The 56,508-nt window shown below is 69.9% G+C and carries 53 protein-coding genes and 1 riboswitch (2 of these 54 running past the window's edge); of the genes, 30 read left to right on the forward strand and 23 right to left on the reverse strand.

Features of this window, described 5'->3' with window-relative positions:
• A protein-coding gene (locus test1122_RS02190; RefSeq protein ID WP_232267450.1) for a GlsB/YeaQ/YmgE family stress response membrane protein crosses the window boundary here: on the reverse strand, window positions 1–213 show its 5' portion. The gene continues 60 nt to the left of window position 1, outside the view; the window shows 213 of its 273 coding nt (coding positions 1–213); the start codon lies at window positions 211–213; its stop codon lies off the left edge, out of view.
• 239 nt (window positions 214–452) lie between these two features.
• Here test1122_RS02190 and test1122_RS02195 point away from each other — a divergent pair, with 239 nt between their 5' ends.
• Window positions 453–809, forward strand: coding sequence for a DUF3099 domain-containing protein (locus test1122_RS02195; protein ID WP_232271717.1), 357 nt, complete (start codon window positions 453–455; stop codon window positions 807–809).
• A gap of 190 nt (window positions 810–999) precedes the next feature.
• Window positions 1,000–1,221, forward strand: a complete 222-nt coding sequence (locus test1122_RS02200; RefSeq protein WP_422396904.1) for a hypothetical protein — start codon at window positions 1,000–1,002, stop codon at window positions 1,219–1,221.
• Here test1122_RS02200 and moaA read toward each other — a convergent pair.
• Complete coding sequence (gene moaA / locus test1122_RS02205) at window positions 1,204–2,193, reverse strand: GTP 3',8-cyclase MoaA (RefSeq protein WP_232267452.1); 990 nt, start codon at window positions 2,191–2,193, stop codon at window positions 1,204–1,206. The genes test1122_RS02200 and moaA overlap by 18 nt on opposite strands.
• A gap of 243 nt (window positions 2,194–2,436) precedes the next feature.
• On the opposite strand from moaA, the gene test1122_RS02210 reads away from it, so the two are divergent.
• Window positions 2,437–3,954, forward strand: coding sequence for a S8 family peptidase (locus test1122_RS02210; RefSeq protein ID WP_232267453.1), 1,518 nt, complete (start codon window positions 2,437–2,439; stop codon window positions 3,952–3,954).
• A 588-nt stretch (window positions 3,955–4,542) separates the two neighbouring features.
• Here test1122_RS02210 and test1122_RS02215 read toward each other — a convergent pair.
• The 5 genes from test1122_RS02215 to test1122_RS02235 form a co-directional block, all read right to left on the reverse strand.
• Window positions 4,543–5,451: a sterol desaturase family protein gene (locus test1122_RS02215; protein ID WP_232267454.1), complete on the reverse strand. Its 909-nt coding sequence runs from the start codon at window positions 5,449–5,451 to the stop codon at window positions 4,543–4,545.
• A gap of 105 nt (window positions 5,452–5,556) precedes the next feature.
• Window positions 5,557–6,795, reverse strand: coding sequence for an amidohydrolase family protein (locus test1122_RS02220; RefSeq protein WP_232267455.1), 1,239 nt, complete (start codon window positions 6,793–6,795; stop codon window positions 5,557–5,559).
• Window positions 6,792–8,069, reverse strand: coding sequence for an amidohydrolase family protein (locus test1122_RS02225; RefSeq protein WP_232267456.1), 1,278 nt, complete (start codon window positions 8,067–8,069; stop codon window positions 6,792–6,794). Before test1122_RS02225 ends, test1122_RS02220 begins: the two co-directional genes overlap by 4 nt.
• A gap of 12 nt (window positions 8,070–8,081) precedes the next feature.
• Complete coding sequence (locus test1122_RS02230) at window positions 8,082–8,966, reverse strand: SDR family NAD(P)-dependent oxidoreductase (protein ID WP_232267457.1); 885 nt, start codon at window positions 8,964–8,966, stop codon at window positions 8,082–8,084.
• Window positions 8,966–9,763, reverse strand: a complete 798-nt coding sequence (locus tag test1122_RS02235; protein WP_232267458.1) for an acetoacetate decarboxylase family protein — start codon at window positions 9,761–9,763, stop codon at window positions 8,966–8,968. The genes test1122_RS02230 and test1122_RS02235 overlap by 1 nt, the downstream gene beginning before the upstream one ends.
• Window positions 9,764–9,866: 103 nt before the next feature.
• On the opposite strand from test1122_RS02235, the gene test1122_RS02240 reads away from it, so the two are divergent.
• From test1122_RS02240 to test1122_RS02255, 4 genes are read left to right on the forward strand one after another with little or no spacing between them, the layout of a single operon-like run.
• Complete coding sequence (locus test1122_RS02240; protein ID WP_232267459.1) at window positions 9,867–10,487, forward strand: TetR/AcrR family transcriptional regulator; 621 nt, start codon at window positions 9,867–9,869, stop codon at window positions 10,485–10,487.
• A gap of 46 nt (window positions 10,488–10,533) precedes the next feature.
• Window positions 10,534–11,556 (forward strand): DEDDh family exonuclease, encoded by a 1,023-nt coding sequence (locus tag test1122_RS02245; protein WP_232267460.1) that lies wholly within the window; start codon window positions 10,534–10,536, stop codon window positions 11,554–11,556.
• 25 nt (window positions 11,557–11,581) lie between these two features.
• Window positions 11,582–12,409: an SURF1 family cytochrome oxidase biogenesis protein gene (locus test1122_RS02250; protein ID WP_232267461.1), complete on the forward strand. Its 828-nt coding sequence runs from the start codon at window positions 11,582–11,584 to the stop codon at window positions 12,407–12,409.
• 4 nt (window positions 12,410–12,413) lie between these two features.
• The gene (locus test1122_RS02255) at window positions 12,414–13,169 is read left to right on the forward strand and encodes an SDR family oxidoreductase (protein ID WP_232267462.1); all 756 of its coding nucleotides are present in this window, start codon (window positions 12,414–12,416) and stop codon (window positions 13,167–13,169) included.
• Window position 13,170: 1 nt separating this feature from the next.
• Here the strand turns inward: test1122_RS02255 and amaP are convergent, their stop codons facing one another.
• The 5 genes from amaP to test1122_RS02280 are packed head-to-tail and all read right to left on the reverse strand — an operon-like array spanning window position 13,171 to window position 15,537.
• A complete protein-coding gene (gene amaP, locus test1122_RS02260) occupies window positions 13,171–13,785 on the reverse strand; it encodes an alkaline shock response membrane anchor protein AmaP (protein WP_232267463.1) in 615 nt (204 codons plus the stop codon).
• 1 nt (window position 13,786) lies between these two features.
• Entirely contained in the window at window positions 13,787–14,419 is a 633-nt protein-coding gene (locus tag test1122_RS02265) for a DUF6286 domain-containing protein (protein WP_232271718.1), read from the reverse strand.
• A 20-nt stretch (window positions 14,420–14,439) separates the two neighbouring features.
• Window positions 14,440–14,832, reverse strand: a complete 393-nt coding sequence (locus test1122_RS02270; RefSeq protein WP_232267464.1) for an Asp23/Gls24 family envelope stress response protein — start codon at window positions 14,830–14,832, stop codon at window positions 14,440–14,442.
• Between the two features lie 3 nt (window positions 14,833–14,835).
• Window positions 14,836–15,036, reverse strand: coding sequence for a hypothetical protein (locus tag test1122_RS02275; RefSeq protein ID WP_232267465.1), 201 nt, complete (start codon window positions 15,034–15,036; stop codon window positions 14,836–14,838).
• Between the two features lie 21 nt (window positions 15,037–15,057).
• Entirely contained in the window at window positions 15,058–15,537 is a 480-nt protein-coding gene (locus test1122_RS02280) for an Asp23/Gls24 family envelope stress response protein (protein WP_232267466.1), read from the reverse strand.
• A gap of 162 nt (window positions 15,538–15,699) precedes the next feature.
• On the opposite strand from test1122_RS02280, the gene test1122_RS02285 reads away from it, so the two are divergent.
• Entirely contained in the window at window positions 15,700–16,473 is a 774-nt protein-coding gene (locus test1122_RS02285; protein ID WP_232267467.1) for a nucleopolyhedrovirus P10 family protein, read from the forward strand.
• A 9-nt stretch (window positions 16,474–16,482) separates the two neighbouring features.
• Here the strand turns inward: test1122_RS02285 and test1122_RS02290 are convergent, their stop codons facing one another.
• The 3 genes from test1122_RS02290 to test1122_RS02300 all read right to left on the reverse strand — a co-directional run bounded on the left by test1122_RS02290 (window position 16,483) and on the right by test1122_RS02300 (window position 19,544).
• Window positions 16,483–17,262, reverse strand: coding sequence for an enoyl-CoA hydratase/isomerase family protein (locus tag test1122_RS02290; protein ID WP_232267468.1), 780 nt, complete (start codon window positions 17,260–17,262; stop codon window positions 16,483–16,485).
• A 103-nt stretch (window positions 17,263–17,365) separates the two neighbouring features.
• The gene (locus test1122_RS02295) at window positions 17,366–17,587 is read right to left on the reverse strand and encodes a helix-turn-helix domain-containing protein (protein WP_232267469.1); all 222 of its coding nucleotides are present in this window, start codon (window positions 17,585–17,587) and stop codon (window positions 17,366–17,368) included.
• Between the two features lie 358 nt (window positions 17,588–17,945).
• Window positions 17,946–19,544, reverse strand: coding sequence for an ABC-F family ATP-binding cassette domain-containing protein (locus tag test1122_RS02300; protein WP_232267470.1), 1,599 nt, complete (start codon window positions 19,542–19,544; stop codon window positions 17,946–17,948).
• A gap of 203 nt (window positions 19,545–19,747) precedes the next feature.
• Between test1122_RS02300 and test1122_RS02305 the strand changes: the two genes are divergently transcribed.
• Window positions 19,748–20,161, forward strand: a complete 414-nt coding sequence (locus test1122_RS02305) for a VOC family protein (protein WP_232267471.1) — start codon at window positions 19,748–19,750, stop codon at window positions 20,159–20,161.
• A gap of 506 nt (window positions 20,162–20,667) precedes the next feature.
• On the opposite strand, the gene test1122_RS02310 is transcribed toward test1122_RS02305, so the two are convergent.
• The 3 genes from test1122_RS02310 to test1122_RS02320 form a co-directional block, all read right to left on the reverse strand.
• Window positions 20,668–22,047, reverse strand: a complete 1,380-nt coding sequence (locus test1122_RS02310) for a hypothetical protein (protein WP_232267472.1) — start codon at window positions 22,045–22,047, stop codon at window positions 20,668–20,670.
• A 65-nt stretch (window positions 22,048–22,112) separates the two neighbouring features.
• Window positions 22,113–23,261 carry an alpha/beta hydrolase gene (locus test1122_RS02315; protein ID WP_232267473.1) on the reverse strand — a complete coding sequence of 383 codons (1,149 nt, stop codon included), beginning with the start codon at window positions 23,259–23,261 and terminating at the stop codon, window positions 22,113–22,115.
• 59 nt (window positions 23,262–23,320) lie between these two features.
• Window positions 23,321–23,983 carry a class II aldolase/adducin family protein gene (locus tag test1122_RS02320; RefSeq protein ID WP_232267474.1) on the reverse strand — a complete coding sequence of 221 codons (663 nt, stop codon included), beginning with the start codon at window positions 23,981–23,983 and terminating at the stop codon, window positions 23,321–23,323.
• Between the two features lie 199 nt (window positions 23,984–24,182).
• Here test1122_RS02320 and test1122_RS02325 point away from each other — a divergent pair, with 199 nt between their 5' ends.
• The 15 genes from test1122_RS02325 to cobC all read left to right on the forward strand — a co-directional run bounded on the left by test1122_RS02325 (window position 24,183) and on the right by cobC (window position 43,724).
• Window positions 24,183–25,445: an inorganic phosphate transporter gene (locus tag test1122_RS02325; RefSeq protein ID WP_232267475.1), complete on the forward strand. Its 1,263-nt coding sequence runs from the start codon at window positions 24,183–24,185 to the stop codon at window positions 25,443–25,445.
• A gap of 33 nt (window positions 25,446–25,478) precedes the next feature.
• Window positions 25,479–25,691: a hypothetical protein gene (locus test1122_RS02330; protein WP_232267476.1), complete on the forward strand. Its 213-nt coding sequence runs from the start codon at window positions 25,479–25,481 to the stop codon at window positions 25,689–25,691.
• Window positions 25,692–25,885: 194 nt separating this feature from the next.
• Window positions 25,886–26,016: riboswitch (cobalamin riboswitch) on the forward strand.
• Between the two features lie 121 nt (window positions 26,017–26,137).
• A complete protein-coding gene (locus test1122_RS02335) occupies window positions 26,138–27,055 on the forward strand; it encodes a cobalamin biosynthesis protein (RefSeq protein WP_232267477.1) in 918 nt (305 codons plus the stop codon).
• The gene (locus test1122_RS02340; RefSeq protein WP_232267478.1) at window positions 27,052–28,566 is read left to right on the forward strand and encodes a cobyric acid synthase; all 1,515 of its coding nucleotides are present in this window, start codon (window positions 27,052–27,054) and stop codon (window positions 28,564–28,566) included. The genes test1122_RS02335 and test1122_RS02340 overlap by 4 nt, the downstream gene beginning before the upstream one ends.
• Window positions 28,563–32,441, forward strand: coding sequence for a cobaltochelatase subunit CobN (gene cobN, locus test1122_RS02345; protein ID WP_232267479.1), 3,879 nt, complete (start codon window positions 28,563–28,565; stop codon window positions 32,439–32,441). Before test1122_RS02340 ends, cobN begins: the two co-directional genes overlap by 4 nt.
• A gap of 151 nt (window positions 32,442–32,592) precedes the next feature.
• Window positions 32,593–34,593 (forward strand): putative cobaltochelatase, encoded by a 2,001-nt coding sequence (locus test1122_RS02350; protein ID WP_232267480.1) that lies wholly within the window; start codon window positions 32,593–32,595, stop codon window positions 34,591–34,593.
• Complete coding sequence (cobO, locus tag test1122_RS02355; protein WP_232267481.1) at window positions 34,593–35,189, forward strand: cob(I)yrinic acid a,c-diamide adenosyltransferase; 597 nt, start codon at window positions 34,593–34,595, stop codon at window positions 35,187–35,189. The genes test1122_RS02350 and cobO overlap by 1 nt, the downstream gene beginning before the upstream one ends.
• Window positions 35,183–36,535: a cobyrinic acid a,c-diamide synthase CobB gene (locus tag test1122_RS02360; RefSeq protein ID WP_232267482.1), complete on the forward strand. Its 1,353-nt coding sequence runs from the start codon at window positions 35,183–35,185 to the stop codon at window positions 36,533–36,535. The genes cobO and test1122_RS02360 overlap by 7 nt, the downstream gene beginning before the upstream one ends.
• Window positions 36,532–37,293 carry a precorrin-2 C(20)-methyltransferase gene (cobI, locus tag test1122_RS02365; RefSeq protein WP_232267483.1) on the forward strand — a complete coding sequence of 254 codons (762 nt, stop codon included), beginning with the start codon at window positions 36,532–36,534 and terminating at the stop codon, window positions 37,291–37,293. The genes test1122_RS02360 and cobI overlap by 4 nt, the downstream gene beginning before the upstream one ends.
• Complete coding sequence (cobM, locus tag test1122_RS02370) at window positions 37,290–38,102, forward strand: precorrin-4 C(11)-methyltransferase (RefSeq protein ID WP_232267484.1); 813 nt, start codon at window positions 37,290–37,292, stop codon at window positions 38,100–38,102. Before cobI ends, cobM begins: the two co-directional genes overlap by 4 nt.
• Window positions 38,099–39,361: a precorrin-6y C5,15-methyltransferase (decarboxylating) subunit CbiE gene (cbiE, locus tag test1122_RS02375; protein WP_277879788.1), complete on the forward strand. Its 1,263-nt coding sequence runs from the start codon at window positions 38,099–38,101 to the stop codon at window positions 39,359–39,361. The genes cobM and cbiE overlap by 4 nt, the downstream gene beginning before the upstream one ends.
• On the forward strand, window positions 39,358–41,103 hold the full coding sequence (gene cobJ, locus test1122_RS02380) for a precorrin-3B C(17)-methyltransferase (protein ID WP_232267485.1): 1,746 nt from the start codon (window positions 39,358–39,360) through the stop codon (window positions 41,101–41,103). Before cbiE ends, cobJ begins: the two co-directional genes overlap by 4 nt.
• On the forward strand, window positions 41,100–41,708 hold the full coding sequence (locus test1122_RS02385) for a precorrin-8X methylmutase (RefSeq protein WP_232267486.1): 609 nt from the start codon (window positions 41,100–41,102) through the stop codon (window positions 41,706–41,708). The genes cobJ and test1122_RS02385 overlap by 4 nt, the downstream gene beginning before the upstream one ends.
• A complete protein-coding gene (locus test1122_RS02390; protein ID WP_232267487.1) occupies window positions 41,705–42,628 on the forward strand; it encodes a sirohydrochlorin chelatase in 924 nt (307 codons plus the stop codon). The genes test1122_RS02385 and test1122_RS02390 overlap by 4 nt, the downstream gene beginning before the upstream one ends.
• Window positions 42,612–43,724, forward strand: coding sequence for an Rv2231c family histidinol phosphate aminotransferase CobC (cobC, locus tag test1122_RS02395; RefSeq protein ID WP_232267488.1), 1,113 nt, complete (start codon window positions 42,612–42,614; stop codon window positions 43,722–43,724). The genes test1122_RS02390 and cobC overlap by 17 nt, the downstream gene beginning before the upstream one ends.
• Window positions 43,725–43,754: 30 nt before the next feature.
• On the opposite strand, the gene test1122_RS02400 is transcribed toward cobC, so the two are convergent.
• Entirely contained in the window at window positions 43,755–44,831 is a 1,077-nt protein-coding gene (locus test1122_RS02400; protein WP_232267489.1) for an SCO1860 family LAETG-anchored protein, read from the reverse strand.
• Window positions 44,832–45,009: 178 nt separating this feature from the next.
• The gene (locus test1122_RS02405; protein WP_232267490.1) at window positions 45,010–46,101 is read right to left on the reverse strand and encodes an amidohydrolase family protein; all 1,092 of its coding nucleotides are present in this window, start codon (window positions 46,099–46,101) and stop codon (window positions 45,010–45,012) included.
• Window positions 46,102–46,529: 428 nt separating this feature from the next.
• Between test1122_RS02405 and ectA the strand changes: the two genes are divergently transcribed.
• The 5 genes from ectA to test1122_RS02430 all read left to right on the forward strand — a co-directional run bounded on the left by ectA (window position 46,530) and on the right by test1122_RS02430 (window position 51,507).
• Window positions 46,530–47,096 (forward strand): diaminobutyrate acetyltransferase, encoded by a 567-nt coding sequence (ectA, locus tag test1122_RS02410; protein WP_232267491.1) that lies wholly within the window; start codon window positions 46,530–46,532, stop codon window positions 47,094–47,096.
• 56 nt (window positions 47,097–47,152) lie between these two features.
• Entirely contained in the window at window positions 47,153–48,421 is a 1,269-nt protein-coding gene (gene ectB / locus test1122_RS02415) for a diaminobutyrate--2-oxoglutarate transaminase (RefSeq protein WP_232267492.1), read from the forward strand.
• 79 nt (window positions 48,422–48,500) lie between these two features.
• Window positions 48,501–48,905 (forward strand): ectoine synthase, encoded by a 405-nt coding sequence (locus test1122_RS02420; protein WP_232267493.1) that lies wholly within the window; start codon window positions 48,501–48,503, stop codon window positions 48,903–48,905.
• 76 nt (window positions 48,906–48,981) lie between these two features.
• Window positions 48,982–49,881, forward strand: a complete 900-nt coding sequence (thpD, locus tag test1122_RS02425) for an ectoine hydroxylase (RefSeq protein WP_232267494.1) — start codon at window positions 48,982–48,984, stop codon at window positions 49,879–49,881.
• A gap of 135 nt (window positions 49,882–50,016) precedes the next feature.
• Window positions 50,017–51,507 carry an SLC13 family permease gene (locus test1122_RS02430; RefSeq protein ID WP_232271720.1) on the forward strand — a complete coding sequence of 497 codons (1,491 nt, stop codon included), beginning with the start codon at window positions 50,017–50,019 and terminating at the stop codon, window positions 51,505–51,507.
• A gap of 315 nt (window positions 51,508–51,822) precedes the next feature.
• Here the strand turns inward: test1122_RS02430 and test1122_RS02435 are convergent, their stop codons facing one another.
• Together test1122_RS02435 and test1122_RS02440 are read right to left on the reverse strand one after the other, a co-directional pair.
• Window positions 51,823–52,878: an aminotransferase class V-fold PLP-dependent enzyme gene (locus test1122_RS02435; RefSeq protein WP_232267495.1), complete on the reverse strand. Its 1,056-nt coding sequence runs from the start codon at window positions 52,876–52,878 to the stop codon at window positions 51,823–51,825.
• A 96-nt stretch (window positions 52,879–52,974) separates the two neighbouring features.
• Complete coding sequence (locus test1122_RS02440) at window positions 52,975–54,948, reverse strand: PhoX family protein (protein WP_232267496.1); 1,974 nt, start codon at window positions 54,946–54,948, stop codon at window positions 52,975–52,977.
• A gap of 275 nt (window positions 54,949–55,223) precedes the next feature.
• Between test1122_RS02440 and test1122_RS02445 the strand changes: the two genes are divergently transcribed.
• The gene (locus test1122_RS02445) at window positions 55,224–55,994 is read left to right on the forward strand and encodes an IclR family transcriptional regulator (protein ID WP_232267497.1); all 771 of its coding nucleotides are present in this window, start codon (window positions 55,224–55,226) and stop codon (window positions 55,992–55,994) included.
• A 22-nt stretch (window positions 55,995–56,016) separates the two neighbouring features.
• On the opposite strand, the gene test1122_RS02450 is transcribed toward test1122_RS02445, so the two are convergent.
• On the reverse strand, window positions 56,017–56,508 hold the 3' portion of the coding sequence (locus test1122_RS02450; protein WP_232267498.1) for a carboxymuconolactone decarboxylase family protein. It continues 69 nt past the right edge of the window; only the last 492 of its 561 coding nucleotides appear in the window; its start codon lies beyond the right edge, outside the window — the gene reads right to left on this strand; its stop codon occupies window positions 56,017–56,019.

Below are 56,508 nucleotides of genomic sequence, written 5' to 3' on the forward strand. Positions count from 1 at the left end.
TACGGCACCGCCCAGTTGCAGCAAGTGCCGGACCCAGTCGATGCCCCTGGTGTCGGCCACTCCGATCCAGCTCGCGACCGCGTTCCCCAGCAGGGCGCCGAGGACGCCGAAGATGATCGTCAGCCAGATGGGGATGGCCTGCTTACCGGGGAGGATGACACGGGCCAGCACCCCCAGGATCAGTCCCAGGATGATCGCCCACAGCCAGCTCATATCGCCTCCTCCTGCGGCGCCCGGGCCGCGTGCTCCCACCGCGTGTTCCCACCGCGTGTTCTCTCAGCCTGTACTGAGGGCGACTACGCCGCATGACGGAGTACGCCATACGAACCATGGCGGGTCCGCACCCTCTTCTTCTGCGCCATGGCCCGGTCTCGAATGCGGTAGGGCAGCGGCGTACCGTGGAAAGCGACCGGGACGTCCTTGACCGGCGTGTGATCAGGTGGTGGAACGTGATGCGGAAGCAGCGCAGCCCTGAGGTCTTCCGCATCACGGAGGCCCGGCAGAGCCTGGCCGACGATGTGCGGGCCAGGCAGCGCCGCTACGTGATCTCCATGCTGGTCCGCACGGTGTCGGTCCTGCTCACCGTCGTGCTGTGGAATGTGCAGCGCCCGCTGGCCGTGGTGACCCTGGTGCTGGGCGTGACGCTGCCGTACATCGCCGTAGTGATCGCCAACGCGGGCCGGGAGAACTCCCCCGCGATTCCCTCCACTTATATTCCGACGCCGCCGCGACCGATGCTCAACTCCCCGGAAGACACCCCGAAATCGCCTCCGACCAGCCCCAATGACTCGGAGCGGGACGGGGGATGATCTCTACGGAGCGCAAAGCTCAAGAAAAGCTCAGATCAATCATGCTGTTCCGGTGCACTACGTGGGTCCACACATGCCATACTTCGTACGCGCTCCGCATCCCCCGTCGGAGCGACGGACCGACGCCGGGCGGCTCCCCCCGTGGCTGCCCGGCGTCGCCATGCTCGGGCGAGGTGCTTGGATGGGGGACGTGACGACTGAAGACTCGCCGATCTGCTCCGCCAAGGGCTGCCGCGCGCCCGCCCTCTGGGTGCTCGCCTGGAACAACCCGAAGGTGCACACGCCAGAACGCCGCAAGACCTGGCTGGCGTGCGAGGAGCACCGCGAGTATCTGTCGAAGTTCCTGGGCGCGCGCGGCTTCCTCAAGGATGTCGTTCCCCTGGCGGAGTGGGACTCAGCCGCCGATCGCTGACATCGGGCGGTCAGGCTGCACGAAGGACGGATCGTCGATACCCGCGCCCGCCTTCTTGCCCCACATCGCGACCTTCCACAGCCGGGCGATCTCCGTGTCCTCAGCCCCGGAGCGCAGCGCACCGCGCAGATCGGACTCCTCGCGGGCGAAGAGGCAGGTGCGGACCTGGCCGTCGGCGGTCAGCCGGGTCCGGTCGCAGGCACGGCAGAACGGCCGGGTGACCGAGGCGATGACGCCGACCCGGTGGGAACCGCCGTCGACGATCCAGCGCTCGGCGGGGGCGGATCCCCGCTCACCCTCCTCCTCGGGGGTCAGCGTAAAGCGGGTGCGCAGCGACTCCAGGATGTCACCAGCGGTGATCATGCCGTCGCGCTGCCAGCCATGCTGGGCGTCCAGCGGCATCTGCTCGATAAAGCGCAGCTCATAGTCGTTCTCAACGGCCCAGGAGAGCAGGTCGGGGGCCTCGGCGTCATTGAGCCCGGGCATCAGCACGGCGTTGACCTTGACCGGGGTCAGGCCGGCTTCGCGGGCGGCCGCCAGGCCACGCAGCACATCGGCGTGCCGCTTGCGGCGGGTCATCCGCTGGAAGACCTCGGGGTCAAGGGTGTCCAGGGAAACATTGACCCGGTCGAGACCGGCGTCGCGCAGCGCGGTGGCGGTGCGCTCCAGGCCGATGCCATTGGTGGTCAGAGACATCTTGGGGCGCGGCTCCAGGGCGGCGCAGCGCTCGACGAGGGAGACAAGCCCAGGGCGCAGCAGCGGCTCCCCGCCGGTGAAGCGGACCTCGGTGACACCGAGCTCGGTGACGGCGATCCGGATCAGCCGGACGATCTCGTCATCGGTGAGCAGCTCGGGCTTGGCCAGCCATTGCAGTCCCTCTTCCGGCATGCAGTACGTGCAGCGCAGGTTGCAGCGGTCGGTCAGCGACACCCGCAGGTCGGTCGCGACCCGGCCGTATGTGTCCGTCAACATGCGCGGCAGCCCCTCCTACGGTTGGAACTTCTGCCTGGCAGCGTACGCGACCCCTCCGACATTCAACAGATCGTTGAAGTCACCTCGTGATCACCCTCTGTTCCCGCCGGTCTCGATCTTGTTGCCCCATTGCTGCCGCTCATCGGTGAGCGATAGCTTCCATCGGCACGCACCCGAACGGTCAAGTCCGTTATATGAACGGGTGGTTCACCCCAAGCGTGATCACGAGGACATGGAGATCCCATGGCACTGAGACCTTCCACCAGACGCCGGCGTCTGCTCGCGATTCCCGTCGGGCTGGCATTGACCGCCTCGCTCGGGCTGCTGCCCGGTGCGAGTACGGCGCTCGCGAAGGGAACGGCCGCGGAGAACGGCCCGAAGCTGTCGTACGTCGTCAACACCAAGGCCGGCAAGGGCGCGGTGAAGAAGGCGGCGAAGGCGATAGCGAGGGCCAACGGCACCGTCGTCACCGCGTATACGAAGATCGGCGTGATCGTCGCGCACTCGAAGAACCCGGACTTCGGCAAGGACATCCGGGCCGTCAAGGGCATCGACTCGGCGGGGGCCACCCGTACCGCACCGCTGGAGACGGCCGCCACCACCGATGTGGGCGAGCCGGAGTACATCGAAGAGCCCGCACAGCGGTTCCGCTCGGCGGCGACCGCCCAGGAGCCGCTGGAGTCCCTGCAGTGGGGCCTGCCGCAGATCAAGGCCGACAAGGCCCACAAGGTCAGTGAGGGCAGCCGGGATGTCACCGTCGCCGTGATCGACACCGGGGTCGATGACACCCATCCCGATCTGGCCCCGAACTTCTCCAGGAAGCAGTCCGCCAACTGTGTGGGCGGCATACCCGACACCTCCCACGGCGCGTGGCGCCCCTATCCGGACGGCAGCTACCACGGCACGCATGTCGCGGGCATCATCGCCGCCCCGCGCAATGGGACAGGCATCGCCGGTGCCGCTCCGGGCGTACAGGTCTCCTCCATCAAGGTGAGTGAGCCGGGTGAGGGCTTCTTCTATACGGAGGCCGTGGTCTGCGCGTTTATGTTCGCCGCCAAGAAGGGCGTCGAAATCACCAACAACAGCTACTACATCGACCCATGGCTCTACACCTGCCGGGACGACGCGGACCAGAAGGCTCTCGTCGACGCGGTGAGCCGCTCGATGAGGTACGCACAGGGCAAGGGCACCGCCCATGTCACCTCGGCCGGCAACTCCAACCACGATCTGGCCGCCAAGGAGATCGTGGACACGACCAGCCCCAATGACTCGACCCCGGTCGAGCGGAGCATCGATCCGAAGGTCTGCCCGGATCTGCCGACCCAGCTCGATGGTGTGACGTCGGTCGCGGCGACCGGCTCGCACAAGCTGAAGTCGTTCTACTCCAACTACGGCCAAGGGCAGATCGACGTCGCGGCACCGGGCGGTGACAGCCGCTACCAGATCCCGGAGGCACCGGCCAAGAGCGGTGGCGTCCTGTCCACCATGCCGGACGGCGAGTACGCCTTCCTGCAGGGCACCTCAATGGCCGGTCCGTATGTCGCCGGTGTCGCCGCGCTTATCAGGAGCAAGCACCCGGACGTCACTCCGCAGGAGCTCGGCTGGCGGCTGAAGGCCCAGGCGATGAGCACCAAGTGCCCTGACGGAGCGTTTGATCCGGGCGGGGACGGCAGGTACGCGGCGGAGTGCACCGGCACGGAGCACATCAACAGCTTCTACGGGTACGGCATTGTCGACGCGCTGGCGGCCGTACGGAAGTAGGCCACCGGGGGGCTTCCCGTATCCCGCCCCTTTCCCGGCTGTACCGATATGCGGCTCCGCCGCGCGGCGGGGCTTCGCCCCGGGGGGCGGGGGTGCCGTGGTGGGTTTCCCCGTATCCCTCCCCCAGCTATCTCCCCCAGACTTCGTCTGGGAGGTGCCCCCAGGAGGTGCCCCCACCTTCCCGGCTGTACCGATATGCGGCTGGCGCCGCGCGGAGGGGCTTCGCCCCCCGGGGGGCGGGGTACCGAGGGTGGGTTTCCCCGATTCCCGCCCCTTCCCGGCTGCACCGACATGCGGCTCCGCCGCGTGGCGGAGCTTCGCCCGGCTGCGGGGATGCCGGGTGAGTTTCCCCAATTCCCGCCCCTTTCCGGAACCGGGGCTTCGCCCCGGGGCCCCGGGATTGGGCCGGTGCGGGCCGGTGGCCGGTGTTGTGCCCACCCTCCCCCAGGCCCTGAACGGGCTGGGAGGTACCCCCATCGCCCCTCGGGCGGCCCGAGTGCCCACAACACCTGGGGGTCTGGGGGCGGCAGCCCCCGGTTACGGGAAGGGGTGGGATCGGGGAAACGCCCCGGCCCCTGCGGGGCCGTGCTACAGGTGCGGGGGGCGGGACGGGGTTCCGGTTTTGGTGAGGGGCGGAGCCACGGAACGGGTCGGGGACGTCTGCTGCGTGGGCTGCCAGCCGGGGCCGCGCAGCAGCCGGCCGGCGCGTTCGGACCAGCTGCGCGCGGCCTTCAGATCCCGTCCGATGGCGACGTACTCATGGGTGGCCACCCGCAGGGGATTATGGGTGCTGATGTTCTTGGTGAGACCGAAGACACAGGGCTCCGTCTCCGGTGTGAAGGAGCCGAAGAGCCGGTCCCAGATGATGAGGATGCCGCCGAAGTTACGGTCCAGATAGTCCCCCTGGGACGCGTGGTGGACCCGGTGGTGCGAGGGCGTATTGAACAGGAACTCAATGCGCCGGGGCAGCTTGCCGATCCGTTCGGTGTGGATCCAGAACTGATAGACGAGGTTGGCCGAGGAGCAGAAGGCCAGCGCCGCCGGGTGGACGCCGAGCGCGATCAGCGGGAGATAGAACGGCCAGACGGTCCACGTCGTCCACGGCTGACGCAACGCGGTCGTGAGGTTGAACTTCCGGCTGGAGTGGTGCACCACATGACAGGCCCACAGAATCCGGATGACATGGTGGCCCCGGTGCGACCAGTAGTAGAAGAAGTCCTGGCCGAGCAGCATCAGCAGGACGGTCCACCACAGGATGGGCACCTCAAGCGGGGTGAGCTCATAGACGGCCACATAGATGGCGAGAATCGGTATCTTCCACAGCGCGTCGAAGACCAGGCTGCCCAGGCCCATGGTGATGCTGGTGGCGGCGTCCTTGGTCTCGTATCCGGCTGCGTCCTCGTCCGGGTGGAGCCGGTAGCTGACCATCTCGATGACGGTCAGCAGGACGAAGGCGGGGATGGACCACAACACGACATCGGGGAGCGCACTCGGCATACGGGCACGGTAGAGCCGCTGATGGGCCAGGGCTAGGGGTTGTTACCGACAAGTATGAGAGACGGGCCGTCAACAGCGACGACCGGTCCCGCTATGCCGGGGATGTCACCAGACGCGTACATTCCCGCCCGGGGCGAAGGCCGGGCTGGTGGCGTCCGCCGGGATCTTCTCCAAAGGCTCGGCGATCTCCTCGACCGTCGGTCCGACCCTGGCGGCGATACGGTCCAGCAGCCGGAGGTCAAAGCCGTAGACGCGGGCGGCGTTACCGCCCACCAGCCGCGCGATCTCATCCTGTGGCAGACCGGCGTAGGCGATACGCAGCCCCTCGCGCGAATAGGGATGGGTGCCCTCGTCATGGGGGTAGTCGCTGCCCCACATAATCTTGTCGAGCCCGATCCGTTCGCGCAGCGGCACCTCATGCGGGCGCATAAAGCTGGCGCCCACAAAGCAGTTCTCCCGCCAGACCGCGCTCGGCCCCTTGCCCATCGCCTCGGCCAGCCCGGCCCCGAACTTGGCCTCGGCGGTGGCGGCCTTACCGGCCTCGTTACCGGCGGCCGCGACCAGCCTGCCGTGGTAGTAGTCCAGCATCTCCAGCACACCAGGAATCCAGCCGGAGCCCTGCTCGGTGAGGACCAGCCGAAGGCCTGGGTGGCGGCGGAAGACGCCGCCGAAGAGGAGGTGCCACAGCGCCCGGTGGGAGAACCAGGTCGTCTCCACCATAAAGACCGCGCGCGCCGCGGGCTCTTCGCCCAGTGGTGGCGAGGCTGCGCCGCCGTGGTGGTTGACCGGCACATCCAGCTCCTCGCAGACCGCCCACAGCGGTTCATACACCTGCGAGTAAAGCTCGGGAAGCCCAGAGCCGGGCGGCGTACCGGGCAGCAGGATCCCACCGGTCAGCCCGGCTTGCTTGGCCCAGCGCACTTCTTTCACCGCCTCGTCCATATCACCCAGCAGGATCTGGGCGATCCCGGCGCGACGGCCGGGGGCGGCGGCACAGAAATCGGCCAGCCAGCGGTTATGCGCACGCAGCCCGGCCCAGCGCTGCTCAAACTCCGCCGGGGACGGCGCCGGTGCCATCAGTGAGGCACTGGGAAAGAACGGCGGGATGGTGTTGGGGTAGATGACCTCCGCCACGATCCCGTCCTCGGCCAGCTCGTTGAGCCGCCGCTCGGAGTTCCAGTTGCGGTCGGCCGTGTCGGCGAGCAGGTCCTCATAAGGATTGACGTACTCCGCCGCCCAGGCGTCAAAGGCGTCATGGTGCTTTTTCGCCAGATATGGCTTGTAGTCCAGCAGATCCGCGCCCGCGTGGCAGTCGGCGGAGATGACCGTATAGCGATCGCTCATGACCCCACCCCGATAAAGGGAAAGTCGAAGCCGGTCAGCCAGTGCCGGCCGGTCTCCCGGGAGCGCCGCCAGGACTCCTCGACCGGCGCCTGGTTCGCGGGCTGGCCGAGGTCGGCCGGGGTCGGTCCGATACGGCGTGCGATGGGTGCGAGCTGCTGCTTGTCGAAGCCGAAGACATCCGCCGCCGACTCCCCCAGCATCCGCCGGGTCTCACCGATGGGGATGTCATGGAACGTCTTCCGCAGCCACTCTCCCGTATGCGGCCATGTGCCTTCGGGGTGCGGGAAGTCGCTGCCCCACAGGATGTTGTCGACGCCGATCTCATAGCGCTGGGCCAGCTCACGCCGTTTGGTGTTGGTGGCACAGAGAAAGATATTGCGGTCCAGATACTCATGCGGCGGCCGCTTCAGTTCGGCGAACGGCGAAAGCTTCTTGCCGCCGTGCGCGCCGAGATAGAGCCGGTCCATAAACCACAGCAGATTCGGCAGCCACCAGCAGCCGGACTCCGCCACCCCGAAGCGCAGCCCGGGGTGGCGCTCGAAGACCCCGGACCAGAGCATGAACCACAGCGGCCGGGCCGGCCACCACGTCACCTCGGAGACATAGATACCCAGATGGTCGCCGTACTCATGGCGCGGTGCGTTGCCGGAGTGGGTGATGAGCGGCATCCGGGCCTCGGCCGCCGCAGCCCAGACAGGGTCATAACGGCGGTCATGATACGGCGCCTTGTCGACCCACATCGAGGGGATCATCAGCGCACCCAGCCCCGACTCCCTGGCCCGGTGGATCTCGGCGATGACCTGGTCCACCTCACCGGTGATGGGCAGGAGAGCGACACCACAGTGACGTTCGGGGTGCGCGGAGCAGAACTCCGCCAGCCAGCGGTTGTGCGCCCGGGCGCCCGCCATGCCCAGCTCCGGGTCCTGGTCGCCGGAGAGTCCAAGGCCCACTCCGAAGGGGGCGGCGGTCCGGCTGTCCACGGCGTCGGCGTCCGGGAAGACGACTTCGGCCGCCACCCCGTCGCCGTCCAGTTCCTTGATCCGCTGTGCGGGATCCCAGCCTCCGCGCAGGCCCTCCGCATGGTCCGCGAACCATTTGGCGGCGAAGGCCTCGTTACGCACCCCCAGGCGGGTCGCCTCAGCGATACGGGCGTCGCGGCGGCTGAGGAAGTCATCGAAGGCCCGGTGGAACTTTCCCTCCAGATACGGCCGGTACTCCTCGGTGGGGAGCCCGGCATGGCAGTCGGAGGAGATGATCAGGTATGGGTCCGTCATCGCGATCCCCTCTCAATCCAGGATGAAGCTTTCGAGATACGCCGGGTTCGCGCGGTCCAGCATCGACTGGGCGCGGGCCCGGATCTGTGCGTCGCTGCGCTCACTCGCGGGCAGCATCCAGAAGCGGTCAGAGCGGATGCCGTCCATGACCAGCTCGGCGACCTCCTCGACCGGGGTGAACCGCACCTGATGCCCGGCCTCGCGCATCGCCGTCTCCCACTGGTCAAGGCTGCGGTAAGGGGTTTTACGGGGCCGGGACTTGGCGTAGCGCTGGGGCCGGTTGCGGTGCGACTCCCACAGCCCGGTGCGCAGCATGTGCGGGCCGGGGAAGAGGACGGAGGCGCCGATACCCGCTCCTTCCGCTGTGAGATGGGCGTAGAGCGATTCCGTCATGGTCACGACGGCCGCCTTGGTCACGGCATAGACCGAGGCGGTCGGCAGCGGGGCGATGCCTCCGTCCCCCGAGGAGGTGTTGACGACATGGCCGGGCTCCTGGGTGGCCAGCATCCGGGGCACAAAGGCCTGTATCCCATGGAATACGCCCCATACGTTCACCGCGAAGGCCCACTGCCAGTCATGGGGGTCGTGCTGCCACATCCGGCCTTCGGCACCGGAACCCACGCCCGCGTTGTTGCACAGCACATGGACGGCGCCAAAGGTCTCGTACGCCGCCTCGGCCAGCGCCTCCACCGCATCGCGTGCGCTGACGTCCACCACCTGTGCCAGGACCACCGCACCGCTTTCGCGCAGCTCCTCCGCCGCCTTTCGCAGCGCGCCCTCCTCAACATCCGCGAGGACGACGTTCAGCCCCTCGGCGGCGAAGCGCCGCACCATGGCCAGCCCGATGCCGCTGGCCGCACCCGTGACAACGGCGGTCTGTCCCGCGCGAAGCTCCATCAGCTCTCCTCCGCGGGCGGCTCGTCGAGGATCTGCCGTGCGTCGTCGTAGCGCTGGTGGATATACGGCAGCAGCGCCCGCGCACTGACCCGCTCGGCGACCCGTCCTCGCTGGTCGGTGGTCTTCTCCCCAAGGGTGATCTCGACGAGGCGCCGTACGGGCAGATCGACGACCGGGTCATGGGCGGACTCGCGCAGCACCACTTCGCCGTTGACCGCTGCGAGCTTGCGAACCTTCTCCCGGCGGGTGCAGTAGATCAGCACCGGGTCAGTGTCAAAGCCGTTGCCGTCCACCGCGGGCAGGAACTTGAAGTAGAAGTCAAGCTTCTCGGTCTCCCCGGGCAGCGGCAGTTCCCCACCCACCACACCACGCACCTCCACAAACGCGATGCCGTGCCGCGCCAGCTGGGCCCGGATGGCCGCGCCTTCGCGTGCCAGGGTCACCTCGCCGAGCTTCTTTGGCTCGCCGAAGACCTCCCGGCCACCGATCAGTGCCCGCTCCTGGGTCATCGGCATCACCAGGGGATACCAGCCCGGGTGGCCGCTGTGGTATGCGGATACCGCTACCGAACCAGCGCCCAGCGGATAGCCGGGCAGCTCGACCCGGCTGATAGTCGCCCGTACGAGCGGACGCTCACCGGGCTTGAGCGGTGGTGGCAGTACCGCCGCTACCGCCTCCGGGTCGCTTTCCCAGCTGGCGACGACACCCGTTGACCAGATGTCCGCCGGCCGGGCGCCGCCGCGCCGCGCCGCTGTGCTCTCGGCCTCGCCGCGCGGGCCATACCGTACGCGTGTCATGCCGTACCGCCCTTCGTTAGCGTGCCTTGCCTCTTGCCTGTAACACCGTTACAACGAGACGCGCGAAGGGTGAAGAGAGATGCACGGGCCAGATGGGATTTCCATGACGCGACCGAACCTCACTCGCGAGGCCGTGCTGGACGCCGCAGCCGACCTTGTCAAGCAGCAGGGACCGCGGGCACTCACCATGCGCAAGCTCGCCGCCGAACTGGGCACGGCCGTCACCTCTATCTACTGGCATGTGGGGCACCGTGAATCGCTGCTGGACGCGCTGGTTGAGCGCACCGTGCGGGAGCTGGGCGGAATACGGGCCGTTGGGCACACCCCCCGGACCCGGCTCGTCTCACTGGCCCGCACCCTGCGGCGTGAGCTGCTGGCCCGCCCTCATCTGATCGCGATGGTGCATGAACGCGGCCTCACCGAGCGGATGTTCCTGCCCGCGCAGCAGGCGCTGATAACCGAGACGCACGCCGCCGGACTGCGGGGGACGCGGGCGGCGGAGGCCGTACGGGCCGTACAGTTTCAGGTGATTGGCCATGTTCTGGTCGAGCGGAACCGGGAGCGGCAACCGGTGCAGCGGCCCGGTGAGGTGGAGCTGTGGGAGGCCGCGGCGGCTGACGGCGATCCGGCCCTCGCCCGGATGCTGGCCCGGGCACCGGATACCGAACGGCTCTTTCTGGTCTCGGTACGAGCGCTGGTCGATGGGCTGCTGTCACCCGGCTGAGCGGCGATGCGGGCGCTGTCAGTCAAGACCCGTATCCTCTGTGACCATGCTCGAAGACCAGACGGCAGCCGCACCGCAGATTCCCGCGCAGCAGCAAGCCGCCGCCCCCGTATGGCCGTCGGGCTATCCGGACGGCTATGCGGTGGTGGACGTGGAGACCACCGGGCTGGCGCGTGATGACCGGATAGTGTCCGCAGCCGTCTACCGTCTGGACGCCCAGGGCAATGTTGAGGACCGCTGGTACTCGCCGGTCAATCCACAGCGCGATCCCGGACCGACCTGGATTCACGGACTCACCAGCGACATGCTCGCCGACGCACCGCTCTTCCCGGAGATCGCCGAGGAGTTCGCGGCCCGGCTGGCGGACCGGGTGCTGGTCGCGCACAACGCGCTCTTCGACTGGTCGATGATCGCCCGGGAGTACGCGCGGGCGAGGCGCACCGCGCCCGTAAGGCAGCGGCTGTGCACGATCGCACTCGCCAAGGAGCTGTCCCTGCCGCTGCCCAACCACAAGCTGGAATCGCTCGCCGCGCACTATGGCGTCGTACAGGAACGAGCGCACCACGCGCTCGACGATGCCCGGGTGCTGGCCGAGGCCTTCCGGCCGAGTCTGCATCTGGCCGCCCAGGGGGGAGTCCGGCTGCCGCTGCTGGCCTGTCAGCCGCTCACCGAGTGGTCGGACAGCCGGTACGGCGGCGGTGCGGTCACCTCCGGTGGGTACCGTGCTCAACCGTACGGGGGAACCAGCTGGCGGCCCGCGCGTAAACGGCCCGCCTGCCCGTATCCCAACCCGGGCCGTTATCAGCCGGGCGGGCGGCTCACGCAGGGCATGCGCGTGGCGATCTCCGGTGACACCTGCACCGACCGCGAGCTGCTGGAGGACCGGGCGATCGAGGCGGGGCTGCATATCGCCAGCAGCGTCTCGCGGCTCACCAGCCTGCTGGTGACCAATGACCCGGACGCCGTCACCTCGAAGGTGACCAAGGCCCGTTCCTTTGGCACCCCGGTCATCGACGAAGCCGCCTTCACCCAGCTCCTCCAGGACGTGGCCCCCGCGCCGAAGGGCTGACCAGGGGCGGGTACCGTCAATGAGCGTGTACCGCTTCCTGTTGTCCCGGCAGTGGGTGATCCTCACGCTGGTCGCTCTCGTGCTGATCCCTGTCATGGTTCAGCTCGGCTTCTGGCAGCTCCACCGGCATCAGGCGCGGGTGGCACATAACCAGCTGGTCGCGGACAGTCTGGCGGCCGAGCCGGTGCCGATCGGTGAGCTCACCGGCCCGGGCCGTGAGGTGGCCGACAGCGACAGGTACCGCCCGGTCACCGCCACCGGGTCCTATGACACCGAGCACGAGGTGGTGGTCCGGCGCCGGACCGCCGCCGACGGCAGGAAGATCGGCTACTTCGTGCTCACTCCGCTGATCCAGCGGGACGGCTCGGCGGTGCTGGTCAACCGTGGCTGGGTCTCCCCGGGCGAGGACCAGACCAGCTTCCCCGAGGTCCCTGCCGCGCCCAGCGGAAAGATCACCGTCACCGGCCGGCTGCTGCCCGATGAGACAACCGCCCGCAGCGGCATCAAGGACCGGCCCGGCCTGCCGCCCCGCCAGGTGATGCTGATCAACAGCGAGCAGCAGACAAGGGCCCTGGGCCGTCCGGTGCTCGGCGGCTTCATCGAGCTGACCGACACCGAGCCGAAGCCCTCCGAGGCACAGCTCGCCCAGCCGGTGCCCGAGCCGGATCACAGCGGGATCGGCGCGCATATGGCGTATGCCGTCCAGTGGTGGCTCTTCGCGGCCGCCGTCCCGGTCGGCTGGGTGGTCCTGGTCCGCCGTGAGCGGCGTGACCGGTCCCAGGAGCGCACAGCCACCGCGGCTCAGCGGGCTGACGGCGCTCTCGCGAGCGCCACCTCCCGCACGGCAGACTGACTGCATGGATCTTGGACTGCAGGACAGGGCATACGTCATCACCGGCGCTACCCGGGGGCTGGGCTTCGCCACGGCGCGGGAGCTGGTCGCCGATGGCGCGAAGGTGATCGTCACCGGCCGTACGGAGGAGTCGGCCGGGGACGCGGCGAAGACACTGGGTGAGAACGCCGTAGGCATCACCGCCGACAACGCCGACCCCTCGGCCGCTAGCCGTCTCATCGAGGCGGCTTTCACTCATTTCAACCGTTTCGATGGCATTTTCATCAGTGTGGGCGGCCCGCCCGCCGGAAGCGCCGAAACCATCACGGATGACCAGTGGCAGACCGCGTTCGAGTCCGTCTTCCTGGGTGCGGTACGGCTGGCCCGTACGGCCGCTGAGCGGCTCGCAGCCGGCGGTGTGATCGGCTTTGTGCTCTCCGCCTCCGTCACCGAACCGATTCCGGGGCTCACCATCTCCAATGGGCTGCGCCCCGGTCTGGCGGGCTTCGCCAAGTCCCTCTCCCATGAGCTGGGCCCGCGTGGCATCCGGGTGGTGGGTCTGCTGCCGGGCCGTATCGATACGGACCGGCTGGGCGAGCTCGACGCGCTCTCCGGGGACGCGGAGGCCGCCCGCGAGCGGCACTCCGCGGTGATCCCGTTGCGCCGCTACGGCACACCGGAGGAGTTCGGTAAGGCCGCGGCGTTTCTGCTCTCCCCCGCCGCCTCGTATCTGACCGGCACGATGCTGCCCGTCGACGGCGGGGCACAGCACCGGATCTGACTCAGCTCACCCGTTCGGCGCGGTGTTTGACGCTGCGCAGCCGCACTTCCGCCGGGAGCTCGGCCAGGCCGGTGGAGGTGCGGGCGGGTTCCAGGACCTCCGCCCGGAGCTGTTGCACGGCGTCGCCCGGTGCCGCGTGCGGCTCCAGCAGCAGGCCCAGGTGGACCCGGGGTTCGGTGCGGCGGCCGACCAGGGTCACCTGGGCCCGGTCAACGCCGGGCAGGGACTCCGCGTCCGCGGCCAGCACGTCCTCCAGCGCACGGCCGCGCAACAGCGCACCCGTGCCGTCTTCGCCGTCTTCGCTCTCTATGAGAACTTCGCTCAGCCGCGGCCGCCGGGCCTGCGCCAGCACCCACCACAGCGAGAGCACGACAAGGGCCGCCAGTACGGCGAAGACCACCGGCCACCACCAGCCCTGATCCCGCCACTGCGTACGGTCCGCCTGGGTCAGCAGCACCTCACCCGGCTCCCGCCATGACCAGCCCGAGGGCAGCCCGAATCCCAGCCGCCGGGGCAGATCCAGCGCGGCCATCAGCACGGCCAGGCCCAGCCCCGTCAGGCCCAGCCCGACGAGCCCCAGCAGTACCCGGTTGACGCTTCTCAGCACCGTCCCCACCTCATCGCTTCGCCGGGCGCCGCACCTGCACGGTCAGCCCCATCGGCCGGCCGAGGCCGAGCTGCCGGATGCCGTCCTCAAGGGCGGTATCGAGATCCCCGCGCACCGCGTCCAGCTCCCGGAAGTGCGCTTCGGCGCGGGCCCGCACCCTGCGGCGCCCCACTGCCACCCGGACCGACCGCACCCCGGCGACCTGCGTGGCACGGTCCCGCAGCACCAGCGCGGCGGTGGCACGCTCCAGACCGGCCCGCGTCCCCGGCACACCGCGCATCGTCAGCAGTCCACGCAGCCCCGGGGTGAGGGCCAGCACGATCAGCCAGACACCGAGCAGCACGGCGACGATGGCACCGAGAACCACCCAGATGTCGTCCAGCCGGCGGGTGGCGAGCTCTTCGGCCAGGCTGCGGCGCCAGGCCATCGCGGGCCGGTCGGCGCGTACGGCCGCGATGTCGTAGAGCAGCAGGCTCGCGCAGCCGAGCATCACGAGGCCGACCAGGGTGGCGGGCACCCTGCGCGCCGACCAGAAGCGGCCACCACCCTCGCCCTGACCGGTGGACTGACCGGCCTGATACGCGGCGGCGGAGGCGGACTGCTCCAGCTCCTCGCCGGACTGCGCCTTCTCAAGCGTCGGCATCCGCTGTGTGCTGTTGTCGCTCACCGCACTCTCCCTCTGCCCTCGCCGTGCAGATGCGCCGAGTGGAGCCGTTCAACATCGACGATCACATCCGGTACAGCCATACCGGTCAGTTCCCCTACCCGCGCGGTGACCCGACGACGCACCGCGCCGCACTGGGCCCCGATATCGGAGGGATAGCCAAGCTCCACGGCGACCCGGACCCGGGCCTGCCCGCCGTCACCGTCCTTGCCGGGCGGTTTACGGACGATCACCGTAGCGTGCGGTGCCTGCGGTGCCTGCGGCCCGCCGTGCCCTTTCCAGGGCCCCCTGCGCAGTGCCTCATGGGCCGCCTGCGCAGCGATCTTCGCGATGACCCGGTCGGCGATCCGGGTAGCTCCGCGCTCCGGCGCGGGGACGGGCTCCGGCGCCACCGGTCACCGCCGCCGCTCATCACCGCGGCCGCGGTCCCGGATACGGAAGAAATCCCCCGGTTCCAGGTCGCCGTCCGCGAACCGCCCGGCGACAAACCCGATGGCGCCCAACGCCGCCACCAGCAGAAAAGCTCCGAAGCCGCCAAAGTATCCGGCGAATCCCAGCCCCATTCCGGCGATCAAGCCGACCACAGCCATGCTCATCGTGCGCTCCTTCGCATTCCCCTACTGCAGACGCGGCTTGTCCGGCTCCTCTTCCTCTTCCTCTTCATCGGGCAGCTTCACATCACCGACCGCGATATTGACCTCAACGACCTCAAGACTGGTCATCCGCTCGACCGCGGAGATGACGTTCTCCCGTACGGCACGGGCCACATCGGCGATGGAGACCCCGTAGTCAACGACGATCTCCAGATCGAGCGCGGTCTGCACCTCACCGACTTCGGCCTTCACGCCCCGGGTGACGGCCTTGCTGCCACCGGGCACCCGATCGCGTACCGCGCCGAAGGTACGGGAGAATCCGCTGCCCATCGCATGGACACCGATCACATCACGGGCCGCCATTCCGGCGATCTTGGCAACCACCCCGTCGGCGATGGTGGTCCGTCCCCGAGTGGCCGGATCGCCGGTGCCACGGCGGGTGGTGACCGGTTTGGCGGCGGTCTCGGTCGGGGACTCCTTGGCCGCGGTAGAGGTCTCAGACATAGCCTTCACACCTTTCCGAGGGACAGGGCGGCTGCCGCCCACTGCCACACTAAGCGTGCACGGCCCGGACCACCCGGTGCATGCACCGCTGAATGGGTGAACGGGGACAGCCGCGCGCCGATGGACAGGGAAGCCTGTATCCAGAAAGAGGGGTGAGTACACATGACCGCGGACCGGTTGGCACAGACCGTACGGCAGCAACTCGGCCTGGGACGGCTGCTGTCCCTGGGCGAGGCGGCCGATGGCGTGTGGATCGCGGAGCGCGCCGCCGCCGCTGTGCTGCGCGCCGCCGTAGCATCGGCGGACAGCGCGACGGGGGCCGGGCTGCGTTCGCTGCGGCTGGCCCTGGCCGACCCTGAGGGGGACGCCGAGCCCGCCGTACCGCCCCCGCCGAGCGCGCTGCCACCGGGTCCGGTCCGCATCACCGCCGACTTCGCGGCCCCAGTGGACCAGCCGCTCCCGCAGACCGCCGACCGGCTACGGGAGGTGCTGGGCCAAGCAGCCGATGAGCGGCTCGGTCTGCCCGTAACCGCCATCGATCTGCACGCCACGGACCTGCTGGAGCAGCCCGGCTCCGGTGCGCCCGCCAGACAGCCGGCGCTGGACCCGGACCCGGACGCAGCCCCTGGCACAGAAGAGCCACCGGCCACGGCGGCAGACCGGGGAAGCGTGGCCGACGCGGTGACCGCCGTACCGGGAGTGGCGGGCCTGTCCCCCGCGCTGGGAGGGCTGGGCGGACCGGGCGGACTGGCCCATGCCGCCCGCACCATCGACTCACCGACGGGCCGTCAGGTGCACCTTCAGCTCGCGGTCGCCGCCGGCCATCGCGCCCTGGATGTGGCCCGCGCGGCCCGCGATGCCGCCGTGTCAGCGGCCTCGGTGGACGCTCCGGGCCCGGTGACGGCCACGATCCTGGTCACGGCCGTAGCCGTGTGAGGCCGTCGCTCACTCACCCAGCCCGGCGAGATCGCGCAGCCTGCGTGCCTGCGCCGCGCGCTCGGCGACTCGCTGATCCTCGTACGTACGGCCCTGCGCGCCGCGCAACAGTGCCTTGGTCTCGATCACCGCGTCCCGTGGTGCGGCCAGCAGCGCCGCCGCAAGATCGGCCGTTGCGGCGTCCAGTTCGGCTCCGGGCACCACAAGATTGGCCAGACCGCTGCGTTCGGCCTCCTCGGCACGCACGGACCGGCCGGTCGCGCAGATCTCCAGGGCACGGGCGTAGCCGACCAGGCCCACGAGCGGGTGGGTGCCGGTGAGGTCGGGCACCAGTCCGAGGCTGGTCTCCCGCATGGCGAACTGCACATCGTCGGCACACACCCGCAGATCGCAGGCGAGCGCCAGCTGGAAACCCGCGCCTATGGCATGCCCCTGTACGGCGGCGATGCTGACGAGGTCATTGCGCCGCCACCAGGTGAACGCCTCCTGGTACTCAGCGATCGTGGCGTCCAGTTCCTCGGCCGGGCCACGCGCCAAGTCCAGGAAGGACGGCTCACCGTCGAAGCCTTCGGGCGTGAACGCCTGCCGGTCGAGCCCGGCGGAGAAGGACTTGCCTTCGCCGCGCAGCACGACAACCCGGATGTCACCCGGCAGCAGCCGTCCCGTCTCGGCCAGCGCTCGCCACATCGCAGGTGACTGGGCATTGCGCTTGGCTGGACTGGCGAGCGTGACCGTGGCCACGGCGCCATCAACGGTGAGCTGGACACCGTCCTTGTCGAACAGGGTCATCGAGTCCTCCGGTGGCTTGACCGCAGTTAAGTGACTGCAGAGTAACCACCCGACCGGTCAGCCGATCGGCCGGGTGGACACCCACCGGACGCCTCGGGCCCTGTCAGACCGACGCGGCCTTCTTGCCCCGCGTCGCGCCGCCGCGACCACGCAGGTTCACACCGGCCTCGCTGAGCATCCGGTGCACGAATCCATAGGAACGGCCGGTTTCCTCGGCCAGCGCCCGGATGCTCGCACCGGATTCGTACTTCTTCTTGAGGTCAGCCGCGAGCTTCTCGCGCGCGGCGCCGGTTACCCGGCTGCCCTTCTTCAGAGTCTCGGCCACCCGTGCCTCCTCATGGGAAGTGCGCTCTGGACTCTCATGATCACCCCTTCTTGCTGATCTGGCCACCCATTCGGCAAGGTCCATACGACAACCTCGGCGACCGGTAGGGAGCGGAGGCCCGATGGAATAAGGGATTCCGGTGGGGTGCGGCCGTATGAGTGTGCCCTGGCGCACGGCGAAGCGGCAGGTCAGCGGCGTTCACTGAATCGGCCCAGCCGGGCCCGGCGGCGCATCCCGCCCGGCCGCACGCCGGGCGTGCGGCCGGGCGGGGATACGAGCCGCCCTCACTCAGATGAAGGATCACCCGTCGACCGAATGATCCAGAAGAGATGGATCAAGCCCGGATCAGGCAAGTGGCTCAGGCAAGTGCGACCAGATCGGCGTAGTCCTCGCCCCACAGGTCCTCGGTCCCGTCCGGCAGCAGAATGATCCGCTCCGGCTGGAGCGCGTCGACCGCGCCCTCATCGTGCGTCACCAGCACCACGGCGCCGGTGAAGGTGCGCAGCGCGCCCAGGATCTCCTCCCGGCTGGCCGGGTCGAGGTTGTTGGTGGGCTCGTCGAGCAGCAGCACATTGGCTGAGGAGACCACCAGGGTGGCCAGCGCGAGCCGGGTCTTCTCGCCGCCGGAGAGCACCCCGGCGGGCTTGTCGACATCGTCGCCGGAGAAGAGGAAGGAGCCCAGCGTCTTGCGGATGTCGACGAGATCCATATCGGGCGCCGCCGAGCGCATGTTCTCCAGAACGGTGCGGTCCGGGTCCAGCGTCTCGTGCTCCTGGGCGTAGTAGCCGAGCTTGAGCCCATGGCCGGGCGCGACCTTGCCGGTGTCCGGCTCCTCGACCCCGGCGAGCAGCCGCAGCAGGGTGGTCTTGCCCGCGCCGTTGAGGCCGAGGATGACCACCCGGGAGCCTCTGTCGATGGCCAGGTCGACATCGGTGAAGATCTCCAGCGAGCCATACGACTTGGACAGGGCCTCCGCCATCAGCGGAGTCTTGCCACAGGGCGCGGGGTCCGGGAAGCGGAGCTTGGCGACCTTGTCCGACTGACGCTCGGCCTCCAGCCCGGAGAGCAGCTTCTCGGCACGCCGTGCCATGTTCTGGGCGGCGACTGCCTTAGTGGCCTTGGCGCGCATCTTGTCGGCCTGGGAGCTGAGCGCGGCGGCCTTCTTCTCGGCGTTGGCGCGCTCACGCTTACGCCGCTTCTCATCGGCCTCGCGCTGGCTGAGGTACTGCTTCCAGCCCATGTTGTACTGATCGATCTGGGAGCGGTTGGCATCCAGATAGAAGACCTTGTTGACCACCGTTTCCACGAGGTTGATGTCGTGGGAGATGACCACGAGGCCACCGCGGTAGGTCTTGAGGAAGTCCCGCAGCCAGACGACCGAGTCGGCGTCAAGGTGGTTGGTCGGCTCGTCGAGCAGCAGGCTGTCCGCGTCCGAGAAGAGGATGCGGGCCAGCTCGACCCGGCGTCGCTGACCGCCGGAGAGGGTGTGCAGCGGCTGGCCGAGCACCCGGTCGGGCAGCCCCAGACTGGCCGCGATGGTGGCCGCCTCGGCCTCAGCGGCGTATCCGCCCTTGGTGAGGAACTCGGTCTCCAGCCGCTCGTACTTCCGCATCGCACGCTCACGGGTGGCGCCCTGGCCGCCTGCCATCCGGTCCTCGTTCTCCCGCATCTTGCGGATCACGGTGTCGAGGCCGCGGGCGGAGAGAATCCGGTCACTGGCGAGGACATCGAGGTCACCGGTGCGCGGATCCTGCGGGAGGTAGCCGACCTCTCCGCTGCGGGTGATGGTGCCGGCAGCGGGGACGCCCTCACCCGCGAGGCACTTGGTGAGCGTGGTCTTGCCCGCGCCATTGCGGCCGACCAGGCCGACACGGTCGCCCTTGGCGATACGGAAGGTGGCGGACTCGATGAGGACACGGGCACCGGCACGCAGCTCGATACCGGAGGCGGTGATCACGGGAAAAACTCCTGGGCGGGACGTACGTAACAGGGCGGAAGAAGCGGACGTACGTCAGCTAATGCACGAGAGGAGTTGCCATACGACAAGTCTAACGGCGCCACGCAACCGGATTTCCGAGAGTCGGCTCCAGGCCGTTGTCAGACCCCGCTGAAAGGCTGTGAGACAGGTCTCAATCTCAATCGAGAGGACAGGTGATCACCATGGCAGGCACGGCTGAGTCGCCCACCGTCTATCCCACCCTGCTGTACCGGGACGCGCATGCCGCCATCAGGCTGCTGACAGAGGGCTTTGGCTTCACCAAGGACGCGGTGTACGAGAGCGAGGGCGGCTACGTTGTGCACGCCGAGCTGTCCTACGGCAACGGCAAGGTCATGCTCGGCACCAAGGGTGGCGAGGGGGAATTCGCCAAAGCGATGAAGGACGCGGGCCCGGCCTCGGTTTATGTCGTCGTTGACGACCCGGACGCCCACCACAAGCGCGCCGCGGAGTACGGGGTGCCCGTCCTGATGCCGCCGACTGACCAGGACTATGGCGCTCGCGACTACATCGCCTGCGATACCGAGGGGAATGTCTGGTCGTTCGGCACGTACGTTCCTGGGCAGAGCGGGAGCTAGGCCGGGGCGGGGCTCCGTCCCAGCGAGGGGTGCCGTGGGGGTGGGTCCCGGCTACCGATATGCGGCTCCGCCGCGTGGCGGGGCTTCGCCCGGCTGCGGGGTGCCGTGGGTGGGTTTCCCCAATTCCCGCCCCTTCCCGCTGTACCGATATGCGGCTGCGCCGCGCGGCGGGGCTTCGCCCCCGGGTGCGGGGTGCCGTGGGTGGGTTTCCCCAATTCCCGCCCCTTCCCGGAAACCGGGGCTTCGCCCCGGGGCCCCGGGGGTTGGTCCGGTGCGGGACGGTGGCCGGGTGTTGTGCCCACCCACAGCCCCTCGCGGGGCTGCGAGTGCCCACAACACGGGGCGGGGGGCTGGGGGCGCAAGCCCCCAGTTTCGGGAAGGGGCCGGGTTCGGGGAACTCCCACAGCCGACAACGGCGCCCAGCCACCCACCCGACGGACGGAGTCCGGCGCAGGCGGCCCGAAGCTTGTGAGGCCCCCCAGGGGCCGAACAATGCGAGGCCGCCGTCAAGAAGAAGAGGAGGGCGTGCCGGTGTGGAGTTGGAAGGCTGCTCGGCGGACCGCCTTGGCGAGTGCCAAGTCGGGGTGGGCGGCGGCGATGGCGACCAGCACCTGCACCGTGCGCGGGTGGCCGGTGGCGCGTACTTCTTCCAGCAGTCGGGGCACCGTTGTCTGAACGGCCGAGTCCAGGTGGTCGATGAGGAGCTGGCTCTCACCGTGGTCGGCGACGGCCGCGGCGGTGTCGACCCAGAGCCAGGTCGCCTCCTCCCGGGTGAGCACCCCGGGCGCGCCGAACGCGAGATCCTCAGGGTCGGCGCCCTCGTGTTCGGCGAGCCAGAGCAGGGCGTAGGGGCGCAGGGTCGGTTCCTCCAGAACGCTCCGCACGGCGGGCTCAGCGGGTGCACCGACGACGCGGAGCGCCTCGAAGGCCAGCCCGCGGATGAGGGCCTCCTCGCCCCGGGCGGCATCGAGGAGTTCGGTGACCGCCGGCCCGGTGGGGCGGGCGGCGAGCCAGGCACGGTATTCATTGCGGGCCGGGCCCGGGGAGAGCCGGGCGCAGCCGCGCAGCATGTTCTCGGCGGACTGCTCGATGTTCCCCACCGGGCTGAGCGCGGCGACGCAGATCTGTTCCAGCTTCACCCAGACCGCCCAGTTGCCCAGCGGTGTGAGTACGGCCTGTCCCGTCTGTCCCTGGCCCTGACAGCGGGTCAGCGCGCCAACGGCCGCGAGCCCGTCGAGGGCCCAGCCGAGCAGCGCGGTCAGCTCCTCAGGAGACGGCTCCCGCGCCTCATCGCCGGTCTCCGCCCGTTCCGCACGCAGTTCCGTGATCCGCTGCGTCAGGAGTTCCAGCAGCGCCGGCTCCGTGACGGGACCTGAGGACAGATGCATCACGGAGAGGAACTGCGGTGCCGCGACCACGACTTCACTGACTACGGCGGCGTCGGCGGTGGCGGGCGCCGGGTGGACCAGTGACCAGGCGTCAAAGAGGGCCACCCAGCCGCGCAGTACGGCGGAGTCATCACGGTCCCAGGCGCGCAGCCGCCACCCGGCCTGTACGACGCCCTGGTGCAGTTCGACAAGTCCGGCCAGCCGCGCCCGGTCCCAGTGGCTGCGGACCTGGTCAACCGGCATCCGCTGCTCGGCTGCGGCCCGCTCCGGCGCCAGGGCCGGGGAGGCCCCGGTGGTGCCGGCCCAACGGGCCAGCCGTACGGCGTCGCTCAGGGCCGCCCGCGCCTGGCGGGCCAGTTGGTCGCGCGGCGCCAGGGACTCGGGCGGCCTCGGCGCGGGCCGGGTACGCCGGATCGTCACCGGTCGGCTGGGGGAAGCAGCGAGGGCCTGCTGGGGGACAAGGCTCAGTCGGTTGTCTCGCGGGGTACGGGACGTCACACCAGCAGTCTTCCTCGTGACCTTCCAAAAGCCCAAAACGGCCCCCGTTCTTCTCATGCGGGCTCTTACATGAGCGGGGTGAGGAAACGCCGCAGGGCCTCCTCGTATCCGTTCGGATCAGCGTTCCACATCGCCGCGTGCGGGGCCCGGTGGACGGTGTGCAGGGTAATCAGCTCGGGCCGCTCCCCGGCGAAGGCACGGGAGGCTTCCCAGGGTGCGATGGTGTCGTCCGGCCCGTGCAGGAGGAGAGCGGGCGCCCTCAGTCTTGTGGGGTCGGCCACCTCGGCCAGCCGTTCCGCGTGCAGCCCGGCGCGGCCCTGCGCCGCCCGTACGGCCAGTGGCACGAGCGCGCCGGGCACCCGGCGAGCGGCCAGCGAACGCAGAGTGGCCCGCCAGTCGAGGACAGGCGAGTCGAGCACCAGTCCGGCGATATGTCCGCGCCGCGCGGAACGGGCGGCGGCGTGCAGGGCCATGGAGGCGCCGGTGGACCAGCCATGCAGAACGATCCGCTGGGCCCCGGAACCGATGGCGTAGCGCATCGCCGCATCGAGATCACGCCATTCGGAGTCGCCCAGATGCCCGACGCCATCGGGGGCACGGGGCGCTCCAGCGTCTCCCCGGTAGGCGATATCGAGCGTCGGGAGCTGGTGCCGGTACAGAAAGGGGAGTATGACCAGCGGCTGTTCCCGGGTGGTGCCGAGACCGTGCACGGTGATTACCCAGGTGTCGCGGGAGCCGGGCACAAGCCAGGCGGGCAGCGGGCCGAGTTCACTGGGCACTTCGACTTCCGCGCAGCTGAGGTCGAGGGCGTCGCGGGGGTTGCCGATGTACACCTGTGGGGTCAGCCGCACCCGGGTGCCGGGGGCGAGTTCGCCATGGGTGATCCGTACCAGTCTCCGTACGACGGTATCGGCGGTGGCAGCGGTGGCAGCATGGTGCTCGCCGTCGAGCACCTCCCCCACCACGGCATGGCAGCCGCGGCCGGTCAGCCCGTAGACGCCGGGCAGGCGGGAGGCCAGCGTCCGGGTGAGTGCGATCCGTCCGGAAGCGATGGAGTGCACGGTCAGCTCGGGGCCGTCGAACCCGGCCGGGGCACGGCGGTCGGCGGAGGGCCGCAGCGCGGCGTCGGCTGCGTACCGCCCCGCCGCCACGGCGGCCACGGTGGCACCCAGCACGGTGGTGGCGGCGACGGCCGCCGCGGTACCCCTTCGCATCCTGTCCAGTGTCGGTCCGCCGCGCCGCCGCGGCCAGTGGGCCGCGGTGGCCGGGTGACTCAGCTGAGCGACCGCTGCCCGTATCCGCGCAGCCGGTCGGCGACCCGGGCCAGTTCCTCGGGCGACAGCACGGTCGGGGTACGTCCGGGTACGGAGCTGGCGGCGAGCCAGACCCTGCACATCCACTCCAGCTGGGCGGTGCGGTCGTAGGCCTGGTCAAGGCTGCGCCCGTACGTGATCGTGCCATGGTTACGCAGCAGGCAGCCGGTGCGCTCACGTAGCGCCATCAGGGTGTGCGCGGCCAGCTCATCGCTGCCGTACGTGGCATACGGCGCCACCCGTACCGGCCCGCCCAGGGCGGCGGTCATGTAATGGATGGCCGGGAGCTCGTCGACGAGCGTGGAGACGGCGGTCGCGTGCACGGCGTGGGTGTGCACCACGGCGGTGGCGTCCGTACCCCGGTAGATCGAGAGGTGCAGGGGCAGCTCACTGGTCGGGCTGAGGTCACCGGCTGTCCGCCGCCCGTCGAGGTCGACGGCGCACAGCTCATTGGGGCCGAGCCGGTCATAGGGGACGCCGCTGGGAGTGACCAGTACGGTGTCGCCCACCCGCACCGAGACATTGCCCGAGGTGCCGACGACCAGCCCGTCCGCCACGGTCCGCCGGGCCGTGGTCACCAGCTCGCGCCAATGGCCTTGCCATGCCTGCCAGTCCTGCCGCATATGCCGCACCTCCGACGGGGACTGTAGCGCGCGCTGAGTGACCAGGATCTCTCCAACGGTCTTTCAGCGGCCAGTCGGCGGAAGGGTGAGGCCGGGACGCCGCCTGGGAAACCCCAAAGCCCGGCCCAGTTCACTTTCCGTTCACCAAATGTCTCTACATTCGCCGGGCCCACTGACCGCCAAACTGATTGCCGGGTGAATGGAACACATCACGCTTCTCATCGGGATCGTGATCGTCACCGCCTTGGTGTTCGACTTTACGAACGGCTTCCACGACACGGCCAACGCCATGGCCACCACCATCTCCACCGGGGCGATGAAGCCCAAGGCCGCGGTGGCGATGTCCGCGGCACTCAACCTCGTCGGCGCCTTTGTCTCCGTCGAGGTCGCCAAGACCATCTCCTCCGGAATCGTTGACGAGGGCGCCGGTATCCGACCGGAAGTGATCTTCGCTGGTCTGGTGGGCGCGATCACCTGGAATCTGCTGACCTGGCTCGCCGGTCTGCCCTCCAGTTCTTCACACGCCCTGATGGGTGGTCTGATCGGCGCGACCGTCGCCTCGGCCGGATTCCGCGCCGTCAACGGCGATGTCGTCGTCATGAAGGTGCTGATTCCGGCACTGGCCGCCCCCCTCGTCGCCGGTATCGCCGCGATGTTCGCGACCCGGCTGACCTACCGGCTGGCGCGCAGGGCCGATCAGCAGCAGACCGCCAAGGGCTACCGGGCGGGGCAGATTACCTCGGCCGCCCTGGTCTCCCTGGCCCACGGCACCAACGACGCGCAGAAGACCATGGGTGTGATCACCCTCGCGCTGATCACCGGTGGCGCGCTCGCCCCGAGCTCCGATCCGCCGACCTGGGTCATCGCCTCAGCCGGTCTCGCCATCGCGCTCGGCACCTACCTCGGTGGCTGGCGCATCATCCGCACCATGGGCAAGGGCCTCACCGACATCCAGCCGCCGCAGGGCTTCGCCGCCCAGACCAGTGCCGCGGCCACCATCCTGGCCTCGTCCCACATCGGCTTCTCGCTCTCCACCACGCATGTCTGCTCCGGCGCGGTCATGGGCTCCGGGCTGGGCCGCAGGGGCGGAATCGTCCGCTGGTCCACCGCGACCCGGATGTTCGTCGGCTGGGGGCTGACCCTGCCCGCCGCCGCGCTGATCGCCGCGATCTCGGCGGTCCTGGCCAGTCAGGGCGCCTGGGGAGTCGGCACGGTCACCTTCCTCCTGGTGGCCAGCTGCACCACCATCTGGTTCGCCTCCCGTCGCCAGCCGGTCGACCACACCAACGTCAACGATGTGGCGCCCATCAGTGACATACGCACGGAGCCCCAGGGTGTCGTCACCGCCGCCGTCCAGGCCGTCGCCCCGCCCCCGGCAGGCACCATGCCCGCCGAGCAGCAGAACGCCGAGCAGCAGAACGCTGAGCAGCCCGAACAGCCCGCTGCCAGCGTCACCCCATAAGCCAGGCACCGTAATCCAGAAGGAACCACCACGATGAACATTGACTGGGCCGCCCTCGGCCAGGTCTTCGGCGTCAGCCTCGTGGCGACCGTGGCCCTGGTGGGTGTCTTCACGCTCGGCATCGTCGGCTCCTCCGCCCGCAAGGCGGACGGCGGCTCGACCGCGCTCGCCCGGACCGGCGCGTACATCTGCTACGCCCTGTGCGCGATGGCCGTGGCATACGGCATCTACATCATCGCGACCTGAGTCAGCCGAGCACAGCTGCACAACTGCACAGCTGGCACAACTGGCACAGTCGGCACCGGCGTTCCCCGAGGGGGTACGGGCACCGCCCGTACCCCCTTTCGTGTGTCTGCTCACACTCTCCTGTCGCAGGTCAGGGGTGAGTTGACGGCTCTGTCCGGGCATGGTGGACTGCCCGTTGCCAAACGGCGGCAGGAGAGGAAGCCGGTGCGAATCCGGCGCGGTCCCGCCACTGTCACCGGGGAGCACACCCCCACCCGAAGAAGTCACGGTCCCGCACGGAGGCTGGAAGACCGGGGGATGTGCCGATCCGGGAGCCAGGAGACTCTCACCGCCGGTCACGTCGAGCCAGGGCGAGGACCCTGAGTGAGGACATACCGCCATGCCTGGCATTTCTCCGCCCCCTGACCTGTTGACCGTACGAGGTACGACGGCCGGCTGACGACGCGATGCGTTTCTCAGCGACCGGCGCCGCGCTGGGTTATCTCTGCGATGTGCTCGCGGGGGACCCGCGCCGTGCCCACCCTGTCGCCGCTTTCGGGCACATTGCCACCACGGTGGAGCGCCGGCTGTGGCGCGATCACCGCGCCGCGGGCGCGCTGCACGCTGTGCTGTGCGTTGGGGGCGCAGCCGCCGGCGCGGCGGCGCTGACGCGGCTATTCCCCCGCCGCTCCAAGGTCCTTACCGCTGGGGTGACGTGGGCCGTGCTGGGGGGTACGTCACTCGCTCGCGAGGCGTGGGCCGTTCGGGACGCGCTGGCCGACGGGGACATCGAGCGGGCCCGGAAGCTGCTCCCGGGACTGTGCGGGCGGGACCCACAGGCGCTGGACGCGGACGGAATCGCCCGGGCCGTAGTGGAGTCGGTCGCCGAGAACACCTCGGACGCGGTCGTCGGCGCACTCGTCTGGGGCGCCCTCGGGGGCGTGCCGGGAATGGCCGCGTTCCGGGCAGTCAACACCCTCGATGCCATGGTCGGCCATAAGTCCGCCCGCTACCGCCGGTTCGGCTGGGCCGCCGCCCGGCTGGACGATGTCGCCGGGTGGCCGGGCTCCCGGCTCACCGCCACGCTGGCGGCGCTCCTCGGCCCGGACCGGCGCGGCGCGCTGCGTGCCTGGCGGCAGGACGCGGGCCTGCACCCCAGCCCCAACGCCGGGCCGGTGGAGGCCGCGTTCGCGGGCGCGCTGGGGGTACGGCTGGGCGGCACCCTCTCCTATGGCGGACGCGTCGAACACCGCCCGGTGCTCAACGCTCCCGGCAGAGCGGTCGAAGCAGCCGATATCGAGCGGGCTGTCCGGCTCTCCCGCCATGTCAGCGCACTGGCTCTGGCCGTGTGCTGCGCGGCCGGTTATGTGAAGGAGCGGACATGACGGGCGGCGGGCTCCTCGTGGCGGGAACGACCTCCGACGCGGGCAAAAGTGTGGTCACAGCGGGCATCTGCCGGTGGCTGGCGCGTAAGGGCATCAACGTCGCGCCCTTCAAGGCGCAGAACATGTCACTCAACTCCTTTGTCACCCGTGAGGGTGCTGAGATCGGGCGGGCGCAGGCCATGCAGGCGGCCGCCGCCCGGACCGAGCCGAGCGCGCTGATGAATCCCGTACTGCTCAAGCCCGGCGGGGACCGCACCAGCCAGGTCGTACTGCTGGGGAAGCCGGTCGGCGAGCTGAGCGCGCGTGGCTACCACGCGGCGGGGCGGCAGGAGCGGCTGCTCGGCACGGTGACGGACTGTCTGGCCGAGCTGCGGCGCACCCACGACGCGGTGATCTGCGAGGGAGCCGGGAGTCCGGCCGAGATCAATCTGCGGCGCGGCGACATCGTCAATATGGGTATCGCGCGGGCGGCCCGTATCCCCGTGGTGGTCGTCGGGGACATCGACCGGGGCGGCGTCTTCGCCTCCTTCTTCGGTACGACCGCACTGCTGTCCGCCAAGGACCAGGAGCTGGTCGCGGGCTATGTCGTCAATAAGTTCCGTGGCGATGTGACGCTGCTGGAGCCTGGCCTGGAGATGCTGCGCCAGCTCACCGGGCGGCCCACGGTGGGGGTGCTGCCGTTCCAGCATGGCCTCGGCATCGACGAGGAGGACGGGCTGCGCGTCTCGCTGCGCGGGACCGTGCGGGAGAGCAGCACCGCGCCGCCGCATGGCGCGGATGTGCTGCGGGTATCGGTGCTGCCGGTGCCGCTGATGTCGAACTTCACGGATGTCGACGCCCTGGCCGCGGAGCCGGGTGTGATCGTCCGCTTCAGCGACCGGCCGGAAGAGCTGGCCGACGCCGACCTGGTGGTCATACCGGGCACCCGGGGCACCGTCAAGGCGCTGCGGTGGCTGCGTGAACGCGGGCTGGCGCGCGCCCTCCTGCGCCGCGCGGCGGAAGGCCGGCCCGTGCTGGGCATCTGCGGCGGTTTCCAACTGCTGGGGGAACGGATCGAGGACGAGATCGAGTCCCGGGCCGGGACCGTGGACGGGCTCGGTCTGCTGCCGGTGCGGGTGCGCTTCCACCCGGAGAAGACGCTGGCCAGGCCGGTCGGTGCGGCGCTGGGCGCCCGGGTCGAGGGATACGAGATCCACCATGGTGTCGCCGACGTCACCGGTGGAGAACCCTTCTTGGACGGCTGCCGGGTCGGGGCCGTATGGGGCACGCACTGGCATGGCTCGCTGGAGAGCGACGTGTTCCGCCGTGCCTTTCTGCGCCGGGTAGCCGCAGACACCGGCCGCGCCTTCGTGCCCGCGCCGGACACATCTTTCGCCGCGCTGCGCGAGGAGCAGCTCGATCGCCTGGGCGATCTGATCGAGGAACACGCCGACACCGCAGCCCTGCTGCGGCTCATCGAAGACGGTGTGCCCGCCGGGCTGCCGTTCGTACCGCCGGGAGCACCCTCATGAGCACCGTTCTGTTGCTGTCCACCGCCGATACGGACCTCCTCGCCGCGCGGGCGTCCGGGGCGCCGTACCGGATCGCCAACCCCACCCGGGTCGATATCGCGGAGGAACTGCCGGGGTTGCTCGACGGCGCGGATATCGCCGTCGTACGGCTGCTCGGCGGCAAGCGGGCCTGGGAGGACGGGCTGGCCGCGCTCAAAGCCGCGGGGATCCCCACCGTGCTGCTGGGGGGCGAGTCCGTACCGGATGCCGAGCTGATGGCCAAGTCGACCGCCCCGGCCGGAGTGGTCGCCGAAGCACTCAAATACCTCGTCGAGGGCGGCCCCGGAAACCTGGTCGAGCTGGCCCGCTTTCTGTCGGACACGGTCCTGCTCACCGGCCAGGGCTTCGCGGAGCCGCAGAAGATGCCGGAGTACGGCGTCCATGGCGCCCGTCAGCGGAATGAGTCCCGGCCGACGGTCGGTGTGCTCTTCTACCGGGCTCATGAGCTGTCCGGGAACACCGCGTTCATCGACGTGCTCTGCGACGCCATCGAGGAGCGGGGCGCCAATGCCCTGCCGGTGTACTGCGGTTCGCTGCGCGGCGTAGCCGAGATGCAGCGGAGGGTGGGGGCCGGGAGCGAGGAACGAGCGGACGGCACCCGCCCGCAGCGGAATCAAGGCGAAGCGCGCACAACAGACGAGCGCGGCGTAGCCGAGATGCAGCGGAGGGTGGGGGTCGGGAGCGAGGAACGAGCGGACGGCACCCGCCCGCAGCGAAATCAAGGCGAAGCGCGCACAACAGACGAGCGCGGCGTAGCCGAAGAGCGCGGTGCCGACCCGGGGCTGTATGAGCTGCTGGGGCAGGCCGACACGCTGATCGCCACGGTGCTGGCGGCGGGCGGCACCCGGGCGAGCGATGCCAGCGCGGGCGGCGATGACGAAGCATGGGACATCGGCGCGCTGGCCGAGCTGGACGTACCGCTGCTGCAAGGGCTGTGTCTGACCTCGTCCCGCAAGGTGTGGGAGGAGTCGGATGCCGCGCTGTCGCCGATGGACGCGGCGATGCAGGTGGCGATCCCGGAGTTCGACGGGCGGCTGATCACGGTGCCGTTCTCCTTCAAGGAGGAGGGACCGGACGAGGTCCCGGTCTATGTCGCCGACCCGGAGCGGGCCCGCCGCGTCGCCGGAATCGCCGCACGGCACGCTGCGTTGCGGCATAAGCCGAACGCCGAGAAGAAGCTTGGACTTGTCTTCACCGCCTACCCGACCAAGCACTCCCGGGTCGGCAACGCGGTCGGCCTGGACACCCCGGCATCGGCGGTGGAACTGCTCGACGCGCTGCGCGAGGCCGGATACGGGGTCGACGGCTACCCCGACAACGGCGATGAGCTGATCCACCGCCTGATCGCCGCCGGTGGCCACGATGTGGAGTGGCTGACCGAGGACCAGCTGGCCACAGCGCCCGCCCGGGTGCCGCTGAAGGACTACCGGGAGTGGTTCGCGACGCTCAACCCCGAGCTGCGCGACGGAATGCTGGAGCACTGGGGCGAGCCCCCGGGCTCGCTCTATGTCGACGGCGACGACATCGTGCTGGCGTCGCTGCAGTTCGGGAATGTCGTCATCATGATCCAGCCGCCACGCGGCTTCGGCGAGAACCCGATCGCGATCTACCACGACCCGGACATGCCGCCCTCGCACCACTATCTGGCGGCCTACCGCTGGCTGGAAAACACCTTCGGCGCCGACGCCGTCGTCCACCTGGGCAAGCACGGCACGATGGAGTGGCTGCCGGGCAAGGGCCTGGGCCTGTCGGCCGGTTGCGCGCCGGACGCGGTGCTGGGCGATCTGCCACTGGTGTATCCCTTCATCGTCAACGATCCGGGCGAGGGCACCCAGGCCAAGCGGCGCGGGCACGCCACGGTCGTCGACCACCTGGTGCCGCCGATGGCCCGTGCGGACTCCTACGGCGATCTGGCCAAGCTGGAGCAGCTGCTGGATGAGTACGCGCTCGTCTGCGATCTCGATCCGGCCAAGGCCCCGGCCGTACGCAGCCAGATCTGGACGCTGGTACGGGCCGCCGAGCTGCACCACGATCTGCATGTCGACGAGCAGCCCGACGAGGACGAGTTCGACGACTTCGTGATGCATGTCGACGGCTGGCTGTGTGAGATCAAGGATGTGCAGATTCGCGACGGCCTGCACATCCTGGGCGGCGGCCCGGTCGGTGAGCCCCGGGTCAATCTGGCGCTGGCCGTCCTGCGTTCGGCCCAGGTGTGGGGCGGTGTCGGCGGCGCCCTGCCGGGGCTGCGGGCGGCGCTGGCCGAGCACTTCGGGCTCAGGGAAGCCGGTCTGCTCGCCGAGCCGGGGGCGCGGGTCATTGCGCCGGAAGCGCTCACGAAGCTGGCCGACGGGCCCGCCCGTACCGCCTCGGACGCCATCGACCTGCTGGAGCAGCTGGCGCGGCGGCTCGTGGAGGCGATGGAGGCACGGGACTGGGCCCCGGAGGCGGTGGCTCCGGTGGTTGACGAGGTGCTGGGCGTGGCGCTGCCGGACGCCGTACGTGTGCTGGAGTTCGCGGCGAATGAGGTCGTGCCACGGCTGGCCCGTACGACCGATGAGATCGGCAATGTGCTGCACGCGCTGAACGGCGGCTATGTCCCCGCCGGCCCGTCCGGATCACCCACCCGTGGCCTGGTGAACGTCCTGCCGACCGGCCGCAACTTCTACTCCGTCGACCCCAAGGCGATCCCGTCCCGGCTGTCCTGGGACGTCGGCACCGCGCTGGCGGACTCGTTGCTGGCCCGGCACCTGGCGGACAACGGGGCATACCCCAAGTCCGTCGGCCTGACGGTCTGGGGCACCTCCTGCATGCGTACCCAGGGCGATGACATCGCGGAGATCCTGGCGCTGCTGGGCTGCCGCCCGGTGTGGGACGAGGCCTCGCGCCGGGTGACCGGCTTCGAGGTCGTACCGCTGGAGGAGCTGGGCCGCCCGCGCATCGACGTCACGGTCCGCATCTCCGGCTTCTTCCGGGACGCGTTCCCCCATGTGGTGGGGCTCATGGACGACGCCGTACGGGCGGTGGCGGAGCTGGACGAGCCCGCCGAGCAGAACTTTGTACGGGCCCACGCGGACGAGGACACCGCCGGGCACGGCGACCGGCGCCGGGCCACGGCCCGTATCTTCGGCTCCAAGCCGGGGGCGTACGGGGCCGGGCTGCTGCCGCTGATCGACGCCCGCAACTGGCGCTCCGACGCCGACCTGGCCGAGGTGTACGCGGTGTGGGGCGGCTACGCATACGGACGCGGCCTGGACGGGCGTCCGGCGCGCGGTGATATGGAGTCGGCGTTCCGGCGCATCCAGGTGGCGGCGAAGAATGTGGACACCAGGGAACACGATCTTATCGACGCCGACGATTATTTCCAGTACCACGGCGGCATGGTCGCCATGGTGCGGCATCTGACCGGGGATTCCCCGGAGGCGTACGTCGGCGACAGCGCCGTGCCGGAACACGTCAAGACGCGGTCCCTGCAGGAAGAGACCCACCGAGTTTTCCGGGCGCGCGTGGTCAACCCGCGCTGGATGAGCGCGATGAGAAGGCATGGCTACAAGGGCGCCTTCGAAATGGCCGCGACCGTCGACTACCTCTTCGGATACGACGCGACGGCGGGTGTGGTCGACGACTGGATGTACGAAAAGCTCAGCGCCGAGTACGTCTTTGATCCGGAAAACAACCAGTTCATGCGGAAGTCCAATCCGTGGGCTCTCAGGGGCATCACGGAGAGGCTGCTTGAGGCGGCGGACCGCGACCTGTGGGCGGAGCCGGACCAGGAGACCCTGGACCGGCTCCGGCAGACCTACCTCGAGCTTGAGGGCGACCTGGAGGGTGACGCATGAGCGCCTCCGCACGGCGGTGTGGCCCTTCCCCAACCCCTCCCCCAGCTACCGCTGGGAGGCCCCGGGGCGAAGCCCTGGTTTCCGGGAAGGGGAGGGATCGGGGAAAGCACCCCGCCCGGCGCGGAACCGCAAATCAAGGAGGGACAACAGCGTGAGCACCCCGTACCCGTTCACCGCGATCGTCGGGATGGACCATCTACGGCTGGGTCTGCTGCTGAACGCGGTGTCCCCGGCGATCGGGGGCGTCCTGGTCCGCGGTGAGAAGGGCACCGCGAAGAGCACCGCTGTGCGGGCCCTGTCGGCACTCATGCCCGAGGTTCCGGTCGTCGCAGGATGCCGCTTCTCCTGCGATCCGGGCGCACCGGACCCGGGCTGCCCGGATGGGCCACATGAGACCGGGACCGGCACCGCACGTGCGGCCCGGATGGTGGAGCTGCCGGTCGGGGCGTCCGAGGACCGGCTCGTTGGGGCGCTGGACATCGAGCGGGCGCTCTCCGAAGGCGTCAAAGCATTCGAACCGGGTCTGCTGGCCGACGCGCACCGAGGCGTGCTGTATGTCGATGAGGTCAACCTCCTGCACGACCACCTGGTCGACCTTCTGCTGGACGCCGCCGCCATGGGCGCCTCCTACGTGGAGCGCGAAGGCGTCTCCGTACGGCACAGCTCCCGCTTCCTGCTCGTCGGGACCATGAACCCCGAAGAGGGCGAGCTGCGCCCGCAGTTGCTGGACCGGTTCGGGCTGACCGTCGAGGTCGCCGCATCGCGGGAGACCGATGAGCGGGTGGAGGTCGTACGACGGAGGCTCGCCTATGACGCCGATCCGGACGGGTTCGCCGCCCAGTGGGAGGCCGAGGAGACGGCCCTGCGGGAGCGGATCACCGCCGCGCGGGCGCTGCTGCCGGGCGTACGGCTGGGCGATGCCGCGCTGCGGCAGATCGCTGCCACGTGCGCGGCTTTCGAGGTGGACGGCATGCGGGCCGACATCGTCATGGCCCGCGCCGCGACCGCGCTGGCCGCGTGGGCGGGACGTACGGATGTACTGGCCGAGGATGTGCGACAGGCGGCGCTGCTGGCCCTCCCCCATCGCAGGCGCAGGAACCCGTTCGACGCACCAGGACTGGACGAGAACAAGCTCGACGAGACCCTGGAGCAGAACAGCGGCGAGGACGACGATCCGGACCCCGATGGTCCCGACGGCCCGGACGGCGGTCCCGGTGGTCAGCCGCCGCAGGATGACGGCGGTCAGCCGGAAGACGCGGCGCCCGAGCCGTCCGTGCCCGAGCAGCAGTCCCCCGGTGCGGAGGGCGGCGGCGACAAGACCCCGGCCCCGGCCGCCGAGCCGTTCAAGGCGCGTGCCCTCTCCGTGCCCGGCCTCGGCGAAGGCGCTGCCGGGCGGCGTTCCCGGGCGCGTACCGCGCAGGGGCGGACCACCGGGGCGCGGCGGCCCCAGGGCACCCTGTCCAAGCTGCACTTGGCGGCGACCGTGCAGGCCGCCGCCCCGCATCAGCGAGCGCGCGGCCGGTCCGGGCCGGGGCTGGTGGTCCGCCGGGATGACCTCCGGGAAGCGGTACGGGAGGGGCGGGAGTCCAACCTCGTCCTCTTTGTCGTCGACGCCTCCGGCTCGATGGCGGCCCGGCAGCGGATGAGCGCGGTCAAGGGTGCCGTACTGTCCCTGCTGCTGGACGCGTACCAGCGCCGGGACAAGGTCGGCCTGGTGACCTTCCGTAAGGCGGACGCCGAGGTCGTGCTGCCGCCCACGTCGTCCGTTGACGCGGCCGCCGCCCGGCTGGAGTCGCTGCCCACCGGTGGCCGGACCCCCCTTGCGGCCGGGCTGCTCAAGGCGCACGAGGTGCTGCGGGTGGAGCGGATGCGCGACCCGTCCCGCCGCCCGCTCCTGGTCGCGGTCACCGATGGCCGGGCGACCGGCGGGCCTGAGCCGGTCGTACGGTCGCAGCGGGCGGCGCGGCTGCTGGCCGCCGAGGGGACGGCGTCGGTGGTCGTCGACTGTGAGTCGGGGCCGGTACGGCTCGGTCTTGCGGGCGCGCTCGCCCAGGAGCTGGGCGGTCCGGCGGTGACGCTGGAGGAGTTGCGCGCGGACGCGGTGTCCGCGCTGGTGAAGGATGTACGCAACGGACGGAAGAGGGCCGCGTAATGCCTAAGGGACAGCCGACTGTCGTACCGGACGACGGGCTCACCACGCGCCAGCGGCGCAACCGTCCGCTGATCGCCGTGCATACCGGTATAGGTAAGGGCAAGTCGACGGCCGCCTTCGGGCTGGCGCTGCGGGCCTGGAATCAGGGCTGGCCGATCGGGGTGTTCCAGTTCGTCAAGTCGGCGAAGTGGAAGGTCGGTGAGGAGCGCGCGCTGCGGGTGCTGGGCGACTCGGGCGAGGGCGGGACCGTCGCCTGGCACAAGATGGGCGAGGGCTGGTCCTGGGTGCAGCGCGACATCGAGTCCAGCGAGGAGGCGGCCCGCGAGGGCTGGGCGCAGGTCAAGCGGGATCTGGCGGCCGAGACGTACAGGCTCTATGTGCTGGACGAGTTCGCGTATCCGATGCACTGGGGCTGGGTGGACACCGATGAGGTGATTGACACCCTGCGCACCCGCCCGGGCAATCAGCATGTCGTCATCACCGGACGCAACGCTCCGCAGGGGCTGGTGGACGCCGCCGATCTGGTGACGGAGATGGGCAAGGTGAAGCACCCGATGGACGCCGGGCAGAAGGGCCAGCGGGGCATCGAATGGTAGGAGCGGTACCTCGGCTGGTCATCGCCGCGCCCGCCTCGGGCAGCGGCAAGACCACCGTGGCCACGGGTCTGATGGCCGCCTTCACGGCGGCCGGTCTCGCGGTGTCCGCGCACAAGGTGGGGCCGGACTACATCGACCCGGGCTACCACGCGCTGGCTGTGTCCTCCCCGCGAGGAGACCGGCCGGGCCGCAATCTGGACGCGTATCTGTGCGGGCCGGAGCGGATCGCGCCGCTCTTTCTGCATGGGGCGGCCGGGGCTGATCTGGCGCTGGTCGAGGGTGTGATGGGGCTGTACGACGGGGCGGGCGGGCAGGGGGAGCTGGCTTCGACGGCGCATGTGGCCAAGCTGCTGCGGGCACCGGTCGTCCTGGTGGTCGACGCCTCTTCGCAGTCCCGCTCGGTCGCGGCGCTGGTGCATGGTTTCGCGTCCTGGGATCCGGAGGTACGGGTCGCCGGGGTGATCCTCAACAAGGTCGGCTCGGACCGGCACGAGGAGCTGCTGCGCGAGGCGCTCGATCAGTCGGGCGTGCCGGTGCTGGGCGCGCTGCGCCGGGCTCCCCAGGTCCGTACGCCCTCTCGCCATCTCGGCCTGGTGCCGGTGGCCGAGCGGCGTACGGAGGCGGTTGACGCGGTACGGGCGCTGGCTGCGCAGATCCGTGCGGGCGTCGATCTGGCGGCGCTGCTGACGCTGGCCCGTAGCGCGCCGAGGCTGCCGGAGACCCCCTGGGCACCGCCCGTTGTGGAGACCTCGCGGCGTCCGGTGGTGGCGGTGGCGGGCGGGCCCGCGTTCACCTTCTCGTACGCCGAGCACGCCGAGCTGCTGGGTGCCGCGGGCGCGGAGGTGGTGACCTTCGACCCGCTGCGGGACGAGGCGCTGCCCGAGGGCACCCGCGGCCTGGTCATCGGCGGGGGCTTCCCCGAGGTGTACGCGCCGGAGCTGTCGGCGAACGAGCCGCTGCGCAAGGCCGTGGCCGCCCACGACGGGCCGATCGCCGCCGAGTGCGCCGGACTGCTGTATCTCGCCCGGGAGCTGGACGGGAAACCGATGTGCGGGGTGCTGGACGCCACCGCCCGGATGACGCAGAAGCTGACGCTGGGATACCGGGAGGCGGTCGCCATCGGCGACAGCGCGCTGGCCGCCGCCGGGACCCGGGTGCGCGGCCATGAGTTCCACCGCACGGCCATGGAGCCGGGGGCGGGAGCGACGGCCGCGTGGGGATTTATCCACCCCAGGCGGCGGACTGAAGGGTTTGTGCAGGAGAACGTGCATGCCTCCTATCTGCATGTGCATTGGGCAGCTGAGCCGTCACTGGCTCAGCGCTTCGTAGAGAGGTGTGCTGTATGAGCCGTACGAGCCGTACGAGCCGTACGAGCAGCGAGCCACGGCTGATCGGGGTCGGGGTCGGCCCCGGCGATCCGGAGCTGGTGACCGTCAAGGGTGTGAACGCCCTGCGGGACGCCGAGATCGTGGTGGTCCCCGTGATGGATACGGGAGAGCGCGGCCGGGCCGAGGCGACCGTGCTGCACTATGTGGACTCCGCCAAGGTGGTCCGGGTGGTGTTCGCGCTCAATGAGCGCAGTGACCGGGCCCGTCGTGAGGCGGCCTGGGACGCGGCGGGTCAGCGCGTCGCGGCCCTGCTGCGGGAGCACGGCACGGTGGCCTTCGCGACGATCGGCGACCCCAATGTGTACTCGACCTTCAGCTATCTCGCCCAGACCGTCGGCGAGCTGGTGGCCGGGGTGACCGTGGAGACGGTGCCGGGCATCACGGCCATGCAGGATCTGGCCGCACGCGGTGGCGCCGTACTGACCGAGGGGACGGAGCCGTTGACGCTGGTGCCGGTCACCGCCGGGTCGGCGGTGCTGAAAGAGGCGTTGGAGGGGCCCGGCACGGTGGTGGCGTACAAGTTCGGGCGGCTCGCCGCCGAAGTCGCCGGCGCACTGCGGGATACGGGCCGTATCGACGGGGCGGTGTGGGGCTCGGCACTCGGGCTGCCCGAGGAGTCGATCCGGTCCGCCGCCGAGCTGGACGGCGGGCCACTGCCGTATCTGTCCACACTGATCGCCCCCGCCCACCGGGGCTCACGGGGGGACAAGCTGTGACTGCCAAGGTGACCATTGTGGGCGCCGGTCCGGGCGCCGCCGATCTGCTGACCTTCCGTGCGGCGCGGGCCATCGCGGAGGCCGACATCGTGATCTGGGCCGCCAGCCTGGTGCAGGAGGAGGTGCTTCAGCACGCTCGCGAGGGCGTTGAGATCCTTGACTCGGCGGCGATGTCGCTGGAGGACGTGATCGCGGTGTATGAGCGGGCGCGGCACGCGGGGCTGCGGTGCGCCCGTATCCACTCCGGGGACCCGGCGCTGTGGGGCGGCACTCAGGAGCAGGTGGACCGCTGCCAGGAGCTGGGCATCGAGGTGGAGATCATCCCCGGGGTGTCCTCGTTCTCGGCCGTCGCGGCGCTCGCCCAGCGTGAGCTGACGATCCCGGAGGTGGCGCAGTCGGTGATCCTCACCCGGCTCGGTGGCGGCAAGACGCCCATGCCGCCCGGCGAGGAGGTGCGGGAGTTCGCCCGGCACGGTACGACGATGGCGCTGTTCCTGTCGGCGGCCCGGTCCGGGCAGCTGACCGTGGAGCTGCTGGAGGGCGGTTATCCGACCGACACCCCGGTCATCATCGCCTATCAGGCGACCTGGCCGGAGGAGCTGATTCTGCGCTGCACGGTCGGCACGCTGGAGGAGACGGTGAAGGAGCACAAGCTCTGGAAGCACACGCTCTTCCTCGTCGGCCCCGCCCTGTCCGCCTCCGGCACCCGCTCGCATCTCTACCACCCCGGTCACTTCCATGGCTTCCGCCGGGCCGACCCCGACGCCCGTAAGGCGCTGCGCGCCCAGCACCGGACCGGCCGCCCGTGATCACTGTCGTAGGCACCGGTACGGATGCCGTCGTGCGGGGCGAGGCGGCGTGGGAAACAGCGTGGGAGGACGTGTCTCTGGTCGTCGGCGCTCGGCGCCATCTTGACGCCGCCGTCGTGCCGCCCGGTGTCCAGCGCGTTGTCCTGGGGCCGCTGGCCCCCGCGCTGGACGCGATCGAGAAGCACCTCGTACGGGGCCGGGTGCTCGTCCTCGCCTCTGGCGATCCCGGGTTCTTCGGGATCGTACGGGCACTCGCTGAACGGTTCGGGCCGCGGCGGCTCGATATCCGGCCCTGTATGCCGTCCGTCGCCGTGGCCTTCGCCCGGGCCGGGCTGCCGTGGGACGACGCCGCCGTGGTCAGCGCGCATGGCCGCGCACTGCGTACCGCGGTCAACGTCTGCCGCGCCCGCCCCAAGACCGCGGTCCTCACCGGCCCCGGGGCGGGGCCGGCCGAGCTGGGCGCGGCGCTCGCCGGTACCGGTATCGAGCGCACCCTGGTGGTCGCCGCCGCGCTGGGCGGCCCGGCCGAGAGCGTCGAACGGCTCTCCCCGGCCGAGGCGGCCGCCCGTGACTGGCCGGATCCGGTCAGCGTGGTGCTGTGTCTGGACCCCGCCAGGGCGCTCGCGCCCGCGCAGCGCACCCTCGCCGGTCCCCCGGCACCGCCCGCCGGCTGGGCGCTGCCGGAGGGCGACTTCGCGCACCGGGACTCGATGGTGACCAAGTACGAGGTGCGGGCGCTCGCGCTGGCCCGGCTGGGGCCGCGCCTGGGTGAGCTGATCTGGGATATCGGCGCCGGGTCCGGCTCGGTCGCTGTGGAGTGCGCACGGCTGGGTGCGGCGGCGATCGCCGTGGAGCAGACCGCCGATGGCGCCGGACGCTGCCGGGCCAACGCCGCCGCGCATGGTGTCGATGTGCAGACCGTGCACGGGGCCGCCCCCACGGTGCTGGACCAACTCCCCGACCCGGACGCCGTCTTCATCGGTGGCGGCGGCCGGGAGCTGCCCGCGATCGTCACAGCCTGCGCCAGGCGCGCCCGTCGCACCGTTGTCGTGACCCTTGCCGCGCTGGACCGCGTCCCCGGGGTACGGGCCGCGCTGGCCGCCGCGGATCTCACCGTCGACGGTGTGCTGCTGCACTCCTCCCGGCTGGCCCCGCTCCCCGGCGAGGTGACCCGTCTCGCCGCCACCAATCCCGTGTTCGTTCTGTGGGGCACCAGGGGAAAGCCCCCTGAGCCCGGTGTCGAAGGAGTTACCCCTTGATCGGCCTCATCTCCGCCACGGCGGCAGGCGCTGCCGCCCGCGACCGGCTGGCCGCGGCATGGCCGGACCGTACGCGGGTCTATGACGGTCCGACCGTGCGCGGGGCCGTGCGGCGTGCCTTCGCCGAGTGCGACCAGCTCGTCTGCTTCCTCGCCACCGGCGCCACGGTCCGTATCCTCGCCCCGCTGCTCGAGAGCAAGACCGCCGATCCGGGTGTGGTCTGTGTCGATGAGGCGCAGCAGCATGCGGTGTCCCTGCTGGGCGGCCACGCGGGCGGCGGAAATACGCTGGCGCTGGCGGTGGCCGATATGCTGCCCGGCTGCCGTCCCGTCATCACGACGGCGACCGACGCCGTCGGCCTTCCCGGCCTGGACACCCTCGGCTGGCCGGTGGAAGGCGCGGTCGCGGCCGTCAGCCGCGCCATCCTGGATGGTGCGCCCGTCGCACTTCGCGCGGACGGGCAGTGGCCGCTTCCGGCGCTGCCGCCGTGCGTGACGTCCATGCCGCACAGCGAGGGGTTCGCGGAGGACAACGCGCGCGGGGCGTACGTCCTCCGGGTCACGGACCGCGCCGTGCCGCTCAGCGAGAGCGAAGCCGTGCTCCGGCCGCCGTCGCTCACCATCGGTGTCGGCGCCAGCCGGGGTGCGCCCGCCGACGAGGTCCACGAACTGATCGAGCAAGCCCTTGAGGAGGCCGGGCTCTCCCCGCACTCCGTTGCCAAGCTGGCCACCGTGGACGCCAAGGCGGAGGAGCCCGGCATCCTGGCGGCCGCCGAGCGGCTCGGTGTGCCGCTGCGTACTCACCCGGCTGAGGCGCTGGCCCAGGTCGCTGTGCCGAACCCGTCCGACGCGCCGCGCGAGGCCGTTGGCACCCCCAGCGTCGCCGAGGCGGCAGCGCTGCTGACCGCTGGCGAGGGGGCCGGACTCCTCGTCCCCAAGCGGAAGTCCGCCCCCGGGTCCCGCCCGGCCATGGCCACCTGTGCCATCGCCCGGCGCCGTCCCCGGGGCCGTCTCGCGGTGGTCGGCCTCGGCCCCGGCGCCCGCGATCTGCTCACCCCGCGTGCCCGCGATGAGCTGCGCCGTGCCTCGGTGCTGGTCGGCCTCGATCAGTATGTGGACCAGATCCGCGATCTGCTGCGCCCCGGCACCCGGATCCTGGAATCGGGCCTGGGCGCCGAGGAGGAGCGGGCCCGTACCGCCGTGGCCGAGGCGCGTGCGGGGCACGCCGTGGCGCTGATCGGCAGCGGCGACGCGGGGGTTTACGCGATGGCCTCTCCCGCTCTGGCCGAGGCCTCGGCGGATATCGAGGTCGTGGGCGTGCCGGGGGTTACCGCCGCGCTGGCCGCCGCCGCGATTCTGGGGGCGCCGCTGGGTCATGACCATGTCTCGATCAGCCTCTCCGATCTGCACACTCCCTGGGAGGTGATCGAGCGCCGGGTCCGGGCCGCTGCCACAGCGGATATCGTCGTGACCTTCTACAACCCCCGCTCCCGGGGCCGCGACTGGCAGCTGCCCAAGGCGCTGGGCATCCTCGCCGAGCACCGGGACCCGGCCACCCCGGTCGGCGTCGTACGCAACGCTTCGCGCCCCGATGAGCGTGCCGCGCTCACGACCCTGGGCGGAATCGATCCCGCAGACGTGGACATGATGACCGTGGTGACCGTCGGCAACACCGCTACCCGTACCGTGGCCGGCCGTATGGTCACCCCCCGTGGCTACCGCTGGCAGGAGGCGAGGTCGTGACAACCGGCCGCCCGGTCCACCCCATTGAGCAGGAGTCCTACCGCATTCTGCGGTCCCGGCTGGATACCTCCCGGCTTCCGCCGCTCACCCGGGCGGTGCTGGAGCGAGTGATCCACTCCAGCGCCGATCCTGAGTACGCCACCGATCTCATCACCGATGAGGCCGCGCTGTCCGCCGCGCACACCGCGCTGCATCAGCGGGGCGCCCCCGTGGTCACCGATGTGGAGATGGTCGCGGCCGGGATCACCCGCCGCGATACCGTCTGCCGCCTCGCAGACGCCAAGGCGGGGCCGGAGCTGACCCGTTCCGCGCACGCGGTCCGGCTCGCCTATGAGCAGGTCGGCCCCGGCGCCGTCTGGGTGGTTGGCTGTGCGCCCACCGCGCTCTTCGAGCTGATCAGCCTGAAGGCCGCCCCCGCCCTGGTCATCGGCCTGCCCGTCGGGTTCGTCGGGGCCGCGGAGAGCAAGGCGGCCCTGCGGGAGAGCGGGCTTCCGGCCGTCAGCAATGTCTCGGAGAAGGGCGGTTCGGCCGTCGCCGCGGCCGCGCTGAACGCCCTCCTCTACACAGAGAACCCACACCGCACCACCCTCAAGGAGAATTCGTGACTACCCCGCCCGCGCTGCTTCTCGTCGGTCACGGCACCCGTGATGACGATGGAGCCGAGGCCTTCCGCTCGTTCGTCCGTGAGCTGGGCGAGCGGAATCCCCACATCCCGGTCGCGGGCGGGTTTATCGAGCTGTCCCCGCCGCCGCTCACCGACGCCGTCGCCGAGCTGGCCGAGCGTGGGGTGCGCCATTACGCCGCGGTGCCGCTGATGCTGGTCTCGGCCGGACACGCCAAGGGCGACATTCCGGCCGCCCTGGCCCGGGAGAAGGAGCGCCATCCGGGCACCAGCTATGCGTACGGCCGTCCCCTGGGCCCGCATCCGGCGCTGCTCAGCGTGCTGGAGCGCCGGCTGGACGAGGCACTGGGCGGCGGTGCCCGTACCCCCGCCGACCGGGCCGACACCACGGTGCTGCTGGTCGGCCGGGGCTCCACCGACCCGGACGCCAACGCGGAGGTGTACAAGGCGGCCCGGCTGCTGTGGGAAGGCCGGGGTTACGCCGGTGTGGAGACGGCTTTCGTCTCGCTCGCCGCGCCCGATGTGCCCTCCGGTCTGGACCGCTGCCGGGCGCTGGGTGCGAAGCGGATCGTGGTGCTGCCGTACTTCCTGTTCACCGGCATCCTCCCGGAGCGGGTGAAGCTTCAGACGCGGGGCTGGGCGGATGCCAACCCGGAGGTCGAGGTCCGCTCCGCGGATGTCATCGGGCCCACCGATGAGCTGGCCGGGCTTGTGCTGCGGCGCTATGAGGAGGCGATCGAGGGCGACATCCGGATGAACTGCGACTCATGCGTCTACCGGGTCGCGCTGCCCGGCTTCGAGGACAAGGTCGGTATGCCGCAGCAGCCGCACTACCACCCGGACGACAGCGGTGACGGGGGCCATCACCACCATCACCACGGCGGCCATGCCCACGCCCACTGAGCCTGCCGGGCCTGCCGGGTCTGCCGGGTCTGCCGGGTCTGCCGGGTCTGCCGAGCCTGATCTCCGGCATCACGGTGACGCGGAGATACGGGGGGCCGGTGCCGGGCTGACCGATCTCGCGGTCAATGTCCGCACCGGCACTCCCCCGGGCTGGCTCAAGGCCCGTATCGCCGCCTCGCTCGATGAGCTGGCGGCCTATCCGGACGGCCGGGCCGCCCGGCGGGCCGTGGCCCACCGCCACGGTCTGCCCGAGGACCATGTGCTGCTGACGGCGGGAGCGGCGGAGGCGTTCGTCCTCATCGCCCGTGCACTGCCCACCGTCCATCCGACCGTGGTGCATCCGCAGTTCACCGAGCCGGAGGCCGCGCTGCGCGATGCCGGGCATACGGTCCACCGCGCCCTGCTGAGCGAACGGAGCGGCTTCCGGCTGGACCCGGCGGCCGTCCCCCCGCAGGCCGACCTGGTGGTGGTCGGCAATCCGACCAACCCCACGTCGGTGCTGCACCCGGCGAGTTCCCTCGCCGCGCTGGCCCGCCCGGGCCGCACCCTGGTGGTCGATGAGGCGTTCATGGACGCGGTGCCGGGCGAGCGGGAGTCCCTGGCGGGCCGGATCGGGGAGCTTCCCGGCCATACGGTCGTGCTGCGCAGCCTCACCAAGACCTGGGGGCTGGCCGGTCTGCGGATCGGCTACGTACTTGCCGGTCCGCAGACCATCGCCGCGCTGGCCCACCATCAGCCGCTGTGGCCGGTCTCCACCCCGGCGCTGACCGCAGCGGAGGCTTGCTGCGGCCCCGAGGCGCTGCTGGAGGCCGAGACGGCGGCCAAGGAGTTCGCCGCCGACCGGGCCCATCTGCTGGCCCGGCTGGCACGGTTCGGCCAGCTGCGGCTGGCGTCACCGCGAGCCGAGGCGCCGTTCGTGCTCGTACACCACCCCGCGGCGATGGCGCTGCGGGCCCGGCTGCGGGAACTGGGCTTCGCGGTCCGCCGGGGAGACACCTTTCCGGGACTGGGCCCGCAGTGGCTCCGGCTGGCGGTACGTGACCGCGCGACGACGGACCGCTTCGCCCACGCGCTGACGGCGGCCGGGGTGGAGTGAGGCCGCCGCCGCCTCAGTGGTGGCGACGCATCAGCTCTTGCGGCGCCGGGCCAGCATCAGCAGGCCGCCCAGGCCGACGAGAAGGGCCGCGCCGCCCGCGATGTACGGCGTGGCCGAGCTGCTGCCGGTCGCGGCGAGGTCACCGGAGGCCGCTTCGGTCTGGTCCGTCTTTCCTTCCGTCTTCTCCGTCTCTTCGCTCCGCGCGTTTCCGGCCTCGGCCGCCTTCAGCCCCGCCGCGGCCTTCTCCGGCTGTGCCGCCGTGCCGGTCCCTGCCGTCTCTCCGTTCCCTGCAGTTCCTCCAGTGCCCTCGGTTCCGCTGGTCTTGCCGGACTCTCCGCTGTTGTGCCCGTCCTTGTGGTCGGTGCCGTTCTCTCCCTTGGAGCCGCTCTCCGCGCCGTTCTCCTTCTGTCCGTGCGGGGTCCGGCACTTCGCCTCGGCGAGCGTGATCTTGCCGGCCACATCGGCGACATTGAGGGCGAGCGGCTTGACCGAGACGCTCAGGATCAGCGCGCTGGCAGCCGATGTCCGCGACGTCGTATGCGTCTTGGACAGGTCCAGCCGCACCTTGCCGACCTCCGGCACCTCAACCGTGGTCGTACCGGCCGCCGTGAGCTTCACCTTCTTGCCGAGCAGCTTCACCCAACCGAGCACATTGGCCTCGGCCTTGGGCTGCTCACCGGCCGGGCAGAATGCCTGGGACGTCACCTTCTCAAGCTCGACGACCGGGTGCAGCGGCTTGCCGGGCACATAGACCTTGGCGTGGGCCAGACGGACATGGGCCGCGGCCTTGTGCTCGTGAGCCTTGGCCTTCGCGCTGGCGACATCTGCGCGCAGCACGGGGAACGGCTTGCCGTGGCCGACCCCGTCCAGCTTGGCGGTGAGCGTGGTCTTCTCCTCGCTCCCTCCGCTCTTGCCGGGCGCCTTCACCTCGTTGACAGCGACGGCGAACGGCACCTCGGTCTTGTCGAGCAGCCCGATGTTCAGGTTGGTACGGAGCACGCTCGCGCTGGCCTCCCCTTGGTCACCGGCCCCGGTGGCGTGCGCCGGAACAGCGACCACGCCCACCAGGGCAGTGGCTGCGAGCATGCTGAAGACAGACTTGTTCACGTTGTGGAACCCCCACAGATGGCTTGGTGTCACCGGCACGGGCCAATGGCGGGGGACATCGCTCGCCCGGTGACTGAGACCACGCCATCGTTCACTCACGGAGGGTGAACCCGCCACCAACGTCCTATCAGTTCACCCATACGGGGTGTTTGCGCATGGGTGATCGAATCCGGTGCCCCTACTGCATAACGCGTCCCCGCAGAACCACGCGCCGCGGTCCCGCCAGCACCCGGACGTCCGCCCGTGGATCGGACTCATAGACCACCAGATCCGCTGAAGCCCCCTCCTCCAGGCCGGGGCGGCCAAGCCAGCCCCGTGCTCCCCAGGTGGTCGCGGAGAGGGCGTCCAGCGCCGGGATACCGGCCTTCACCAGCTCAGCAACCTCCGCCGCGACCAGGCCGTGCGCGAGCGAGCCCCCCGCGTCCGTACCGACGAAGACCGGGATCCCCGCGTCGTAGGCCGAGCGCACCGTGTCGTAGCGCCGCTTATGGAGTCGCCGCATATGGGCGGACCAGCGGGGGAACCGCACCTCACCGCCGTCCGCGAGCCGGGGGAAGGTGGCGATGTTGACCAGCGTGGGCACGATCGCGACACCACGCTCCGCGAAGAGCGGAATGGTCTCCTCGGTCAGCCCGGTGGCGTGCTCAACGCAGTCGATGCCCGCTTCGACCAGATCGCGCAGTGAGTCCTCGGCGAAGCAGTGGGCGGTGACCCGCGCGCCCTCCTCATGGGCGGCCGCGATGGCGGCCTCGACCGCGTCACGCGGCCAGCAGGGGCTCAGATCGCCGGCCTCGCGGTCGATCCAGTCACCGACGAGCTTGACCCAGCCGTCGCCCCGCCGGGCCTCCTGGCGGACGTACGCCACCAGGTCCGCCGGTTCGATCTCATGCGCGTAGTTCCGGATGTAACGCCTGGTACGGGCGATATGCCGGCCCGCCCGGATGATGCGCGGCAGATCCTCGCGGTCATCGATCCAGCGGGTGTCGGCGGCCGAACCGGCGTCCCGGATGAGCAGCGTGCCGGCCTCCCGGTCGGTCAGGGCCTGCTTCTCGCTGGTCGCCTCATCGACCGCGCCATGGGCGTCGAGCCCCACATGGCAGTGCGCGTCCACCAGGCCGGGCAGCGTCCAGCCCGCCAGCGTGGACACCTCACGGGCGCCACGGGGCCGGTCAAAGGTGATCCGGCCGGCTACGACCCACAGCTCGTCCCGTACGTCCTCAGGCCCGACCAGGACCCGGCCCTTGATGTGCAGCACCGCGCTCTCACTCATAAACGCACTGTACGAGGCCGCCCGACTCACATGGACGGCACTCCGGGGTACCTTCTCCCGGAAGACTGCTCAAGTGAAATCTGCGGAACCTGCGAAAACAGCTGCCAACGGCTCAGCCACCGAATAGGATACGTGCAAGGCAGGTCATTTAGCGTAGGCGCCCGTATTCTTATGCCCGCTTTGCGGCGGCTCAAACGCTAAATTTTCGCTAAACAGAACCACCGTAATTCGGACAAGTCTCGCCGCTGTTACGCACATGTGACACACTCCACAGGACGCCCGATTCATACCGGCGTTTCCTGACATGACCTCCGGTTTTACCGCTCCGGTGCGCGCAGGCGCGCCCCCGCGCGATAACACAGATCTGCCTTCTTCGTAACCCCTTCCAACGATGCAATTTCAGATTCTCCTGGGTAAATTCAATCCGCATGACCCCCGCACAAGCAGACCATGCACGTGCCCATAGCGAATTCCTCGAAATACCGGAGGGGCTGAAGCTCGACACGCCACGAGTTGAGGACGGAGCCGCGATCTGGCGGATCGCCCGTGACTCGCAGGCACTCGACCTCAACTCCTCGTACAGCTATCTCCTGTGGTGTCGCGACTTCGCCGCCACCTCGGTTGTGGCTCGCGACGGGAACGGCGATCCGGTCGGCTTCATCACCGGCTACACCCGCCCGCAGCACCCGCGGACCCTGCTCATCTGGCAGGTCGCGGTGGACCACTCGCAGCGTGGCCGCGGACTGGCCGGAGCGATGCTGGACGGGCTGACCTCGCGGGTCGCCCTGGACCTGGGCATAGACCGCATCGAGACCACCGTCACACCTGACAACGCCCCCTCCAACCGGCTGTTCACGTCCTACGCCGAGCGGCATGGCGCCGCGGTGGAGCGCGAGGTGCTGTTCGACGGCGAGGCGTTCCCCGGCGGCGGCCACCAGCCCGAAGTGCTGTACCGGATCGGGCCGATTCCGGCCCTGGCCGACGCACTGCGCTGAGCCGCTCCGACCCCCAAGACTTCTTCCCCCCAAGACTCACCTCCCAGGAGCTTCCTGTGACCATCACCCAGCCCGACCTGAGCGTCTTCGAGACCCTGGAGTCGGAGGTGCGTGGCTACTGCCGTGGCTGGCCCACGATCTTCGACCGCGCCCAGGGCAGCTATATGTACGACGAGGACGGTCACACCTACCTCGACTTCTTCGCCGGCGCCGGATCACTCAACTACGGCCACAACAACCCGGTCCTCAAACGCGCCCTGATCGACTACCTGGAGCGCGACGGCGTCACCCACGGCCTGGACATGTCGACCGTCGCCAAGCGCGGCTTCCTGGAGACCTTCCAGAACATCGTGCTGCGCCCCCGGGACCTGCCCTACAAGGTCATGTTCCCGGGCCCGACGGGCACCAACGCCGTCGAGGCCGCGCTGAAGCTGGCCCGTAAGGTCAAGGGCCGTGAGGCGATCGTCTCCTTCACCAACGCCTTCCACGGCATGTCCCTGGGCTCACTCGCGGTAACCGGTAACGCCTTCAAGCGCGCGGGCGCCGGCATCCCCCTGGTGCATGGCACGCCCATGCCCTTCGACGACTACCTGGATGGCCGGACCCAGGACTTCATCTGGTTCGAGCGGCTGCTGGAGGACTCCGGCTCCGGCCTCAACAAGCCCGCCGCCGTCATCGTCGAGACGGTGCAGGGCGAGGGCGGCATCAACGTCGCCCGGGCCGAGTGGCTGCGCGCCCTGGCCGACCTGTGCGAGCGGCACGACATGCTGCTGATCGTTGATGACATCCAGATGGGCTGCGGCCGCACGGGCGCCTTCTTCTCCTTCGAGGAAGCCGGTATCACCCCCGACATCGTGACCGTGTCCAAGTCCATCAGCGGCTACGGCCTGCCGATGTCGCTGACCATGTTCAAGCCCGAGCTGGACATCTGGGAGCCCGGCGAGCACAACGGCACCTTCCGCGGCAACAACCCCGCCTTCGTCACGGCCACCGCCGCCCTGGAGACCTACTGGGCCGACGGCCAGATGGAGAAGCAGACCCTCGCCCGCGGCGAGCAGGTCGAGGCCACCCTCCGGGGCATCGCCGAGGAGCACCCCGAGGCCGTGGTCGAGTACCGGGGCCGTGGCCTGGTCTGGGGCCTGGAGCTGCGGGACAAGCCGCTCGCCGGGAAGGTCGCCAAGCGCGCCTTCGAGCTGGGGCTGCTCATCGAGACCTCCGGTCCGGAGGGCGAGGTCGTCAAGCTGCTGCCCGCCCTGACCATCACCCCCGAGGAGCTGGACGAGGGTCTGCGCGTCCTGGCCCGAGCGGTCCGCGAAACCGTCTGAAGCCACCCCTGACGGCCCGCTCCGGTCTCCGGAGCGGGCCGCCCCCTTTAATCGCAAGAACAGAAAGGCACCACGCACTGTGATCGTCCGATCCCTTCAGGAAATCGAGGACACCGACCGCGACATCAAGTCGGCCTCCGGCACCTGGCGCAGCAAGCGCCTCATCCTGGCGAAAGAACGTGTCGGGTTCTCGCTCCACGAGACCGTGCTCTACGCGGGTACCGAGACATCGATGTGGTACGCCAACCACGTCGAGGCCGTACTCTGCGTAGAAGGTGAGGCCGAGCTCACAAACGATGAGACCGGTGAGAAGCACTGGATCACCCCGGGCACGATGTACCTGCTCGACGGGCATGAGAAGCACACACTGCGCCCGAAGACCGACTTCCGGGTCGTGTGCGTGTTCAACCCGCCGGTGACAGGCCGGGAGGACCACGACGAGAACGGTGTCTACCCGCTGCTCACCGAGGACGACGCCAGCTGACAACGCCAGCTGAGCTGACCTGAGAGCCTCCCACTGAGAGAGACAGGGCCGTACGAGAGGAGAGGAAGGCAACCCCATGACCACCGCACCCGAGCGCACCGCCGACCTGTACCCGACCAGAGGAGCAGCCGAGGTGGCTACTCCGCGGAGGGATCCGGTGGTGTGGTCCGAACCGGGTACGCCGGGGCCGATCACGGCCTCGGACCTGGGGGACTACGAGCGGGACGGGTTTCTCGCGATCGACCAGCTGATCACCCCGGACGAGGTGACGGTCTACCGCGCGGAACTGGAAAGGCTCATCTCGGACCCGGGCATCCGTGCCGACGAGCGCTCGATCATCGAGCCGAAGTCGCAGGACGTCCGGTCCGTGTTCGAGGTGCACAAAATCAGCGAGGTCTTCGCCAACCTGGTGCGAGACCCACGTGTAGTGGGCCGGGCACGGCAGATCCTGGGCTCGGACGTCTATGTCCACCAGTCCCGGATCAACGTCAAGCCGGGCTTCGGGGCCAGCGGCTTCTACTGGCACTCGGACTTCGAGACCTGGCATGCGGAGGACGGTCTGCCGAATATGCGGACCGTGTCGGTCTCGATCGCACTCACGGAGAACTACGACACCAACGGCGGGCTGATGATTATGCCGGGGTCGCACAAGACCTTCCTCGGCTGCGCTGGCGCCACGCCGAGGGACAACTACAAGAAGTCACTGCAGATGCAGGACGCGGGCACCCCGTCCGATGAGGCGCTGACCGGCTTCGCCGACCAGCACGGCATCAAGCTCTTCACGGGCAAGGCCGGATCAGCGACCTGGTTCGACTGCAACTGCATGCACGGCTCGGGCGACAACATCACGCCCTACCCGCGGAGCAATGTCTTCATCGTGTTCAACAGCGTGGAGAACCCCGCGGTTGAGCCGTTCGCGGCGCCCATCCGGCGCCCGGAGTTCATCGGTGCGCGCGATTTCACACCGGTGAGGTAGCTGGCAACTAACCGAGAACAGTGAGTGAACTGGGCGTCATCCCGTGCACGGGGTGACGCCCAGTTCTTGTTCTGCCCTGGTACCGGTGGGAAGTTGTCCCGGCCAACTGTCAACGTGAGGTGAGCCGTGTCACGGATGGAACTTCAGTACGAAGACAGCTCTGCCGACCCCACTGTGGTGCCCCGGCAGTGGACAGGACTTCTCGGCGGTGTGCTCCTGGCGATTCTGCTGCGCCTGACGCTTCCTGACTCCCTGTCCGCGGACGGCAAGACCGTCGCCGCCATCGCTGGGCTGATGGCCGTGTGGTGGATGACCGAGGCGCTGCCGCTGCCGGTCACCGCCCTGGCCCCGCTGGTGCTGTTCCCGGTACTGGGGGTGGCCCCGATCGGTGAGGTCGCCGCGCCCTATGCGAACGAGATCATCTTCTTGTTCATGGGCGGCTTCATCATCGCCCTGGCGATGATGCGCTGGCATCTGCACACCCGCTTCGCGCTGGCCACCGTGCAGCTGGTGGGCACCAGCCCGGTGCGGATGATCGGCGGTTTCATGCTCGCCACCGCGCTGCTGAGCATGTGGATCAGCAATACGGCCACCGCGGTGATGATGCTGCCGATCGGCGTCGCGGTGCTCGGCCTGGTCGCCCAGCTGCGCGACGGGCACCGGGACCCCAACTTCGCCACCGCGCTGATGCTCGGTATCGCCTACGCGGCGTCCATCGGCTCACTGGGCACCATCATCGGCACCCCGCCCAACGCGTTCCTGCAGAGCCATCTGAAGAGCGAATACGGCATCGACATCAGCTTCGCCCAGTGGATGCTCTTCGGCGTGCCGCTCGCCGCGGTCTTCCTCGTCATCGCCTGGGCTGTGCTGACGCAGTTGGTCTTCAAACCGAAGATCACGCATATACCCGGCGGACAGGAGCTGATTCAGGAACGCAGGCGAGAGCTGGGCGCGATCAGCCGGGGTGAGTGGACGGTCCTCGCGGTGTTCCTGGGGGCGGCGCTGCTCTGGGTGCTCGTCGGGGTGCTGAAGCCCCATGTCACCTGGGTGGCTGAGCATGTCTCCGACGCGGGGGTCGCCATGCTGGCCGCCATGCTGCTGTTTCTCCTCCCGGTCGAACGGCACGGCCGAAGGCGGGTGCTGGTCTGGGAGGACACCAGGGAGCTGCCCTGGGGGATCCTGCTGCTGTTCGGCGGGGGACTCAGCCTGTCCGGACAGTTCGGCGCGGAACAGAGCGGGCTGGGCCCGTGGATCGGTGAGCGGGTCGCCTCGCTGGACACCATCCCGACGCTGCTTCTGGTGGTCGTCATCGCCGGGATGGTCCTGCTGCTGACCGAGCTGACCAGCAACACCGCGACGACCGCCATCTTCGTACCCATCATGGCCGTGGTCGGCCAGGGCCTGGGACACAGTCCGCTGCTGCTGGCGCTGCCGGTCGCGCTGGCCGCCACCTGTGCGTTCATGCTGCTGGTGGCGACCCCGCCGAACGCCGTGGTCTTCAGCTCCCGCGAGATCACCATCGGCCAGATGATCCGTGGCGGCATCGGCCTGAACCTGATCGCCATCATCCTGGTCACCACAGCGCTCTACACGACAGGCAGCTGGATATTCACCACCCACCTATGACTGTTGTGGGCACTCCCAGCCCCGCGAGGGCGTGGGCCCACCCTGCTACGCAACCACCCACCCGCACCAGCCACGACGCTCCGGCTAACCCCGTAACGGAGCTCGCGACGCCTGGTGGGCACAACACCCGGCCACCGGCCCGCACCGGCAAACCCCGGGGCCCCGGGGCGAAGCCCCGGTTACGGGAAGGGGCGGGATACGGGGACACCCACCCACAGCACCCCCGCAGCCGGGCGAAGCCCCGCCACGCGGCGGAGCCGCATACCGGCACAGCCGGGAAGGGGCGGGAATTGGGGAACCCCCGCCCCGCTGACGTCAGGCCTGCACAGCCGATCCCAGCGCAGTCAGCAGCCGCTCCACATCCCCCACCGTGTTGTAGAGATGGAACGCGGCACGAAGGTTCCCGGCCCGTACGGAGACCTTCACACCCGTCCGAGCCAGCGGCCCGGCGGCCGCGCCCAGACCGGGCACCGCCACGATCACCGAGTCGCCGGGCACCGGCTCCAGGCCGAGCGCGGCCGCTCCCGTACGGAAGCGCTCGGCGAGCAGACGATTATGGGCGCCGATCGCTTCCTGGCCCAGCTCCTCGACCAGGGCGAGAGAAGCCGCCGCGCCCAGATACGGCAGAAAGGCCGGGGCCTCGTCAAAGCGCCGGGCAGAACCAGCCAGCTCGGCAACGGGCCCGTAGCAGCTCTCCCAGGGACGCTCGCCCGCGACCCAGCCCGCGTACAGCGGCAGCAGATCGCCACCGTCCGCCGGGACGGTGAGGAAGGAGGCGCCACGCGGGCACATCAGCCACTTGTACGCGCCGCACACCGTGTAGTCGAAGGCGCCGTGGTCAAGCGGCAGCCAGCCGGTGGCCTGGGTGGTGTCGACCAGAGTACGGGCGCCATGCACCCGTGCCGCGGCGCTGACCGCGGCGAGATCGGCGATCCGGCCGTCGGCCGACTGCACCGCGCTGACCGCGACCAGCCGGGTGCCAGGGCGCACCGCGTTCGGCAGCTCGGCCAGCGGCGCCGAGCGCAGCTTGAGGTCGGCGCGCATCACGAAGGGGTTGACCAGGGAGCTGAAGTCTCCTTCGGCCACCAGCACTTCCGCACCGGCGGGCAGTGATCCGGCGATCAGCCCGGCGTGCGCGGCGACGCTGGCACCCGTCGCCACCCGGTTCGCGGGAACGCCCGCCAGCCGGGCGAAGGTGGCCCGGGCCTCCTCGGTCCGCTCGAAGTAGCGGACCATATCGATCCGTCCACTGGCCATCTCCTCGACCGCGTCCCGCAGTACGGCGGTGGTGCGGGCCGGAAGCAGGCCATGAGACGCGGTATTGAGGTACGTCAGCTGCGGCGCGAACTCGGCGCCTCCCAAACTCTCCATGGGATCACTGTCCGGGCCGTTTTCCGGCCTGTCCATTGCCGATGTTGTTCGGGAGACGCCAAGCCGCCCTTATACGCCCCGGTCACCTCTCGCCGGTCAGGCGCCGATCTTTCCGCCGTCGGTACGGCGAATGGCCACCGTGGCCGAGCGCGGACGGCCCTCGGGGTCGAAGTCCGGCCAGTTGCTCACCGCCCGGGGGTCGGCCGGGGTGGGCTTGCCCCAGGCCGCGCTGGCCTCACCGGGGTGCTGAACGTTGACGAACATCGTCCGCTGGTCAGGTGTGATGGCCATGCCGGTGATCTCGGCGCCGCGCGGGCCGACGAGGAAGCGGCGGATCTCACCGGTCCTGGGGTCAGCCGTCAGCATCGCGTTGTTGCCGATGTTGTCGTAGCCCTTCTCCGGCACATTCTGCGAGGAGTTGGAGATGTCGGTCTGGATCCACAGCCGGCCGTCGGCGTCGAACGACAGGCCGTCGGGCGAGCCGAGGATATTGGTCTCGTCCAGCTCGACGGCATCGTCGTAGGCCGGGTCACCGGCGAGCAGGAAGATGTCCCAGTTGAAGGTGGTGGCGGTGTTGTCCCCGTGCTTCTCCCGCCAGCGGATGATGTGCCCGTACGGGTTGGGGGTGCGCGGGTTGCCCTTGCCCTCCCAGCCCTGGCCGTTGGTGAGGGTGGCGTAGACATCCTTGTTCTTGGGGTTGACCGCTATCCACTCGGGGCGGTCCATGCGCGTAGCACCGACCGCGTCGGCGGCCTCGCGGGTGCGGATCAGCACATCGGCCTGGTCCTGCCAGCCGTTCTCGGCGGTCAGTGGTCCCTCGCCGAAGACGAGCGGCAGCCAGGTGCCGCTGCCGTCGTCGTCGAAGCGGGCGACATGGAGCGTGCCGTGGTCGAGCGGGCTCTGGCCCATGGCACGCCGCATCCGCCAGGAGCCCTTGCCGACGAACTTGTAGATGTAGTCCCCGTCCTGGTCATCCCCGGTGTAGGCGACGACCCGGCCGCGCGACTCGGTGGCGGCACAGCCCTCGTGCTTGATCCGGCCCAGCGCGGTGCGCTTGACCGGCTTCGCCCGGGGGTTCATCGGGTCGATCTCCACTATCCAGCCGAAGCGGTTGAGCTCCTTGCCGTTGACCGCCACATCGAAACGCGGGTCGGCCAGGTGCCAGCGGTAGCCGAAGCCCGAGTTGGAGACCCCGTAGCGCTTCTGCGACTCCGTCGGCTCCCAGGTCTTGTCCTCGGTGCCGAAGTATCCGTTCCAGTTCTCCTCGCAGGTGAGGTAGGTGCCCCAGGGGGTAACACCGTTCGAGCAGTTGTTGAGCGTGCCCATGGGCTCATTGTCCGACCGCAGCTCGGGATGGTTGACCGAGACCGGACCGGAGAAGGCGACCGGTGTGGTGCCGGTGACCTTGCGGGCACGGCGGGACTCGGAGACCTCCCAGACACCCGCACGGTTCCGGGCGATCTCGACGGCGCTGACGCCATGCGCGGCCAGTGCCTTGTCGACCTTTTGCCGGGTCATCTCATCGGGGCCGTCGGGGAACAGCAGCTGCTGGTCGATGTACTCGTGGTTGAGCACGAGCATGCCCCGCTCGTTGCCCTTCCTCCCGTAGCCGAGCGGGAAGAAATGCATCCCGTCGTGGTTCATGCCGACCTGCTCGGCCTGCTCGGCGGCGGTGTTGGAGGCGTCCTTCTTCCACGCGGGACCGCTGGGCCGGATGGGCGTGCCCCAGGGGATCAGTACCTGGGTCTCATAGCCTTCCGGGACGGTGAGCTCATCCCTGTCATGGGTGCCGACCGGCGCGAAGCCGAGCAGCCCTCTGCCGCCCTTGCCACCCTTGTCGCTCTTGGCTGAATCAGTGCCCTCCCCACCGGCCTCCGCCGCCGTGGCACCGTGGGTGCCCGTCGCGGTACCGAGGACGAGAAAGCCCGCAGCCGCCGCGGTCCCACCGCGCAGGGCGGCGCGGCGGGACATCCGTGAGGCGACCACATCCGTGAACAGCCGGTTGCCGGAGGGGTTGGAGCTCACCTCATCAGGGTCGATCTCGGGGAACACGGGGCGGTCAGCAGACATCTTCCGTCCTCACTGGTTCAAATGTTCCGGCGCGCGATGGCCGCCGGGAAGGGGTGACGAGGATCGGATATTAGGACCGTAGTTTGACTGTGCGACACCCCTGAGGTGAACACGAGGCATCCCCAACCCCACGTATGGACGAGTTTCAGCCTTCCCGCTGACCGCTCACCCGCAGGTGAACAGCCACACTCGTTCGATATGCTGAACACCGTCCCCATAGGTGAATCCCCGCCGGGGACTCCATGGCTGTTCACACATCGAAGGGATCACGGACGATGCCAGCTGCCGAGCCGGGCGGAGCGCAGGTCAAATCGGCGGTGCGAACGGTGGAGTTGCTGGAGTACTTCGCCGAACGGCCCGGTATGCACTCCCTGGCGGCCGTCCAGGAGGCCGTCGGATACCCAAAGTCCAGCCTCTATATGCTGCTGCGCACGCTGGCGGAGCTGGGCTGGGTCGAGACGGACTCCACCGGGACCCGCTACGGCATCGGCGTCCGGGCGCTGCTCGTCGGCACCTCCTATATCGACGGCGACGAGGTCGTGACCGCGGCCCGGCCAACGCTGGACCGACTCTCCGAGAACACCACCGAGACCATTCACCTGGCCCGTCTCGACGGCACGGACGTCGTCTATCTCGCCACCCGCCAGTCGCAGCACTATCTGCGCCCGTCTCCCCGCGTCGGGCGGCGGCTGCCCGCCCACTCCACCTCGCTGGGCAAGGCCCTGCTGGCCACCTACAGCGATGAGCGGGTCCGCGAGCTGCTGCCGCAGGCACTGCCGCAGGTCACCGAGCACACCACCACCGACCGGGAGAGGCTGATCGAGGAGCTGGCCCTGGTGCGGGAGCAGGGCTACGCGGTGGACCGCGAGGAGAACACCCTGGGCCTGTGCTGCTTCGGTGTCGCCATCCCTTACCGCGCCCCGGCCCGGGACGCGATCAGCTGCTCGGTACCGGTGGCCCGGCTGACCCCCGCCCACAAGCGCAAGATCGTGGACGCGCTCTTCGAGGCCCGCGACCGGCTGACGCTCGCCACCCGGCGCCTGTGAACCGAAGGCCCCGGCGGCTCAGCTACCGCTTGAGCGGTGGCACCTCGCACTGGTCCGAGAAGCCCTGCCCGACCAGGCCGAGCGCGGAGTTGGTCCGCGAGCGCTGGTTCTCCACCGCGACCATCACGGTCAGCTCAATGAACGCCTTTTCTCCCAACCGGCCGATGAGCCGCTCGGTCATCGCGTCGGTAACGGTCGGCTCGGTCTCGGTCATCGCTTCGGCGTACTCCATCACCTCAAGCTCCAGCTCACTGAAGAGTTCCCGGTGTTCCCGCCAGACGGGCACGTGCTGAATCTTCTCCATCGGCAGCCCGTGCCGAGCGGCCTCCCAGTGCCCGAAGTCCATGCACCACGAGCAGCCGATCCGGGCGGCCGACACCATAACGGCGAGCAGCTTCAAGCCGGGGTCCAGCTCCTTCCACCTGGCGATGCTCAGCTCATAGCGGGCACCGCCCAGCAGCACCCTGGGGTGGTGCCCCAGCGCCGCGAGGGGGTCGAGAGCCTTGCCGTACCT

The organism is Streptomyces gobiensis, from assembly GCF_021216675.1.
In the GTDB taxonomy this organism is placed as follows: Bacteria; Actinomycetota; Actinomycetes; order Streptomycetales; family Streptomycetaceae; genus Streptomyces; species Streptomyces gobiensis.

What these genes read in the sequence shown, in the direction of transcription:
- test1122_RS02255 (WP_232267462.1), top strand. Translation starts at nt 12,414, where the DNA reads ATGGATCTTGGACTGCAGGACAGGGCATACGTCATCACCGGCGCTACC.
- test1122_RS02405 (WP_232267490.1), bottom strand. Translation starts at nt 46,101, where the DNA reads ATGAGTGAGAGCGCGGTGCTGCACATCAAGGGCCGGGTCCTGGTCGGG.
- test1122_RS02275 (WP_232267465.1), bottom strand. Translation starts at nt 15,036, where the DNA reads ATGAGCATGGCTGTGGTCGGCTTGATCGCCGGAATGGGGCTGGGATTC.
- test1122_RS02195 (WP_232271717.1), top strand. Translation starts at nt 453, where the DNA reads ATGCGGAAGCAGCGCAGCCCTGAGGTCTTCCGCATCACGGAGGCCCGG.
- test1122_RS02320 (WP_232267474.1), bottom strand. Translation starts at nt 23,983, where the DNA reads ATGCGGCAGGACTGGCAGGCATGGCAAGGCCATTGGCGCGAGCTGGTG.
- test1122_RS02315 (WP_232267473.1), bottom strand. Translation starts at nt 23,261, where the DNA reads ATGCGAAGGGGTACCGCGGCGGCCGTCGCCGCCACCACCGTGCTGGGT.
- test1122_RS02440 (WP_232267496.1), bottom strand. Translation starts at nt 54,948, where the DNA reads ATGTCTGCTGACCGCCCCGTGTTCCCCGAGATCGACCCTGATGAGGTG.
- test1122_RS02225 (WP_232267456.1), bottom strand. Translation starts at nt 8,069, where the DNA reads ATGACGGACCCATACCTGATCATCTCCTCCGACTGCCATGCCGGGCTC.
- test1122_RS02235 (WP_232267458.1), bottom strand. Translation starts at nt 9,763, where the DNA reads ATGACACGCGTACGGTATGGCCCGCGCGGCGAGGCCGAGAGCACAGCG.
- test1122_RS02305 (WP_232267471.1), top strand. Translation starts at nt 19,748, where the DNA reads ATGGCAGGCACGGCTGAGTCGCCCACCGTCTATCCCACCCTGCTGTAC.
- test1122_RS02265 (WP_232271718.1), bottom strand. Translation starts at nt 14,419, where the DNA reads ATGCCGACGCTTGAGAAGGCGCAGTCCGGCGAGGAGCTGGAGCAGTCC.
- test1122_RS02210 (WP_232267453.1), top strand. Translation starts at nt 2,437, where the DNA reads ATGGCACTGAGACCTTCCACCAGACGCCGGCGTCTGCTCGCGATTCCC.
- test1122_RS02335 (WP_232267477.1), top strand. Translation starts at nt 26,138, where the DNA reads ATGCGTTTCTCAGCGACCGGCGCCGCGCTGGGTTATCTCTGCGATGTG.
- test1122_RS02340 (WP_232267478.1), top strand. Translation starts at nt 27,052, where the DNA reads ATGACGGGCGGCGGGCTCCTCGTGGCGGGAACGACCTCCGACGCGGGC.
- test1122_RS02215 (WP_232267454.1), bottom strand. Translation starts at nt 5,451, where the DNA reads ATGCCGAGTGCGCTCCCCGATGTCGTGTTGTGGTCCATCCCCGCCTTC.
- test1122_RS02445 (WP_232267497.1), top strand. Translation starts at nt 55,224, where the DNA reads ATGCCAGCTGCCGAGCCGGGCGGAGCGCAGGTCAAATCGGCGGTGCGA.
- test1122_RS02290 (WP_232267468.1), bottom strand. Translation starts at nt 17,262, where the DNA reads ATGACCCTGTTCGACAAGGACGGTGTCCAGCTCACCGTTGATGGCGCC.
- thpD (WP_232267494.1), top strand. Translation starts at nt 48,982, where the DNA reads ATGACCACCGCACCCGAGCGCACCGCCGACCTGTACCCGACCAGAGGA.
- test1122_RS02435 (WP_232267495.1), bottom strand. Translation starts at nt 52,878, where the DNA reads ATGGAGAGTTTGGGAGGCGCCGAGTTCGCGCCGCAGCTGACGTACCTC.
- test1122_RS02430 (WP_232271720.1), top strand. Translation starts at nt 50,017, where the DNA reads ATGGAACTTCAGTACGAAGACAGCTCTGCCGACCCCACTGTGGTGCCC.
- cobI (WP_232267483.1), top strand. Translation starts at nt 36,532, where the DNA reads ATGAGCCGTACGAGCCGTACGAGCCGTACGAGCAGCGAGCCACGGCTG.
- test1122_RS02285 (WP_232267467.1), top strand. Translation starts at nt 15,700, where the DNA reads ATGACCGCGGACCGGTTGGCACAGACCGTACGGCAGCAACTCGGCCTG.
- test1122_RS02280 (WP_232267466.1), bottom strand. Translation starts at nt 15,537, where the DNA reads ATGTCTGAGACCTCTACCGCGGCCAAGGAGTCCCCGACCGAGACCGCC.
- test1122_RS02245 (WP_232267460.1), top strand. Translation starts at nt 10,534, where the DNA reads ATGCTCGAAGACCAGACGGCAGCCGCACCGCAGATTCCCGCGCAGCAG.
- moaA (WP_232267452.1), bottom strand. Translation starts at nt 2,193, where the DNA reads ATGTTGACGGACACATACGGCCGGGTCGCGACCGACCTGCGGGTGTCG.
- cobO (WP_232267481.1), top strand. Translation starts at nt 34,593, where the DNA reads ATGCCTAAGGGACAGCCGACTGTCGTACCGGACGACGGGCTCACCACG.
- test1122_RS02325 (WP_232267475.1), top strand. Translation starts at nt 24,183, where the DNA reads ATGGAACACATCACGCTTCTCATCGGGATCGTGATCGTCACCGCCTTG.
- cobN (WP_232267479.1), top strand. Translation starts at nt 28,563, where the DNA reads ATGAGCACCGTTCTGTTGCTGTCCACCGCCGATACGGACCTCCTCGCC.
- cobC (WP_232267488.1), top strand. Translation starts at nt 42,612, where the DNA reads ATGCCCACGCCCACTGAGCCTGCCGGGCCTGCCGGGTCTGCCGGGTCT.
- test1122_RS02330 (WP_232267476.1), top strand. Translation starts at nt 25,479, where the DNA reads ATGAACATTGACTGGGCCGCCCTCGGCCAGGTCTTCGGCGTCAGCCTC.
- test1122_RS02230 (WP_232267457.1), bottom strand. Translation starts at nt 8,966, where the DNA reads ATGGAGCTTCGCGCGGGACAGACCGCCGTTGTCACGGGTGCGGCCAGC.
- test1122_RS02360 (WP_232267482.1), top strand. Translation starts at nt 35,183, where the DNA reads ATGGTAGGAGCGGTACCTCGGCTGGTCATCGCCGCGCCCGCCTCGGGC.
- ectA (WP_232267491.1), top strand. Translation starts at nt 46,530, where the DNA reads ATGACCCCCGCACAAGCAGACCATGCACGTGCCCATAGCGAATTCCTC.
- test1122_RS02240 (WP_232267459.1), top strand. Translation starts at nt 9,867, where the DNA reads ATGACGCGACCGAACCTCACTCGCGAGGCCGTGCTGGACGCCGCAGCC.
- test1122_RS02220 (WP_232267455.1), bottom strand. Translation starts at nt 6,795, where the DNA reads ATGAGCGATCGCTATACGGTCATCTCCGCCGACTGCCACGCGGGCGCG.